The 57,671-nt window shown below is 39.3% G+C and carries 55 protein-coding genes and 2 pseudogenes (1 of these 57 only partly in view); 32 read left to right on the plus strand and 25 right to left on the minus strand.

Annotation, left to right across the window (positions count from 1 at the left end; genetic code table 11):
- Positions 1-4 carry the beginning of a YtpI family protein gene (locus ACFQ19_RS08425; RefSeq protein ID WP_379591638.1) on the minus strand. 290 nt of this gene lie to the left of the window's left edge, so 4 of the gene's 294 nt are visible here — the first part of the coding sequence; the start codon lies at positions 2-4; its stop codon lies off the left edge, out of view.
- Positions 5-81: 77 nt separating this feature from the next.
- Between ACFQ19_RS08425 and ACFQ19_RS08430 the strand changes: the two genes are divergently transcribed.
- Positions 82-1,059, plus strand: a complete 978-nt coding sequence (locus tag ACFQ19_RS08430; RefSeq protein ID WP_379591639.1) for a DHH family phosphoesterase — start codon at positions 82-84, stop codon at positions 1,057-1,059.
- Between the two features lie 568 nt (positions 1,060-1,627).
- Here the strand turns inward: ACFQ19_RS08430 and ytrI are convergent.
- Complete coding sequence (gene ytrI / locus ACFQ19_RS08435; RefSeq protein WP_379591640.1) at positions 1,628-2,131, minus strand: sporulation membrane protein YtrI; 504 nt, start codon at positions 2,129-2,131, stop codon at positions 1,628-1,630.
- Positions 2,131-2,463 (minus strand): YtrH family sporulation protein, encoded by a 333-nt coding sequence (locus ACFQ19_RS08440; protein ID WP_040979768.1) that lies wholly within the window; start codon positions 2,461-2,463, stop codon positions 2,131-2,133. The genes ytrI and ACFQ19_RS08440 overlap by 1 nt, the downstream gene beginning before the upstream one ends.
- Before the next feature lie 239 nt (positions 2,464-2,702).
- Here ACFQ19_RS08440 and dnaE point away from each other — a divergent pair, with 239 nt between their 5' ends.
- From dnaE to ACFQ19_RS08475, 7 genes and pseudogenes are all read left to right on the plus strand, one after another.
- Positions 2,703-6,020 carry a DNA polymerase III subunit alpha gene (gene dnaE / locus ACFQ19_RS08445; RefSeq protein ID WP_379591641.1) on the plus strand — a complete coding sequence of 1,106 codons (3,318 nt, stop codon included), beginning with the start codon at positions 2,703-2,705 and terminating at the stop codon, positions 6,018-6,020.
- A 284-nt stretch (positions 6,021-6,304) separates the two neighbouring features.
- The gene (locus tag ACFQ19_RS08450; RefSeq protein WP_379591642.1) at positions 6,305-7,543 is read left to right on the plus strand and encodes an NAD(P)-dependent malic enzyme; all 1,239 of its coding nucleotides are present in this window, start codon (positions 6,305-6,307) and stop codon (positions 7,541-7,543) included.
- A 320-nt stretch (positions 7,544-7,863) separates the two neighbouring features.
- Positions 7,864-8,718 carry an acetyl-CoA carboxylase, carboxyltransferase subunit beta gene (gene accD / locus ACFQ19_RS08455; RefSeq protein WP_379591643.1) on the plus strand — a complete coding sequence of 285 codons (855 nt, stop codon included), beginning with the start codon at positions 7,864-7,866 and terminating at the stop codon, positions 8,716-8,718.
- A gap of 6 nt (positions 8,719-8,724) precedes the next feature.
- Positions 8,725-9,681: an acetyl-CoA carboxylase carboxyltransferase subunit alpha gene (locus ACFQ19_RS08460; protein ID WP_379591644.1), complete on the plus strand. Its 957-nt coding sequence runs from the start codon at positions 8,725-8,727 to the stop codon at positions 9,679-9,681.
- A gap of 496 nt (positions 9,682-10,177) precedes the next feature.
- On the plus strand, positions 10,178-11,137 hold the full coding sequence (gene pfkA, locus ACFQ19_RS08465) for a 6-phosphofructokinase (protein WP_379591645.1): 960 nt from the start codon (positions 10,178-10,180) through the stop codon (positions 11,135-11,137).
- A gap of 66 nt (positions 11,138-11,203) precedes the next feature.
- Positions 11,204-12,959: pseudogene (pyk, locus tag ACFQ19_RS08470) on the plus strand (pyruvate kinase).
- Positions 12,960-13,121: 162 nt separating this feature from the next.
- A complete protein-coding gene (locus ACFQ19_RS08475; RefSeq protein WP_379591646.1) occupies positions 13,122-13,517 on the plus strand; it encodes an FxsA family protein in 396 nt (131 codons plus the stop codon).
- A gap of 4 nt (positions 13,518-13,521) precedes the next feature.
- Here the strand turns inward: ACFQ19_RS08475 and ytvI are convergent, their stop codons facing one another.
- Complete coding sequence (gene ytvI / locus ACFQ19_RS08480; protein ID WP_379591647.1) at positions 13,522-14,628, minus strand: sporulation integral membrane protein YtvI; 1,107 nt, start codon at positions 14,626-14,628, stop codon at positions 13,522-13,524.
- A gap of 499 nt (positions 14,629-15,127) precedes the next feature.
- Between ytvI and citZ the strand changes: the two genes are divergently transcribed.
- The 3 genes from citZ (at position 15,128) to mdh (ending at position 18,651) form a co-directional block, all read left to right on the plus strand.
- Complete coding sequence (gene citZ / locus ACFQ19_RS08485; RefSeq protein WP_379591648.1) at positions 15,128-16,249, plus strand: citrate synthase; 1,122 nt, start codon at positions 15,128-15,130, stop codon at positions 16,247-16,249.
- Between the two features lie 34 nt (positions 16,250-16,283).
- Positions 16,284-17,579 carry an NADP-dependent isocitrate dehydrogenase gene (gene icd, locus ACFQ19_RS08490; protein WP_379591708.1) on the plus strand — a complete coding sequence of 432 codons (1,296 nt, stop codon included), beginning with the start codon at positions 16,284-16,286 and terminating at the stop codon, positions 17,577-17,579.
- A gap of 133 nt (positions 17,580-17,712) precedes the next feature.
- On the plus strand, positions 17,713-18,651 hold the full coding sequence (gene mdh, locus ACFQ19_RS08495; RefSeq protein WP_379591649.1) for a malate dehydrogenase: 939 nt from the start codon (positions 17,713-17,715) through the stop codon (positions 18,649-18,651).
- 64 nt (positions 18,652-18,715) lie between these two features.
- Here the strand turns inward: mdh and ACFQ19_RS08500 are convergent, their stop codons facing one another.
- Both ACFQ19_RS08500 and ACFQ19_RS08505 read right to left on the minus strand, forming a co-directional pair.
- On the minus strand, positions 18,716-19,135 hold the full coding sequence (locus tag ACFQ19_RS08500) for a hypothetical protein (protein WP_379591650.1): 420 nt from the start codon (positions 19,133-19,135) through the stop codon (positions 18,716-18,718).
- Positions 19,132-19,344 (minus strand): helix-turn-helix transcriptional regulator, encoded by a 213-nt coding sequence (locus ACFQ19_RS08505; RefSeq protein ID WP_449290090.1) that lies wholly within the window; start codon positions 19,342-19,344, stop codon positions 19,132-19,134. Before ACFQ19_RS08505 ends, ACFQ19_RS08500 begins: the two co-directional genes overlap by 4 nt.
- Positions 19,345-19,553: 209 nt before the next feature.
- Here ACFQ19_RS08505 and ACFQ19_RS08510 point away from each other — a divergent pair, with 209 nt between their 5' ends.
- From ACFQ19_RS08510 to ACFQ19_RS08530, 5 genes are all read left to right on the plus strand, one after another.
- The gene (locus ACFQ19_RS08510) at positions 19,554-20,966 is read left to right on the plus strand and encodes a hypothetical protein (protein WP_379591652.1); all 1,413 of its coding nucleotides are present in this window, start codon (positions 19,554-19,556) and stop codon (positions 20,964-20,966) included.
- 274 nt (positions 20,967-21,240) lie between these two features.
- A complete protein-coding gene (locus ACFQ19_RS08515; RefSeq protein WP_379591653.1) occupies positions 21,241-22,974 on the plus strand; it encodes a carbon starvation CstA family protein in 1,734 nt (577 codons plus the stop codon).
- Between the two features lie 83 nt (positions 22,975-23,057).
- Positions 23,058-23,318: a cory-CC-star protein gene (locus ACFQ19_RS08520; protein ID WP_379591654.1), complete on the plus strand. Its 261-nt coding sequence runs from the start codon at positions 23,058-23,060 to the stop codon at positions 23,316-23,318.
- A 34-nt stretch (positions 23,319-23,352) separates the two neighbouring features.
- Positions 23,353-24,309, plus strand: a complete 957-nt coding sequence (locus tag ACFQ19_RS08525; protein ID WP_379591655.1) for an ArsA family ATPase — start codon at positions 23,353-23,355, stop codon at positions 24,307-24,309.
- On the plus strand, positions 24,290-25,270 hold the full coding sequence (locus tag ACFQ19_RS08530; protein ID WP_379591656.1) for a zinc-binding dehydrogenase: 981 nt from the start codon (positions 24,290-24,292) through the stop codon (positions 25,268-25,270). The genes ACFQ19_RS08525 and ACFQ19_RS08530 overlap by 20 nt, the downstream gene beginning before the upstream one ends.
- Positions 25,271-25,391: 121 nt before the next feature.
- On the opposite strand, the gene ACFQ19_RS08535 is transcribed toward ACFQ19_RS08530, so the two are convergent.
- The 8 genes from ACFQ19_RS08535 to nfsA form a co-directional block, all read right to left on the minus strand.
- Positions 25,392-26,252: a DUF421 domain-containing protein gene (locus ACFQ19_RS08535; protein WP_379591657.1), complete on the minus strand. Its 861-nt coding sequence runs from the start codon at positions 26,250-26,252 to the stop codon at positions 25,392-25,394.
- A 12-nt stretch (positions 26,253-26,264) separates the two neighbouring features.
- Positions 26,265-26,468: a hypothetical protein gene (locus ACFQ19_RS08540; protein WP_379591658.1), complete on the minus strand. Its 204-nt coding sequence runs from the start codon at positions 26,466-26,468 to the stop codon at positions 26,265-26,267.
- Positions 26,469-26,479: 11 nt separating this feature from the next.
- Positions 26,480-26,830 carry a stage V sporulation protein AE gene (gene spoVAE, locus ACFQ19_RS08545; protein ID WP_379591659.1) on the minus strand — a complete coding sequence of 117 codons (351 nt, stop codon included), beginning with the start codon at positions 26,828-26,830 and terminating at the stop codon, positions 26,480-26,482.
- Positions 26,827-27,843 carry a stage V sporulation protein AD gene (gene spoVAD, locus ACFQ19_RS08550; protein WP_379591660.1) on the minus strand — a complete coding sequence of 339 codons (1,017 nt, stop codon included), beginning with the start codon at positions 27,841-27,843 and terminating at the stop codon, positions 26,827-26,829. The genes spoVAE and spoVAD overlap by 4 nt, the downstream gene beginning before the upstream one ends.
- Entirely contained in the window at positions 27,843-28,322 is a 480-nt protein-coding gene (spoVAC, locus tag ACFQ19_RS08555; protein WP_379591661.1) for a stage V sporulation protein AC, read from the minus strand. The genes spoVAD and spoVAC overlap by 1 nt, the downstream gene beginning before the upstream one ends.
- 53 nt (positions 28,323-28,375) lie before the next feature.
- Complete coding sequence (locus tag ACFQ19_RS08560; protein WP_379591662.1) at positions 28,376-28,822, minus strand: hypothetical protein; 447 nt, start codon at positions 28,820-28,822, stop codon at positions 28,376-28,378.
- Between the two features lie 85 nt (positions 28,823-28,907).
- Entirely contained in the window at positions 28,908-29,111 is a 204-nt protein-coding gene (locus tag ACFQ19_RS08565; RefSeq protein ID WP_080874906.1) for a DUF1657 domain-containing protein, read from the minus strand.
- A gap of 278 nt (positions 29,112-29,389) precedes the next feature.
- Positions 29,390-30,136, minus strand: a complete 747-nt coding sequence (nfsA, locus tag ACFQ19_RS08570) for an oxygen-insensitive NADPH nitroreductase (protein ID WP_379591663.1) — start codon at positions 30,134-30,136, stop codon at positions 29,390-29,392.
- Between the two features lie 249 nt (positions 30,137-30,385).
- Here nfsA and ACFQ19_RS08575 point away from each other — a divergent pair, with 249 nt between their 5' ends.
- Positions 30,386-30,787 (plus strand): YwpF family protein, encoded by a 402-nt coding sequence (locus ACFQ19_RS08575; protein ID WP_379591664.1) that lies wholly within the window; start codon positions 30,386-30,388, stop codon positions 30,785-30,787.
- A gap of 273 nt (positions 30,788-31,060) precedes the next feature.
- A complete protein-coding gene (locus ACFQ19_RS08580) occupies positions 31,061-32,416 on the plus strand; it encodes a TrkH family potassium uptake protein (protein ID WP_379591709.1) in 1,356 nt (451 codons plus the stop codon).
- 54 nt (positions 32,417-32,470) lie between these two features.
- Here the strand turns inward: ACFQ19_RS08580 and ACFQ19_RS08585 are convergent.
- The 3 genes and pseudogenes from ACFQ19_RS08585 to ACFQ19_RS08595 all read right to left on the minus strand — a co-directional run.
- Positions 32,471-32,551: pseudogene (locus ACFQ19_RS08585) on the minus strand (YjcZ family sporulation protein); the annotation flags it as partial.
- Between the two features lie 504 nt (positions 32,552-33,055).
- The gene (gene lepB, locus ACFQ19_RS08590; RefSeq protein ID WP_379591665.1) at positions 33,056-33,577 is read right to left on the minus strand and encodes a signal peptidase I; all 522 of its coding nucleotides are present in this window, start codon (positions 33,575-33,577) and stop codon (positions 33,056-33,058) included.
- A gap of 106 nt (positions 33,578-33,683) precedes the next feature.
- On the minus strand, positions 33,684-34,856 hold the full coding sequence (locus ACFQ19_RS08595) for an aminotransferase A (RefSeq protein WP_379591666.1): 1,173 nt from the start codon (positions 34,854-34,856) through the stop codon (positions 33,684-33,686).
- A 108-nt stretch (positions 34,857-34,964) separates the two neighbouring features.
- Between ACFQ19_RS08595 and ACFQ19_RS08600 the strand changes: the two genes are divergently transcribed.
- On the plus strand, positions 34,965-35,126 hold the full coding sequence (locus tag ACFQ19_RS08600; protein ID WP_080874901.1) for an FbpB family small basic protein: 162 nt from the start codon (positions 34,965-34,967) through the stop codon (positions 35,124-35,126).
- 126 nt (positions 35,127-35,252) lie between these two features.
- Positions 35,253-35,573, plus strand: coding sequence for a hypothetical protein (locus ACFQ19_RS08605; protein WP_379591667.1), 321 nt, complete (start codon positions 35,253-35,255; stop codon positions 35,571-35,573).
- A 14-nt stretch (positions 35,574-35,587) separates the two neighbouring features.
- Here ACFQ19_RS08605 and ACFQ19_RS08610 read toward each other — a convergent pair whose 3' ends face one another.
- From ACFQ19_RS08610 to ACFQ19_RS08620, 3 genes are all read right to left on the minus strand, one after another.
- A complete protein-coding gene (locus tag ACFQ19_RS08610; RefSeq protein ID WP_379591668.1) occupies positions 35,588-36,058 on the minus strand; it encodes a YkyB family protein in 471 nt (156 codons plus the stop codon).
- A gap of 211 nt (positions 36,059-36,269) precedes the next feature.
- Entirely contained in the window at positions 36,270-36,842 is a 573-nt protein-coding gene (locus ACFQ19_RS08615) for an SCO family protein (protein WP_379591669.1), read from the minus strand.
- A 122-nt stretch (positions 36,843-36,964) separates the two neighbouring features.
- Positions 36,965-37,813 (minus strand): metallophosphoesterase, encoded by an 849-nt coding sequence (locus tag ACFQ19_RS08620; RefSeq protein WP_379591670.1) that lies wholly within the window; start codon positions 37,811-37,813, stop codon positions 36,965-36,967.
- Positions 37,814-38,097: 284 nt separating this feature from the next.
- Here ACFQ19_RS08620 and cbpB point away from each other — a divergent pair, with 284 nt between their 5' ends.
- From cbpB to ACFQ19_RS08655, 7 genes are all read left to right on the plus strand, one after another.
- The gene (gene cbpB / locus ACFQ19_RS08625; RefSeq protein ID WP_379591671.1) at positions 38,098-38,547 is read left to right on the plus strand and encodes a cyclic-di-AMP-binding protein CbpB; all 450 of its coding nucleotides are present in this window, start codon (positions 38,098-38,100) and stop codon (positions 38,545-38,547) included.
- 171 nt (positions 38,548-38,718) lie between these two features.
- Positions 38,719-39,435, plus strand: coding sequence for a 2,3,4,5-tetrahydropyridine-2,6-dicarboxylate N-acetyltransferase (dapD, locus tag ACFQ19_RS08630; RefSeq protein ID WP_379591710.1), 717 nt, complete (start codon positions 38,719-38,721; stop codon positions 39,433-39,435).
- Between the two features lie 15 nt (positions 39,436-39,450).
- Positions 39,451-40,569, plus strand: a complete 1,119-nt coding sequence (locus ACFQ19_RS08635; protein WP_379591672.1) for an N-acetyldiaminopimelate deacetylase — start codon at positions 39,451-39,453, stop codon at positions 40,567-40,569.
- A 169-nt stretch (positions 40,570-40,738) separates the two neighbouring features.
- Positions 40,739-41,179: a TlpA family protein disulfide reductase gene (locus tag ACFQ19_RS08640; protein WP_379591673.1), complete on the plus strand. Its 441-nt coding sequence runs from the start codon at positions 40,739-40,741 to the stop codon at positions 41,177-41,179.
- 549 nt (positions 41,180-41,728) lie between these two features.
- Complete coding sequence (locus ACFQ19_RS08645) at positions 41,729-43,477, plus strand: ABC transporter ATP-binding protein (protein WP_379591711.1); 1,749 nt, start codon at positions 41,729-41,731, stop codon at positions 43,475-43,477.
- Positions 43,478-43,591: 114 nt separating this feature from the next.
- Positions 43,592-45,322, plus strand: a complete 1,731-nt coding sequence (locus ACFQ19_RS08650; protein ID WP_379591712.1) for an ABC transporter ATP-binding protein — start codon at positions 43,592-43,594, stop codon at positions 45,320-45,322.
- A 114-nt stretch (positions 45,323-45,436) separates the two neighbouring features.
- Complete coding sequence (locus ACFQ19_RS08655; RefSeq protein ID WP_379591674.1) at positions 45,437-46,099, plus strand: potassium channel family protein; 663 nt, start codon at positions 45,437-45,439, stop codon at positions 46,097-46,099.
- 192 nt (positions 46,100-46,291) lie between these two features.
- On the opposite strand, the gene ACFQ19_RS08660 is transcribed toward ACFQ19_RS08655, so the two are convergent.
- The 4 genes from ACFQ19_RS08660 to def all read right to left on the minus strand — a co-directional run bounded on the left by ACFQ19_RS08660 (position 46,292) and on the right by def (position 49,891).
- Positions 46,292-46,915 (minus strand): methyltransferase, encoded by a 624-nt coding sequence (locus tag ACFQ19_RS08660; protein WP_379591675.1) that lies wholly within the window; start codon positions 46,913-46,915, stop codon positions 46,292-46,294.
- Positions 46,916-47,004: 89 nt separating this feature from the next.
- On the minus strand, positions 47,005-48,672 hold the full coding sequence (rnjA, locus tag ACFQ19_RS08665; protein ID WP_379591676.1) for a ribonuclease J1: 1,668 nt from the start codon (positions 48,670-48,672) through the stop codon (positions 47,005-47,007).
- Between the two features lie 2 nt (positions 48,673-48,674).
- A complete protein-coding gene (locus tag ACFQ19_RS08670) occupies positions 48,675-48,884 on the minus strand; it encodes a DNA-dependent RNA polymerase subunit epsilon (protein WP_379591677.1) in 210 nt (69 codons plus the stop codon).
- Between the two features lie 455 nt (positions 48,885-49,339).
- Entirely contained in the window at positions 49,340-49,891 is a 552-nt protein-coding gene (def, locus tag ACFQ19_RS08675) for a peptide deformylase (RefSeq protein ID WP_379591678.1), read from the minus strand.
- A 491-nt stretch (positions 49,892-50,382) separates the two neighbouring features.
- Between def and ACFQ19_RS08680 the strand changes: the two genes are divergently transcribed.
- The 5 genes from ACFQ19_RS08680 (at position 50,383) to lpdA (ending at position 56,957) form a co-directional block, all read left to right on the plus strand.
- Positions 50,383-51,066, plus strand: coding sequence for a YkyA family protein (locus tag ACFQ19_RS08680; protein WP_379591679.1), 684 nt, complete (start codon positions 50,383-50,385; stop codon positions 51,064-51,066).
- 1,118 nt (positions 51,067-52,184) lie between these two features.
- Entirely contained in the window at positions 52,185-53,267 is a 1,083-nt protein-coding gene (gene pdhA / locus ACFQ19_RS08685; protein WP_379591680.1) for a pyruvate dehydrogenase (acetyl-transferring) E1 component subunit alpha, read from the plus strand.
- 3 nt (positions 53,268-53,270) lie between these two features.
- Positions 53,271-54,248 carry an alpha-ketoacid dehydrogenase subunit beta gene (locus ACFQ19_RS08690; RefSeq protein WP_379591681.1) on the plus strand — a complete coding sequence of 326 codons (978 nt, stop codon included), beginning with the start codon at positions 53,271-53,273 and terminating at the stop codon, positions 54,246-54,248.
- A 20-nt stretch (positions 54,249-54,268) separates the two neighbouring features.
- Positions 54,269-55,546, plus strand: coding sequence for a dihydrolipoamide acetyltransferase family protein (locus ACFQ19_RS08695; RefSeq protein ID WP_379591682.1), 1,278 nt, complete (start codon positions 54,269-54,271; stop codon positions 55,544-55,546).
- A gap of 4 nt (positions 55,547-55,550) precedes the next feature.
- Positions 55,551-56,957 carry a dihydrolipoyl dehydrogenase gene (gene lpdA / locus ACFQ19_RS08700; protein WP_379591683.1) on the plus strand — a complete coding sequence of 469 codons (1,407 nt, stop codon included), beginning with the start codon at positions 55,551-55,553 and terminating at the stop codon, positions 56,955-56,957.
- Positions 56,958-57,014: 57 nt separating this feature from the next.
- Here the strand turns inward: lpdA and ACFQ19_RS08705 are convergent, their stop codons facing one another.
- Positions 57,015-57,395: a hypothetical protein gene (locus ACFQ19_RS08705; protein WP_379591684.1), complete on the minus strand. Its 381-nt coding sequence runs from the start codon at positions 57,393-57,395 to the stop codon at positions 57,015-57,017.
- Positions 57,396-57,671 lie beyond the last annotated feature (276 nt).

Here is a 57,671-nt window from a genome sequence, read left to right on the forward strand (position 1 = left end):
CCATTTTAACGCTCCTAATTACATATTCTTAAATTCTATAATCATTGTACCTTTTTTTAAAGGAATAGTACAGGAGAATTCATGGTTAAAACAGATATTGAAAAGGGGATTGTCATGGAAATTACAAAAATTATTAAAGCGATTGAAACAAACGAAAAAATAATTATTCACCGGCATGTCAGACCAGATCCGGATGCTATTGGTTCGCAGATGGGATTAAAGGCGTTAATCAAACATTCATTTCCGGAAAAGGAAGTTTACGCGGCAGGGGAGACTGTTTCGTCATTGTCTTTTTTAGCACATATGGATGAAGTATCCGATGCAATGTATCAAGAAAGCCTGGTGATTGTCTGTGATACAGCGAACCAGCCTCGGATCGATGATGAGCGCTATCATACAGGAAAACAGTTAATCAAAATTGATCATCATCCGAAGACAGACTCTTACGGAGATATAGAATGGGTCTCCACGGATTCCAGCTCTACCTCAGAAATGATTGTTGAACTTGCTTTAGAGGCAAAATCACGAGGGTGGGGGTTAAATAATGAAGCAGCTCGTCTGTTGTATGCAGGGATTGTTGGAGATACTGGCAGATTTAAATTTCCAAGCACAACGGTTAAAACTTTTCAATATGCCGGCGAGCTGGTTCGTTATGATTTTGACCGGACAGCGCTGTATGACGGATTATATCAGGCGGAAGAAAAGGTATTGCGGTTGAGCGGCTATATTTTACAGCACTTTCAATTATCCGAAAATGGGTTGTGTGTCATTAAATTAACAACGGAGTTATTGGAAAAATATGATGTCAGTGTAGAAGAAACCAATCAGCTGGTTCAGGTAGTAGCGGATGTTAAAGGAATGAAAGCTTGGGTCTTTCTTATTGAGGAAGAAAGTCAAATCCGGGTACGTATCCGCTCAAAAGGAGTGGTTATCAATCAGGTAGCAGGCAAGTATAATGGCGGCGGACACCCGTTAGCTTCTGGTGCAACCGTATATTCCTGGGAAGAAGGAAACTATTTAGTTGCTGACTTAGAAAAAGTTTGCGAGGAACAGGCGTAAAGGAACAATACACATGGGATTGTCAGCTTAAGTGTTTTTGAATTATTTCTAACGGTGTTATGGACGAAATGGGATATAATCTTATAACACTCTGGAATATATGTTGGAGCATCGAACGAGTAGGTGTTGTCTGCCTATTTTGTATTAACTCAACTTTCGTACCTAAGAATAAGCATATAAACGTTGCTGTTCCAGGATGAACAAGATATGGTGTATAGCTTCCGCTCCGGCCAAGCCCTCCGCTTTCCGACGTACAACGGTTTTGATGGGGCGAGTAAGCGCAGTCCCAGGACGTGCAAGTGCAGGCGCCTGAGACAACGCACTTCGATGGGGTGAGTAATCTAAGGCCCCAGGAGTCACGGGTTTAGCCTGCAAACCTCCTAGGAGTCTCCGTGTTTGGCCTGCGCTCTAATAGGATTCTACAGCGCTTGGAAGAAATAATATCCTGATGAAGTTAGATGAAATAATAGCTTTATTTGTTCAGCTATTTCAACCGTTTAGAATATCCTACTAGCGGTCGCCTTACACTTTACCTTCTCATCTTTTTTTAAGTGCGAAAGTTGAGGTATTAACTTACGGAGTCCGGTAAAACGATGATTTTTAAATCCGGTCCAAAGACAATTTGTTTGACGGCGAATTGGTAGCTCATCCCATCAAGCGTGAAGGATTTATTTTCAATCGTTGCAATCAAAAGCTTGTCTGAGCGGGAAACAAGTTCTACTTCTTCGCCGATAACATGATTGATTTCTTCATGAATTAAACCTTGCAGCTGATCCTGCATGAGTAAATCAATCCGCATGGATTCCGGATCCTCTATTTCGACAGTGATTCTGGAAACGGTAAGAGGTTGTTTCGTTTGCTCGCTTAAATCTTCCTTATCTTTTAAAAGTGTCTGGTTGGTTTGTTCCAGTTCGTTTACCTCATTAGACAACTCGATATTTTCTTGTAATATTTCTTCGTACATGGTTTCGTACATATAGATAAAGATAATATAGGAAAGGATGCTGCCAAAAAAGAATCCGACAAAAATAAGCTGCCAGCTTGTTTTTTTATGATAAGGAGGAATATGCATCAGGGAACATCTCCTTGGGAAAACCATTGAATGATAATCAGGCCAACTTTCACTCCGCCCATTGCTGATAAAATGAGTAATATTTGTTTAATTAAATCCATAGGTGTGCCGTCAAATAACCCTCTTTCAAAATTGGCGATAGCGTCAAACGTACCGCCGATGGCAGCGACAATTCCCCAAATTCTTAAGCGTTCTGCAATACGGTTCATTGATGTCAGTGCAGCGTCGCCAGTGGCGAAATCTCCAATGCTTCCGATAATAGAACCGCCGATGATAACTCCTAAAGCAATAAAAAAACAATGAATAAATGCAGCGAAAAAACGTTCCTCCATACCGACACTCCTTACGATGTAGCTTGTCTTATAATTGGCAACTCTTGTGATTGGAGGTGCTATATTTCTATCTTATGAATGAAGCAGGCAGGATATGAGAAATAAGAAAGTACAATATTTCAGCTTTCCTGCATTCATTTTTTAAGAATGGCCATGTTGCGCTTTAAAGGTAATAAACAATATCAATAGGCACGTATGTCCTATCTTGTTATAATAGATATAGAAAGAAGGCGGGTAGAATGACGTACACACATATATCAGTAAAAAGCGGTTATAGTTTGATGAAGAGCACCGTTTCTATACAAAAACTTGTGCAAAAAGCGAAAAATAATCAGTATCGCAGCTTATGTTTAACAGATGAAGCTGTGCTTTATGGTGCTATTTCATTCTATAAAGCTTGTATGGATCAAGGGATAAAACCGATTATCGGAATGACTGTTACGATTCAAATAGGAGAAAATGAACAAAGTTATCCGATTATTGTCCTTGCCAAAAATAAGACCGGCTACCAACAGCTGTTAAAGTTAAGTACTTATTTACAGATAAATCACCTTGATACATTACCTGTTGAGCAGCTTGCCGCATATACAGATGGCGTCATTGGAATACTGCCTGGAAAATCGTACTTACCAGCGAAAAATGTTTTGGAAGAACAAGATAAAGCTATGGTCTTTCAGCAGCTAAGAGAAGCAGCATCCTGTTTCCAGGGTGGGGATTTTTATGTTGGAATGGATGCCGAAACGCATTTATTGCCGCTATGGAAAGAGGCGGATTTTTCGTATGTTGCTATACAGGATGTTCTGTATCTGGACGAGCAGGATGTATTCGCTTATGATTGTTTGCAAGCGATGCGTACCGGAGAGAAATGGGTGCCTCAAAGCAAGGAAAACCTGCCTCAAGGGCATCATTTCGCTTCTCCAGAGGAAATGAAGCAATTATTTCATGCTTGGCCGGAACTTTTAGATAAAACGGAAGAAATCGCTTATAAATGTACAACATATTTACATTTCGATGAACAGCATCTGCCGTCTTTTCCGACACCAGCCGGACAATCAGCAGATATGTATTTGCGGGAATGCTGTGAAAAAGGGCTGCAGGAACGTTATGAGACAATTACAGAGGTACATCGGGACCGGCTGGAATATGAACTAAAAACAATTACAAGCATGCATTACAGTGACTATTTTTTAATTGTTGCTGATTTTATTCAGTTTGCTAAAACAAATCATATCATGGTCGGACCGGGCAGAGGTTCTTCGGCAGGCTCGATCGTAGCTTATATTTTAGGGATTACAGAGGTTGATCCATTAAAATATAATCTGTTATTTGAACGTTTTTTAAATCCACAGCGGCTGACCATGCCGGATATTGACGTGGATTTTTCTGATATGCGACGTGATGAAGTCATTGATTATGTGCGGAATAAGTATGGAGAGGAACACGTTGCACAGATTATTACTTTTGGAACGTTTGCGGCGCGCTCTGTTCTGCGTGAATTGATGAAGACAATGGATGTGCATGATCAGGACGCCCGCTACATTTTACAAGAGATGAAACGAATATCTCCAAGCAGTATCAAAAAGTTCCTGCAGGATGCAACAGAATTAGCTGCGTATGTGAAAACATCTGAAAAATTAAAAGTTTTGTTTACAATCGCTATTAAATTAGAAGGATTGCCAAGAAATATATCTACCCACGCAGCAGGTGTTGTTATCAGTGAACAGCCATTAGTAGCTGATGTTCCTTTAACAAGCGGTACAGGAGACACCTATTTAACGCAATATGCCATGAATGAGCTGGAGGCAGCAGGACTGCTGAAAATGGACTTTTTAGGACTCAGAAACCTGTCGATAATAGAAAGGGTAGCGAATGGTGTAGCATATACGTATAAGAAGGATGCCGTATTAACAGCTATTCCTGAGCAGGATGAAAAGACATTTGCCATGTTACGAGAAGGAGATACCAGCGGGGTCTTTCAATTGGAATCAGCGGGAATGCAAAAAGTGCTTACAGAATTAAAACCATCTTCATTCGAGGATATTGTAGCAGTAAATGCGCTATACCGGCCGGGGCCGATGGATTTTATTCCTGTTTATATCCGGCGGAAATTCAAGCAGGAACCTGTTACCTACCCGCATCCGGATTTAGAGCCCATTTTAAAATCGACATACGGCGTGCTGATTTACCAGGAACAGATTATGCAGATTGCCCACCGTATTGCCGGATTTAGTCTTGGCGGAGCTGATATTTTAAGGAGAGCTGTCAGCAAGAAAGAAAAAAGTGTGATGCAACAGCAGGAGAAGGCTTTTATAGAAGGGTGTATAAAGAATGGGTACTCGCAAGCTGTGGCCGGGGAAATCTTCAGCTGGATCGTTCGTTTTTCCAATTACGGATTTCCGAGAAGCCATGCAGTAGCTTATAGTAAAATATCTTATCAACTCAGTTTTTTAAAAGCCCATTATCCAGAGGTATTCTTTTCATGCCTGTTAACGGATGCGAAAAATCAGCCTGAAAAATTATCAGCTTATCAGGCTTCCTTAAAAGAACTGGATATTGCTATGCTTCCACCGCATATTAATCGGAGTTATCAGCAATTTACGGTCGAAAAAAAGAAGGTACGCACGGGATTAGCTGCTATTAAAGGGATGAGTTATCAAGCATTGGTTCATATTTTGGAAATCCGCAAAGAAGCTCCGTTCGCCAATTTTTTTGATTTTTGTATGCGAGTAGATATAAAAAAAGTAAATCGGGCCACGATTCGAAACCTTGTGTTAGCCGGTGCATTCGATACATTTCATTCTAACCGGGCGAGTCTGATTGCTACTATTGAACCGGCGCTCGAACAAAAGGAGCTGTTTCAAGGAATGTATGAAGACGCTTCTTTATTTCAGAATGCATTGGAATATACAGCGGCAGAAGATTACACGAAAATACAGAAACTCACTTTTGAAAAAGAGTTGATGGGGATTTATATTTCGAATCATCCGTTTGAGAGTTACCGGAATGTGTTAAGGGCAAACGGAATTGTTTCTTTCAAACAAGCTGAGCGCTTCACTGGTACAAGGAAAGAAATTTTCACGGTCGGTGTTGTGGAAGAAATAAAAGTAATTCGTACTAAAAATAAAGAAAGAATGGCTTTTTTAACGATATCGGACGAAGATAAAAAGATGGATGCTGTTATTTTTCCGGATTTATTCCGGCATATCTCAAACCGTCTGGAAGAAGAACAAATCGTTTGGATGCGTATTTCTGTGGAAGAACGGAATGGGAAGCTGCAGTTTGTTATCAAAGAAATAGAAGCTTTTGATCTTTCCAACGTAGGTATACCAGAAACAAATAAATTATTTATCCGAATGACGGATCAGGATAAACGGAGTGTTTTAAACTATTTGCGGCAGTTAGCAGAGGATTTTCCCGGAACCACTCCGGTTATTGTGTATCATCCTGCGAATAAAGAAACTTACCGGCTTGCTAACAGTTATTCACTTCACTTAACAGATAAGGAAATAAGACAGCTGAAAAATAAATTTGGACATGATAACGTGGTGGTAAGGTAATTGCTATCGTTACGAAAAATGTTCTAATGGTGTCATGTAAAGCATATAAAAGGGGCTTCGGTTTAAATGGTGTATTCTCGGCATTTTTATCGGAGACTCTTTTGCATCGTTTTGTGATATTTGCGCGTAACGCATACGAATAGAAAAGAACATAATTCATCGTTTTAGTTACTTTACACAAACTCTTCATCTGTTATAATAAAAGGGATTTAACAGGCTTGAACAGATATGTAAGCGTAATACATTTTACATATTATCTATTGTAATCAAAGGAGCGGAATTCAATGGCAAACCTACGAGATGAAGCATTACATTTACATGAACAGAAGCAAGGAAAATTGGAAGTGAAAGCGAAAGTACCGGTAAAAAATAAGGAAGATTTGAGTTTAGCTTATTCTCCGGGCGTAGCGGAACCTTGTAAAGAAATTTACGAGCGGAAAGAAACAGTCTACGATTACACCATGAAGGGGAATATGGTTGCGGTAGTAAGTGATGGATCAGCTGTTTTAGGTCTCGGTAATATCGGCGCAGAAGCTTCCCTGCCGGTGATGGAAGGAAAAGCAGTATTATTTAAAGGTTTTGCAGGAGTGGATGCTTTTCCAATCTCCTTGGGCACGCAGGACGTAGATAAAATTGTAGAAACGGTTAAGTTGATGGAACCGACCTTTGGCGGAGTTAATCTGGAAGATATCGCAGCGCCAAATTGTTTTATTATAGAAGACCGGCTCAAAAGTGAAACCAATATTCCTATATTTCATGATGATCAGCATGGTACAGCGATTGTTACAGTCGCAGGACTGATGAATGCTTTAAAATTAGTGGGTAAAGATTTTTCAAACATAAAAGTGGTAGCAAATGGAGCAGGAGCAGCCGGTATTGCAATCATCCGGTTACTAAGAAGTTTAGGCGTTCATGATATGATTATGTGTGATTCGCGAGGCGCAATCTATGAAGGTCGTCCAAAAGGGATGAACAAAGTAAAAGAAATGGTAGCAAAATATACAAATGCGCAGAAAATTGAGGGCAGTCTGGAAGATGTATTAGAAGGTGCAGATGTATTTGTCGGCGTTTCCGTAGGCGGCGCTTTAACACAGGAGATGGTTGAGAAAATGAATGATGATGCAATTATTTTTGCAATGGCAAATCCGGACCCGGAAATTCTGCCGGAGGATGCAAAAGAAGCCGGAGCAAAGGTTATCGGCACCGGCCGTTCAGATTTTCCAAACCAAGTAAATAATGTGCTTGCTTTTCCAGGTATTTTCCGGGGTGCCCTAGATGTAAGAGCAACACGTATCAATGAGGAAATGAAAATCGCTGCTGCTGAAGGAATTGCTTCTTTGATTGAAGAAACGGAACTGAATGAAGATTATGTAATCCCTTCTCCATTTGATGGCAGAGTCGCTCCGCTTGTAGCCAAACACGTAGCTGCTGCAGCGATGAAAACGGGTGTAGCACGTATTCAAGTTGATCCAGAGGAAGTAGCAGAGAAGACAAGAACGCTTACCAGAGAAATCAACAAATAATTTGACTATGATCCCCTGAGACAATTTGTCATGTGTACATGTCTCAGGGGTATTTTTTCGCAGCGGGCACTGTGATAAAATGGTAAGAATGAAAACAACGTGATTGCGCGAGTCGCTATCAGGTGGTAATCTATTGGTTGGGTTTTTATTGCCTTATTCTTTTTGAACTTGTACTATTATAACTCGGTAAAATAGTTTACAATGGTAAGATAAAGAAAAACGTTCTTGCCTGACATGTAATGGAATGCAGGTTAATATTTGCAATTTATTTATATACTTTATTAAACATGACCTAGCAGTAGCAAAAGGGGGGATAAGCTTTGCCACTTAAAGATTTTTTCGGCAAGCGTAAAAAGTATGCGTCAATCCCGAGTGAGAAAGCAAAAGTTGACGTTCCAGAGGGATTAATGCAGAAATGTGATAATTGTAAGCAGATTTATTATCGAAAAGAAATAGCCAATGCTTTATATGTGTGTCCAAACTGCGGGTATCATCATCCGTTGCGGGCATGGACAAGAGTGGAGAGTTTATTTGACGAAGGAACATTCCAAGAATGGGATCGGGGGCTTACTTCAGCCAACCCGCTTGATTTTCCTGATTATGAGTCCAAGATTAATAAAGATCGTCAAAAAACGGGCTTGAATGAAGGGATAGTTACCGGAACTGGTGCTGTTGAGGGAAATCAGATTGCCTTTGCAGTGATGGATTCCAACTTTCGAATGGGGAGTATGGGATCTGCCATCGGTGAAAAGATTGCAAGAGCCATCGAAAACGCCAGGGAAGAATCTATACCTTTCATTATATTTACAGCTTCTGGCGGTGCTCGTATGCAGGAAGGGCTTTTAAGTTTAATGCAGATGGCAAAAACTTCTTTTGCTGTGAAACGATTTAGAGACAGCGGCAATTTAATGATTTCTGTTATGACGCATCCAACTACCGGTGGTGTATCTGCAAGTTTTGCATCGATTGGGGACTATAATTTTGCTGAACCGGGAGCACTCATTGGTTTTGCAGGCCGCAGAATTATTGAGCAGACGATTCGGGAAAAACTGCCAAATGATTTTCAGACCTCTGAATTTCAGTTGGAGCATGGTCAATTAGACAAGGTTATTCACCGTCATGATATGAAAAAAACGCTTGGAAAGATATTGTCCATGCACGCGGATGGGAGGTAATCAAACGTGACACAGATATTAGACTTTGAAAAGCCGATTGTAAATTTAAAAGAAAAAATTAAAGAACTAAAATCATTTACCGAAAACAGCGATATTGATTTAAGAGAAGAAATCAGAACGTTGGAAGAGCGTTTAGCGAGGCTGGAAGATGATATTTACGGAAATCTGAAGCCTTGGAATAGAGTGCAGATGGCAAGACATACGGACCGTCCTACTACACGGGATTATGTAGACAGGTTATTTGAGGATTTTATTGAATTTCATGGAGACCGTTTATTTGGCGAAGATGAAGCAATTATATCCGGGATAGCTTATTATAAGGAACAGCCTGTCACTGTAATTGGCCATCAGCGTGGAAAAGATACGAAAGAAAATATTAGACGTAATTTTGGCATGCCTCATCCTGAAGGCTATCGAAAAGCGCTGCGTCATATGAAACAGGCAGAGAAATTTCATCGCCCCATCGTTACCTTTATTGATACGAAGGGCGCTTATCCGGGCAAAGCTGCTGAAGAAAGAGGGCAGAGTGAAGCTATCGCTAAAAACTTGATGGAAATGGCTGGATTAACCGTCCCTATTATATGTATTGTCATTGGTGAAGGCGGAAGCGGCGGCGCATTGGGAATTGGTGTAGGAAATCGCGTCCATATGCTGGAGAATTCTACATATTCCGTGATATCTCCAGAAGGTGCAGCTGCTATTCTTTGGAAAGATGCAGGAGAAGCACAGCGGGCCGCTGAGACCATGAAAATTACAGCGCCGGACTTGAAACAATTGGATGTTATCGATGAAGTCATACCGGAACCAAAAGGTGGAGCACATCGAGATATTGATGAACAAGCTGTCTTTATTGATCAAGTACTTGAAAAATCAATTAACGAATTGAAAGGATTGTCATCGGAGGATATTGTGGAAGAAAGATGGCAAAAATATAAAAAGATTGGTTCATTTCAAACGCTATAATGGTTTATAAAGGCTGAGTATACATATCAGCCTTTATTTTAGTTTGGATTATAATGAAAGAATCATGTAAAATAGATGATGTAGCAGACGAAAGATAAGAGCTATCATCAATTATTTACGTGTTTTGCTTGAAAATACCTTTTCCCAACGAATTTCTTTATCTTTTATTTATACTTAAAAAAGGTTTCATGTGTTTTGAAAGTCCGGCACGGGGAATGCAGTAAAATAGAGCATTTTTTGATGATAGCGGCTGGTTATAAAAACCGGAGAAGAATGCCGGGTTGAATCAACATTTGAATATACTTAAAGAGGATGTTCAAAAAGTCCAATAAAACGAACAGGGCGCATTTCTTCGTTAGCGGGCTTTTTCTGACGGGACGAGTAATCGCGCTCCCATGAAGTTTCGGTTTGAGCCGACTTGATCGTATTTATCGAACTCTTTGAATACGTATTAAAAAGTGTATGGCAATATTTTAACATGAAGGTGGGTAAATAAATGAAAAGAATTGGTGTGTTAACAAGTGGTGGAGATGCTCCAGGTATGAATGCTGCCATCAGGGCAGTTGTCCGAAAAGCTATCTATCATGATATGGAAGTATTTGGCGTCAAAAATGGTTTTTATGGTTTGATGGAAGGTAATTTTGAAAGAATGCACCTTGGTTCTGTCGGTGATATTATCCACCGGGGCGGCACGATTTTATTTTCTGCCAGAAGCGAAGAATTTAAAACCGATGAAGGTCAGAAAAAAGCGGTCGAACAACTGAAGAAAGCAGGAATAGAAGGACTGGTTGTCATTGGCGGCGATGGCAGTTTCAAAGGTGCGCAAAAGTTGACGGAGAAGGGGATTCCTTGTATTGGTGTACCGGGAACAATTGATAATGATATAGCAGGAACGGATTTTACCGTTGGATTTGACACGTCTTTGAATACCATCATAGAAGCTGTGGATAAAGTTCGTGATACCGCTACTTCTCATGAGCGGACATATATCATTGAAGTAATGGGTCGCAACGCAGGAGACTTAGCTCTGTGGGCAGGCATGTCTGTAGGTGCAGAAAGTATCCTCATCCCTGAACAAAAAGAAGAGTTTTCAGAAGTTGTCGACCGGTTAAATCGCGGTCATAAACGTGGCAAAAAACACAGTATTATTTTGCTTGCTGAGGGTGTCGCCAGTGGATTTGAAGTTGGAAAATACATCGAAGAAACCACTGATTTGGAAACACGTGTCACAGTGTTAGGACACATTCAAAGAGGTGGTTCGCCAACCGGTCAGGATAGAGTATTAGCAAGCCGTCTTGGTGCAGCAGCGGTGGAATTACTTTTGGATAATAAAAGCAGCAGAATGGTAGGTATCCGAAAGAATCACATTATTGATAATGATATGGATGATATTTTAAATCAGAAGCATCATATTAATAGTGAAATGTTTCAGTTATCTAAAGAGCTATCTATCTAAAAAAGTTCAAAAATCCATATGGAGTGCCTGATGAAGGTTTGGTTATGAATTGAAGGAGGAAATAAAATGAGAAACACGAAAATAGTTTGTACAATTGGCCCGGCATCGGAGTCAGTAGAAAGATTAGAGCAATTAATCGATGCAGGCATGAATGTAGCCAGATTAAACTTCTCCCATGGAGACTATGATGAGCATGGCGCAAGAATTAATAATATTCGCGAAGCAGCTGCGAATAAAAATAAAACCGTAGCGATTCTTCTGGATACAAAGGGTCCTGAAATCCGTACAGGAAGCTTTCAAGGAGGAAGAGCGGATATTGTCCAAGGTGAAAAAGTCATTGTTTCTATGGACGAAGTTGAAGGTACTGCTGAAAAATTCAGTGTAACTTATGATGGATTAATCAATGACGTCCATAAAGGTTCTAAAATTTTGCTGGATGACGGACTTATTGAATTGGAAGTACAAGAAACCAATCCGGACGATCGCGAAATCGCTACGGTAGCATTAAACTCCGGAGAGATAAAAAATAAAAAAGGCGTTAATGTTCCGAATGTATCGGTTAACCTTCCCGGAATTACAGAAAAAGATACCAACGATATTATTTTTGGAATTGAACAGGGAATCGATTTTATTGCAGCATCTTTTGTCCGCCGCCCGTCCGATGTTTTGGAAATCAAAGAGGTTCTGGAGAAACATAATGCAGAGCATATAAAAATCGTGCCTAAAATTGAAAACCAGGAAGGCGTAGATAATATTGACAGTATCCTGGAAGTAAGTGATGGTTTAATGGTTGCGCGAGGAGATCTTGGGGTAGAGATACCTGCAGAAGAGGTTCCTCTAGTGCAGAAAAAACTTATTAAACAGTGTAACACAGCAGGCAAACCGGTTATTACGGCAACACAAATGTTGGATTCCATGCAGCGCAATCCGCGTCCAACCCGTGCAGAAGCTTCTGACGTAGCTAATGCTATTTTTGACGGTACAGATGCTATCATGCTTTCCGGTGAGACAGCTGCAGGTGCTTATCCGGTAGAATCCGTGCAAACAATGAGTAATATTGCTTTAAAAGCAGAGTCCGGATTAAACCATAAAGTAATTTTAGAAGAACGTTCCAAAAATGTAGATATGGAAATCAGAGAAGCCATCACACAATCTGTATCTCATACAGCATATAATTTAAATATCGGTACGATTGTTGCTCCGACAGAAAGCGGATCGACAGCCCGTATGATGTCAAAATATCGTCCGAAAGCAACCATTATCGCAGTTACAGTAGATGAATCTGTCAATCGGCAATTAGCGCTTGTATGGGGTGTTCATGCAGTGATGGGAACACCAACGAAATCCACCGATGAAATGTTGGAAGTATCCGTAAAACAAGGGCTGGAAGCAGGCGTATGCAAACGCGGAGATACCGTTCTCGTAGTTGCAGGGATACCTGCCGGTGAGAAAGGGACCACCAACCTGATGAAAGTGCATGTTATCGGGGATGTTATTGCCAAAGGACAAGGTGTCGGCAGAAGCAGAGCATATGGACATGTTGTCTTTGCTAAAAATAATGAAGAAGCACTTTCCCGTATGGAAGAAGGAGACATCCTGGTTACACATGCTACGGAAAAAGAAATGATGCCGGCGATTGAAAAAGCTGGTGCTGTCATTACAGAAGAGGGCGGTCTGACTTCCCATGCAGCGGTAGTTGGTGTCAGTCTTGGTATTCCAGTTGTTGTAGGTGTAGAGAATGTCTTTGAACTGCTGGAAGACGGCCATAACTGTAGACAGCAGCCGCGGTCAAGTATATGCTGGCCATGCGGACGTACTGTAAGTGTGCGTGTCCACTTGAATAGTTGACTCAAAAAGTAACAGAACCTCCGAAAATATGCTCGGAGGTTCTGTTTATAATATGACCTGTCCTTTTGTATTAGAAAGTCATTACAGGCGCTGAAGCAAAAATAATTCAGCCGCCACAAAAGAAAGGGAGTAAAAAATGAAAATGAAGTACCTTCTTCCGGCTCTCATCCTTATTCCAGCCATCGAAATTGGTGTTTTTCTTTGGCTAAGCCGGCTTATTGGTGTATTATCCGTTGTTGGATTAATTATTGCTACAGCTTTGTTAGGTATCATTCTTGCCAGGTACCAGGGCATGGAAGTCGTTAGACGTTCGCAACAGCAAATACAAAGAGGTTTTCCTCCGACCGAAGAAATTCTCGATGGCATAGCTACATTGCTTGGTGCATTTTTACTTATTATTCCGGGATTTGTACTGGATGCGGCCGGTTTGCTATTATTAATTCCTTGGACAAGAAAGCAATTTAAAAAGCAGTTAAAGAAATTAACCACGCAATTGATAGGCAGAAATACAATTATTTACCGCCGCTGGTAATAAGCTATCCTTTAATATAAAGAAATAACTGCTGAAACACGCCGGATTTTTTTACAGCAAGTATCATAACCAGCGCCACAGGCGCAAAAATAAAGCCTAGAACACCGAACCATTGCACGCCTAAAAACATTCCTATCAGCATTATTAAAGGTGAAATGCCGATAGACGTTGCTACGATTTTAGGCTCTATAAGCTGTCTGATAATAATAATCAGCGCATACAGTATGCATAAACCAATCGTTAATGGATAATCAAGGGCCAGAAAACTGATAAGAATCCAAGGTATAAGAATAATGCCGATCCCTAAATAAGGCATAAAATCAGCGAGGGCTGCAAATAAAACAATTGTAAATGCGTGCTCCACACGAAGAATGAGCAGACCGGCACACAAAATAACTGCAGAAATACAAACAAGTATTACCTGTGCTCTAAAATAACCAATCACAGCCTCTTTTAAGTGAGAGGTTATTTTTTTATAGAGAGCGTACCAATGAGATGGTATGGTGTTGTAAAATTTATGTTGGATATTGTGGTAATCATAACTGATCATAAAGGTAGCCAGTACAATAAAAATAAAAACAGTAAAAGAATTCGGGAGTACCATCAAAAACCCGGCCGTTTGCTGCAGCAGTATTTGGAAAAAACGGGAGAAAGCCTGGGTGATCGATTCTGTCAAAGAATGAATATACTCATAAACTTCTAATCTGTAATCTGCTTGCAGTGTTGTTAAAAGTGAAAGCAATTGATCGTATAAGGGTAGTATATACGTATCCAGCAGCAGCTGAAATTTTTCCATCACAAAGTGAAAATAGACAGGGAGGTTGTCCGATAAATAAAGGATTCCCTGGTAGATTTCGCTCACTAAAAAGAATAAAGCAGTAAAAAATACACTGAGAAAAAGGAAAAAAGTGCATATTAAAGCCAGTAAGCGCGGCATTTTTAACTTGTTTATCAACAACCTGATAAGCGGCTGGAAAATAGAAGCTAATAAAAAAGCTATCAAAATCGGATAGATATAAGGAAATAGTAGAAAGAGCAGAAATATACTGCTGCTTGCAATGATTATAACGATAAGGCTGCGGCTAAGTTGTCCGATAATTTTTGATGGCATCAACATTTCCTCCAAAAAAAAGACCTGATATATTCTATGCTTCCATCTTGAAAAGTAGAAGTGATAAGATCTCAGAAACAGGATGAACCTGCAAAACAGCACGTAAAAGAGAAAAATCTTACAGTTAATTGATGGAATTTAAACGGTTTCAATTCACATTCTGCTTATTATCCTTTATAATGAAAGATGGGCAGCTGAAAAAATTAGTTTTTTTAATGAGGCTGAAGGGTATAGATAAAGAAAAGATGTTTTAAGCATGTTTTAGAAAGAACAGTATATTCATTAATTTGTAACTTTCAAAAGATTATGGTACTACATTTCATTATCTGCAAGACGCGCGTTCCATCACCTAAAATAGTGCTATGCGAGTATAAACTTGCGCAAATTTTATTCCTACATAGCTTTAAACATCTAAATTTTGTTTGTCACCCTTATACTATTTTTACTTTATAGGAATAAATACGAAATATTTTGATTATCTGGAAAGGGAGAGGGTAAAATGGCAAATACAACAAAAGGATTAGAGAATATTGTTGCAACACAATCAGCAATTAGCTCCATTATTGATGATCAATTATCCTATGTTGGTTATAAGATTGATGATTTAGCTGAAAATTCCAGTTTCGAAGAGATTATTTATTTACTCTGGAACCAAAAACTTCCTACAAAGTCAGAATTAGATGACTTAAAGTCTGATTTAGCAAAGAACATGGTTATTTCCGATGCTATTATTGATCATTTGCGTTCTTATGATTTGAAAAGCGTGCAACCGATGGCTGCCTTGCGGACGGCTGTTTCTCTGTTGGGAATTTATGATGAAGAAGCAGATGAAACAGATGAAGCATCCAATAAAAGAAAAGCTATTCGAATTCAAGCAAAAATTGCTTCTATCGTGACGGCATTTGCAAGAATTCGAGATGGAAAAGACCCAGTACAGCCGAAAGAAGACTTAGGTTATTCTGCCAACTTCTTATATATGCTGAATGGGGAAGAGCCGGAAGATATTGAAATAGAAGCGATTAATAAAGCACTTGTACTGCATGCAGATCATGAATTAAATGCGTCTACATTTACAGCTCGGGTTTGTGTCGCAACACTTTCAGATATTTACTCCGGTATGGTAGCAGCAATCGGTGCTTTAAAAGGGCCTTTGCATGGCGGCGCGAATGAAAATGTTATGAAAATGCTCCATGAAATTGGAGAAGAAGAAAATGCTATTCCTTATATTCAAGAAAAATTTGATAATAAAGAAAAGGTTATGGGAATGGGACACCGCGTCTATCGAAATGGCGACCCGCGTGCTAAATTCTTAAGAGAAATGTCCAGACAATTAACAAAACGTACGGGACAGGAAAAATGGTATAACATGTCTATTAAAATTGAAGAGTATGTAAAAGAACAAAAAGGGCTGCCTGCAAACGTTGACTTTTACAGCGCAACCGTGTACCACAGCTTAGGAATTGAGGAAGATTTATTTACTCCGATATTTGCTGTAAGCAGAACTTCCGGATGGATTGCTCATATTCTGGAACAGTATGCAGATAATCGTTTAATTCGTCCGCGTGCAGAGTATAGCGGTCCGGATTTACGAGAGTATGTTTCTATTAATGATAGAAGCTAATCTTGTTAAAATGTGATAGAATGTAACAGGAATCATAACTAGGAGGGTCTTATCTATGACACAAGGTGAAAAAATTGTAGTAGAAAATGGCGAAATGAATGTACCAAACAAACCAATTATTCCATTCATTGAAGGGGATGGAACCGGCCCGGATATTTGGGCTGCTGCCCGCCGCGTTATTGAGGCGTCTGTTGAAAAGGCTTATAATGGTGAAAAATCAGTAGATTGGTTAGAAGTATATGCCGGACAGAAAGCTTTTGATAAAACTGGAGAATGGTTACCGCAAGATACACTTGATAAAATCGATGAATATAAGATTGCTATTAAAGGACCTTTAACCACTCCAATCGGCGGAGGTTTCCGTTCTCTTAACGTTGCTTTACGCCAAGAATTGGATTTATTTACATGCTTGCGTCCAGTACGTTATTTTGACGGTGTTCCTTCTCCGGTAAAACAGCCGGAAGATGTAGACATGGTTATTTTCCGTGAAAATACCGAGGATATTTACGCTGGTATTGAATGGCAACAAGGCACAGACGATGTGAATAAAGTTCTAGACTTTTTACAAAATGAAATGGGCGTAAAGAATGTGCGCTTCCCAGAAACATCCGGCATCGGCGTGAAACCGGTATCTGAAGAAGGTACGAAACGTATTGTCCGTGCGGCAATTAATTATGCTCTGAATGAAGGACGTAAGAATGTTACCCTAGTCCATAAAGGGAATATCATGAAATTTACAGAAGGCGCATTTAAAGCATGGGGATATGAAGTTGCTGAACAAGAATTCGGAGACAAAGTATTTACATGGGCAGAGTATGACCGTATTGTAGAAGCAGAAGGGAAAGAAGCAGCAAATAAGGCTGAGGATGAAGCAGTGGCAGCTGGTAAACTTATTGTAAAAGATTCGATTGCAGATATTTTCTTACAGCAAATTCTTACTCGTCCAAAAGAGTTTGATGTTGTTGCAACGATGAACTTAAACGGAGACTATATTTCCGATGCACTTGCTGCACAAGTCGGCGGAATTGGTATTGCTCCGGGAGCAAACATCAATTATGATACAGGACATGCTATTTTTGAAGCAACACACGGAACTGCACCGAAATATGCAGGGATGGATAAAGTGAATCCATCTTCTGTTATTCTTTCTGCTGTATTAATGCTTGAGCATTTAGAGTGGAGAGAAGCAGCAGATTTAATTACAAAATCAATGGATAAAACAATCGGTTCAAAAGTGGTCACTTATGATTTTGCCCGTCTGATGGATGGTGCAACTGAAGTGAAATGCTCTGAATTCGCTGATGAATTAATTAAAAATATGGATGCATAAGCAGTAAATTTCTTGATGCATCAGGTAAAAAGATGAACTGGAGAAAATGTTTGCAGCAGCGGAAAGGGCCGTCGTTGCAAACATTTTCTTTAAATAGTCATTGATTCAAGGAAGTACGAAGGAGGTATATAAAATGGTTTCTGTACGGAAAAAGATATCTGTTATCGGTTCCGGTTTTACGGGAACGACGACGGCATTAATGGTTGCTCAAAAAGAATTAGGTGATGTGGTTCTTGTTGATATTCTGGATATGGAAGACCCGACAAAAGGAAAAGCGTTGGATATGGCAGAAGCAGCGCCGGTTCAGGGGTTTGATGCGAAAATTACAGGGACTTCTGATTATGCAGATACAAAGGATTCAGATCTGGTTATCATTACTGCTGGTATTGCACGGAAGCCGGGAATGACCAGGGAAGATTTAGTAAATACAAATGCCAAAATAATGAACGCGGTTACAAAGGAAATTGTTAAATACTCCGAGAATACAACAATAATTGTATTGACCAATCCGGTAGATGCGATGACTTACAGTGTTTATAAAGCTTCCGGACTTCCGAAAGAACGTGTTATCGGTCAATCAGGCGTTCTAGACACCGCCCGTTTCAGAGCTTTTGTAGCAGAAGAACTGAACATTTCCGTGAAAGATATTACCGGTTTTGTTCTTGGCGGACATGGCGATGATATGGTACCGCTTATCCGCTATTCCTATGCAGGAGGTATCCCGCTTGAAAAGTTAATCTCAAAAGATCGGCTGGAAGAGATTGTCGAGCGAACACGTACTGGCGGCGGTGAAATAGTAAATCTGTTGGGAAATGGAAGTGCTTACTATGCACCGGCTGCTTCTCTAACCGTAATGGTAGAAGCGATTCTGAAAGACCAGCGCAGAATCTTGCCGTCCATTGCTTATTTAGAAGGAGAATACGGATATGACGGTATTTATTTAGGCGTGCCGACCGTTCTTGGCGGAAGCGGCATCGAAGAAATTATCGAGCTGGACTTGACAGATGAGGAGATACAACAATTAGATAAATCCGCAGAATCGGTTAAAAAAGTAATAGATATTTTAAAATAAATTGAAACTTTATTCGGTGGAGGTAAAAATCCCGCTGAATAAAGTTTCGTTTTATTTTACCTTCTTAATTATCCATTGTTTTTTTTCGCAAACGATAAACATAAAAAGATGGGATGAACCCGCAGATAAAAATGATTCCGCCTATTAAAATACCATTCATTGCTGGAATACCTTCACCTAGTGATGATAAGATTCCAATAACAATCGATATAAATACAGTTACAACCAGTGAAATGGCCAATCCTTTTTCAGGAGATTTCTCACTGGTTTCATGATCTATGCTAATATTCATGGATAAATACGCTGAAACGATAGCTGTAATAATAAAAACATTCCACAATGGGTTATCCGTCATCCCATCTAATCCTTTGGTTACTAAGTCATATCCTAAAATCCCCAAAATACCAATGGTTTGGATCATAAACAGGACTCTAATATTTTTTAAATTTTTTAGTTTCAACCGCTCATCTTTAATTTTTTTCATTGGTTATCGCTCTCCTTTTCTCTCCAAAATACTTCATCTAATGTTTTATTCACTGCATAACAAATCTCCAGACATAGATTTAAGGTTGGATTATAATTTCCTTTTTCAATTAAGCTGATCGTTTGTCGGGTGACCCCTGTTTTTTCGGCAAGCTGTTGCTGTGTCAGATCTACCTGGATACGGGCGACTTTTAAATTATTTTTCACAATTGCTATCACCTCTTCATTTATTTCAATATATACATTACATATTACCATATATATATTACATAATGAAATATATATATTACAAAAACACCAAAGATATACATGCTATAATAGAGATGCTGTTTTGTTTGATTTTTATCCTTTATTTTGTACCCTCATCCTTCATTATTGCATAGGCTACTGTACATAGTGAAGGAAAGGGTCTGAATGAGATGAGCTTAACTATCCCGCATGTACTTTATGGATTGTTCACTTTGCTTATTTTGATGACAATGATTTTCCGGAGAGGGATTGTTCTTCCGAGTTTATTAGGAACGTTTGTCATTGCCTGTTTTTATAAGGGGAGTATTGTCAGCGGGTTTATGGCTATATTTTACGCCAATTTAGTCGCTGCACAAGAGCTTTTCAACATCTTTTTGATTATTACTTTTATGCTTGCGCTTTTAAATGCATTAAAAGATTTGCGAGCAGATGTGCTGATGATTCAGCCCATTCAGAAGGTCATGGTAAACGGACATTTATCTTATTTTGTATTGTTGATCGTCACGTATGTTATTTCCTTGTTTTTCTGGCCGACTCCAGCGGTTCCGCTAATTTGTGCATTACTTGTTCCTGCTGCAGTAAGGTCAGGTCTTCCAGCTATTACAGCAGCAGTTGCCATTACGATTGCAGGTCAGGGGATGGCGTTGTCTTCTGATTATATTGTACAGGTAGCACCGGCTTTATCAGCAAAAGCAGCTGGTGTGGAAACGGCGGCAGTTGCTGACAGAGCATTTGTACTGTCCGTTATTACCGGGGTTATTGCTTCTTTACTAGCTTATTTATTTTACAGAAAATCTATCCGTTCCAAAGAGGACCCGAGAAATCAAACAGAAGCAGAAAACATTCAGGATTATGATTCATCCGGGCATGAACCTGCTTCCAATCATTTAGTCAAATGGAGCCGTATTTTTGCTTGGATTGTGCCCGTTGCTTTCGTGTTGGTCGTCGTATATATGCTTTACAATAAGTTTTTCGGATCCAGTGAATTGGTGGGCGGAGAAGGAGCCGCGCTAGTAGGCGGAGTAGCGGTTATTCTTTTGTTATTTGCAACAGGTGTATTTGGAAAACGGAATGCGCTGGATTATGTAGGTAATCATATTACAAATGGGTTTGTATTTGCATTTAAAGCAATGGGGCCGGTCATTCCGATTGCAGGCTTTTTCTTTTTAGGCAGTGCAGCGTTTTCTAAGGATATTTTATTGACAGAAGAAGCACCATCTTTTTTATTTGAAATTATTACTTCTATCCAGTCTGTTCTTCCGGATAGTACGATATTTGTTGCTTTCAGTTTATTACTTGTCGGCATCATCACTGGCCTGGATGGATCCGGCTTTTCCGGTTTACCTATAGCTGGTGCTTTGGCAGCTTCGTTGGAGACAGCTTCGATTGATGCAAGTACATTGGCTGCAATTGGTCAGCTGGGGGCGATATGGACTGGCGGCGGTGCATTAATTGCCTGGTCATCTCTGATAGCCGTAGCAGGTTTTTGCGGCGTTTCGGCTATAGAATTAGTCAGAAAAAACTTTTTCCCAGTAATCATTGGTCTTTTGGCGGCTACACTCGCTGCAGTAATCCTGTTTTAATGATAAGAAAATAAATTGTATGCGTCAGGATTGTACGATTCATTCCGACGTATGCAATTTTTTGTTGAGGCGTTGTATCATAACATGCACCTGCCGCTTAGCAATAAATTGATACAAAAACAAATGAAATAACAACATTTTTGAAATTTTTTAAATATATGGTGAATATATATTTAAATATGTTAAACTGATAAAAAATCGAGTAGAAGGAGGGTTGTTTTTTAAAGCGCTTACAAAGATGTGAATAAAGTGGAAGAGGGAGGGAGCGTTTGACATGAATGCGATTTTAATTGCTTTTGTAGGAATTATTGTTTTTATAGTAGGTTATCGTTACTATTCCAAGTTTATTTCAGAGAAAATATTTCGATTGGACCCGAATTATGTTACTCCGGCACACCGTTTCAAAGATGGTGTCGATTATGTTCCGACCAATAAATTTGTTTTGTGGGGGCATCATTTTACATCTGTAGCTGGGGCTGCACCTATCTTGGGGCCGGCGATAGCAATTTATTGGGGATGGCTTCCTGCTTTTTTGTGGGTGGTTTTAGGAACCATTTTTGCAGCCGGTGTGCATGATTTTGGCACCTTGGCTTTATCTGTCCGTAATAAAGGGTATTCCATTGGAACAATTGCCGATCGCTTAGTAGGACGAAGAGCAAAGCTATTATTTCTATTTATTATTCTCATTCTCGTATTAATGGTAAACGCTGTTTTTGCCTGGGTTATTTCGAATTTATTTATTAACTATCCTGCCAGTGTATTTCCTGTGTTTATCCAAATTCCGTTAGCTATTTGGATTGGCTACGCAGCATATAAGCGGAATATAAAAATGCTGCTGCCCTCTGTTATTGCATTAGTCATTATGTATGTCGCTGCTGTGATGGCCAGCAGAATCGATTTCCTGCAAATTGATTTCGTTGCGTATATGGGAGGCGAGAACGGCACAGGTTTATTTGGTTTAGGTAGTGTTTCAACGGCATTCCTGATATGGATTGTTATTTTAATGATATATGTATATATCGCATCGACGCTGCCAGTATGGAAATTGCTGCAGCCAAGAGATTTTATTAATTCACATCAATTGGTTGTCGGACTGGCAATATTATATTTGGGATTGCTTTTTACATCTCCGAGTATGTCTGCTCCTGCAGTGAATGAAAGTCCGGACAGGAGCTTCCTGCCGCTTTTGTTTATTACCATTGCATGTGGAGCGATTTCCGGGTTTCATGGGTTAGTATCCTCGGGAACATCTTCTAAACAGCTGGATAAAGAAACGGATGCGCGCTTTGTAGGTTACTTTGGAGCAGTCGGAGAAGGCATTTTAGCCCTTGTTTCCATTATTGCAGTCGGTACTTTTTTTGCTAATACAGAGGCGTTTTCACAAGCTTATACCTCTTTTAACGAGGCAAATGCAATCGGACTGGGAACCTTTATCGAAGGAGCAGCAACATTAGCAAACGGTTTGGGAATTCCGACTGACATCGCAACGACCATTGTATCGATTATTGTGGTCAGTTTTGCTGCAACAACTTTAGATACATCCGTACGTTTGATGCGATACATTATTGCGGAATTAGGCATTGAATATAAAATACAGCCATTAACCAAAACGCATGTAGCAACCTCGATTGCCGTGCTTTCCAGTGCAGCACTGGTATTAATTCCTGAAGGACCGAATGGATTTGGTTCAGGCGGTTATCTTATCTGGCCATTATTTGGTACTGCCAATCAATTGCTGGCTGCCATCAGTTTATTCTTAATTTCAATTTGGTTAAAACGAAGAGGCAGCAATTATATGGTTGCGCTAATTCCGATGATTTTCCTTATCTTCATGACGATGTTTGCGATGTTTCAGCAGGTTGTCTTTGAGTGGTCGTGGATAGGTACAGAATCGAATATGCTGTTGTTCGTATTGGGATCGATTATCTTTGTATTTGCGATATGGATAGCTTTGACCTCCTTTTCGGAACTGATGAAAAAGATAGAAGATCCATTTGATAAAGACTGATTGCAGGCTCAAACCTATCTTCGCTCGAGGATAGGTTTGGACGTTTTTTTAAGCAAAAAAGCTATCATTTAGGAGGGGAGAACATGCTGACGGACAAAATAAAACAATTGATTCAATACTATGAAGAAGTAATCAGTTTACCGCACAAGTCCGAGGTAGCCAGGGAATTGAGAAATGAAGATGATTTTTTCCTGCTGCTTCTATATTCTGAAATGCTGGGAATACCGAATCCAGTTTATTATTATACGTTGGAATTATACCCGTACATCATTGAATCTTTTCATGATTGGCATTTGCGGATGGGGATGGATAAATCTCCGCTCAACGGAATCAGATGCTGTTAAAACAAAAGATCATATATTGGAAGGAGGAGAAGCGGTGCTTGGAGAAAATAACCGGATTATTTTTGTAGGGGGAAAAGGCGGAGTTGGAAAATCGAGCTCAGCTGCTGCTTTAGCAATGGAATATGCGGAGACAGGATACCGTACATTACTCGTTTCCACAGATCCTGCTCACAATGTGAGTGATATTTTTGCGCAGCAGATAGGCGGAAAAATCACAGCTATTGAAAAAAATTTATACGCCTTAGAGATTGATTCGGATAAGGAAACAGACACATATATCAAAAAAGTAAAAGAAAATATACAAGGCGTTGTTCATATTGATATGATGGAGGAAGTACACCGGCAATTAGATACAGCAAAAGCCTCTCCGGGAGCAGATGAAGCTGCTTTATTCGATAAGCTTATATCAATTATTTTGGAAGATGGGGACAGGTTTGATAAACTAGTATTTGATACGGCGCCAACAGGACATACCATTCGGTTGTTATCTCTGCCGGAATTAATGGGGATTTGGATTGAGGGTCTGTTAACGAAACGAAAGAAAACAAACACACAGTATTCTCAATTATTAAACGATGGACAACCCGTCGATGATCCCATTTACGATACATTACAAGAAAGGAAACAACGTTTTGCGAAGGCAAGAGAGATTCTGTTGGACAAACAAGCAACAACCTTTCTATTTGTTTTGAACCCGGAGAAATTACCGATAGCTGAAACAAAAAAAGCAATACATCTTCTGGAGAAATTTCAGATTGCTGTCCCTTATATTATTGTGAATAAGGTATTACCGGAGAGGAGCAATGGTGATTTTTTTGAAAAACGGAAACAAAACGAGAAAATATATTTGGAACATATCCAAGCAGATTTTTCTGCCCAAATGATATTTTATATTCCGTTTTTTTCAGAAGATATTACCACTCGTAAACAATTGAAACAAATGGGAACTTACTTGAAGGAGGAGAAAGAGAATGCGAGCACTAGTACATGAAAATGATGGTTTGCATATGACAGACGTAGAACCGCAACAGCCAGGCGATTCAGAAGTGGTAGTAAAATTGAAAGCAGCAGGGCTTAACCGTCGGGATTTAGGAATTCCCGGCCGCAGAAAACGATCGGAAGAAGCATTAATTCTTGGTTCAGATGGAGCAGGAGTTGTGGAAGAAACAGGAAAGAATGTCATTGATGTGCAGGTAGGAGATGAGGTTATCATTAATCCATCTTTACGCTGGGAACAAAACAGTGAAGCTCCGCCTAAAGAATTTGATATTTTAGGCATGCCTGACCATGGCACGTTTGCGGAAAAAATAGTCATTTCCGAGGACCAACTAGAACCAAAACCGGCCTATATGAGCTGGGAAGAAGCGGCGGCGTTCCCGTTAGCTGCATTAACAGGATATCGGGCTATGTTTACAAAAGGCCAGCTGCAAAAAACAGATACTGTCTTTATCCCTGGAGCAGGCGGTGGTGTAGCAACATATTTAATCGCTTTTGCTAAAAACATCGGAGCACGGGTGATTACGACTTCCAGAAGCGAAGAGAAAAGAGAGAAAGCGCGTGAACATGGAGCTGATGTCGTCATTGATACAGCGGATGATTGGGAAGAAAAATTAGGTAATGAAACAATTGATATGGTCATTGATAGTAATGGAAAAGCAACTTTCCACCGTTCTTTAAATATTTTGAAAAAAGGTGGTAAGTTTGTCACATTCGGCGCAACGACAGAGGATGTGATTGACTTTGATTTACGTTCCTTCTTTTATGGCCAATACAAATTGATTGGTTCCACAATGGGCTGCAGAGAAGAACTGCGGGCGGCATTGGAACATGCTGAAAATCATGCATTACACCCAGTTGTCGATCGCGTCTTTTCCTTAGATCAGAGCTTGGAAGCATTCAGCTATTTGGATGAAGGAAACCAGTTCGGAAAAGTCATTATCCGTATTTCTTAAAAATCATTCTTTTGATTGGGAAAAGTGTTACTTTAGAACAAAAGAAAGGCAGTGGGACCATCATGCAGCATCAAAGTCCCGCTGCCTTTTTTCTTATTGGTAGTAGATATCCTTATATGTTTTATGATGTTAAGAATGGCTCCATTCGATTCACCACTTCTTGCAGGCGTTTTTGGTTTCGTTCGTATAATACTTTTGCTTCTGGATTATCCGTAGCCAGTGCAAACAATTCTAAATCGGCCTGGCATTTTTTCATACTGGCCAGTAATAGAGCTGGCTGGGCAGGTTCAGGTACTGCAATATGATCATCATAAAGATCAAGAAATAATTGCCCCTGATGATCCACCTGGCCAAGAAAAACATTGTCTACTGTTACATTTTGTTTTTCTAATTCTGCTTCCAGCCACGTCGGATTTAAAGAAGCATTTGCCAGAGGTTCAAGCAGGATATTCCCGTCAGCAATCACCGTTTGCGGTTCTTTCGAAGGTGCCGGAGAGATGTTTAAGTCTTTTAAGGTGACAGGTTGATTTTCTTTTTTAGGTAATACATTTAATTCGCCGGTCGGTTCTAAAACAGCGAATTCTACGTCAGAAACAAGAAATTGGTTATTATTCCGGAGTTTTTCCAACAGGTCATCAGTAGAATAACCTTCTTTTTTTAAATTCTCCTCCATAATTTTCCCGTTTTGTATAAAAACTGTACTCTTTCCATCCGTGAAATCTCGCATCCGTTTGCTTTTCAAAGATAATTTTTCAATTGTAAATGCAGCAATAAACCAGACAAACATTGCTAATAATGCATAATAAAAACTGTTATACGGGTCCACTGTATGAAAGGCAGCTATACCGCCGAGCACAATTCCGGATATGGTTTCAAAAATATTAAGCTGTGACAGCTGCTTTGCCCCCAGCCATTTTACAAAGAAAAATAAAACGGTGATTAAGATCAAAGAGCGAATAATAATCGATATCCATTCGGGCATGATTTTCCCTCCTTATGACTTATATTGCGGCTCTTGTTTTTCCATATAAATAATTTGCTGATGCACATCATGCCGTGCATCTTTAATTAAACCGGTCACTTCCTCAATCGTGTGCTTTAAGTCGTATTCGCTTGTAGAAGCGTGTAATAAATCCAGTCCTGCTTCAATCGATTTTAATGTAGCGTGACATGTTTTCACTTGTGATCCTACTGTCATAAAGCATCTCCCTATCCTTTTGGTTTAAAAAAAATGGCTCCGATAACACCAAATATAATGGCAGCAGAAATCCCGGCACTGGTAACTTCAAACATTCCGGTTACGACACCGATCAGTCCATGGGTTTCCGCTTCTTGTATCGCCCCGTGTACTAATGAATTCCCGAAGCTGGTGATGGGGACGGTTACTCCGGCTCCCGCAAAGTCAATAAGCGGTTCATACCAGCCGATTCCATCGAGAACAGCTCCGGAAATAACTAAAATGCTTAATGTATGTGCAGGAGATAGCTTAAATACATCAAACATAATCTGTCCGATCACGCAGATAAGTCCTCCTATGACAAATGCCCAGAAAAAAATCATAACTGTTCACCTCTTGCTTCGATTGATACAGCATGTGCAATACATGGTATAGGCGCTTTTTGCTGAATGCTTAAGGTAGAATGTAAAGAACCGGTCGCCACCACCAGGATTCTTTTCACATTTCCTTTTATCACTTCTTGAAGATAATGCCCGTATGTGACAATGGCGGAGCAGGCTGCGCCGCTTCCGCCGGCAAGAACCGGCTGATCTTCACGATAGATAGCAATGCCGCAATCTTTATATTTTTCTGCTTCAATCGGTATATTTCTCTCATGTAACAAATCCAAAGAGACTTCTCTTCCCACATGTCCAAGGTCGCCAGTGATGATTAAATCATAATAAGATGGATCAATCTGCATATCTCGGAAGTGTGCCTCTATTGTATCAACAGCAGCAATTGCCATTGCTCCTCCCATATTAAATGGGTCCGTCATTCCCATGTCCGCTACTTTTCCAATCGTAGCAGATGTCACAGCAGGCCCTGTTCCATTCTGCGCAACAAGTGCACAACCTGCCCCGGTTACCGTCCATTGCGAGGTTGGCGGTTTCTGTCCGCCGTATTCGGTCGGATAGCGAAATTGTTTTTCCGTTGCAGCATTATGGCTGGAAGCTGCACAAAGAATATAATTTGCCCCTTTTGCATTAATAATGGAGGCAGCAAGCGCCAAACTTTCCATCGAGGTAGCACAAGCACTGAAAGCTCCTAAAAAAGGAATATTGCTCGTACTGGCAGCAAAGCTGGTCGGCGTCATTTGATTAATTAAGTCGCCAGCAATTAAAAATTCTACCCTTTCCTTTTCAATACGCGCTTTTTTTAATGTCGTTTGTAAAGCTTCCTCCAGCATTTTCTGCTGTGCTTTTTCCCATGAATCTTGATTGACCCACATATCCTCATGAAGTGTATCAAATGCTTCCGGAATATTTCCTTTTGCTTCAAAAGGCCCGCCAATAGTTCCAGTTGATATAATCGCTGGGCGGTTCTCGAAAACCCAGGATTGATGTCCTTTCTGCATTAGAATCCCCCCCATTGCGTCAGGATGGTTTTAATGATAGCTACGATAAATGCAGCGAAAACACCATAAACAATAACCGGCCCGGCGAGTTTCAACATATTGCTTCCTACCCCCAGAATAAAGCCTTCGGAACGATACTCAATAGCTGAAGAAATAACCGCATTTCCAAACCCAGTTACCGGCACAGCAGACCCTGCTCCGGCAAATTGTGCAATACGATCATAAATACCAAATCCAGTTAATAGCATCGTAATAAAAATTAATGTAGCGGTCGTCGGATTGCCGGCTGTTTTTTCAGTGAAATTAAATTGATAAATATAAAAAGTAGAAATGAGCTGTCCGATAAAACAGATGAATCCGCCTACTAGAAAAGCTTTGATACAGTTTTTGAAAATGGGGCGCTTTGTTTCCCGATTTTGCTGAAAAGCCTGATAATGCTGTTGAGCCGGATTTAGTTTTTGTTTCTTTTTTTCTCCCATTACATAGCACTCCTTTTCAGGTTATAAAACAAAATATGGTACTGGAACAGACATCAAGTCTGTTCCTTGGATAGTTGTATAATTTTTTCTATTCTTTTTTTGATTTCCTCTTCAGTGATCGTTTGATTTTTCATTTTTTCTTCGAGCTTGGAGGTTTCAAGCACAATTTTTTGGTCCGTTGATAGTTCTACAGTAAAATCCGGAAAAATTTTCTTCAGTTCTTTTTGGTAAGTTTCTTTTTTATCCTGCAGAGAAAAACGTTCATGATGAGGTATTTCAATGGTGACCAGCAGGGTGTCTTTGGTATTTACTGCGTGAACAGCCTTAATATCATCTTGACCCATCAGAAATTCTTTTGCCTGTGCTGCAGTGTCCTGAGATGAATTTGTGGATAGATGTTGGATGTTCGGATTTTCTGAATTAGAAGATTCATTTGTATGATGGCATCCGACTAAAAACATCATAAAGAGAAGCAGCAGGGTTATTTTTTTATATCGCATACATTCACATCCTGTTCTTTACTTGATATGTAGGACGGGAGACCGTATAAAACGTCTCCCGGTTTTTGCTTGTTTTAACAAGCTTTTATTGTTTGTATTGGGGTTCTTCCTGCATGACTTGTTGTACTCTCGGTTCTAACTGATCTAAAATACCTTGTGTTTGTTGTGCTGCATTTTGATATAACTGTTTTGCCTGCTTGTTGTCAGTTTGAAGGGCAAACTGCTCAAGACTTGCTTGTGCACTTTTTAAACCTGATACAGTTTGTTGAACTTGTGTACCTACTGTCATTTTCTTCACTCCCTTTTATATCTTGCACTTGTTATTTTGATGAAAAAATTATTTTTTATGCTTGTAAACAATTTCCAAGATATGCATCGGGAATGAAATGAAAAGCGTTTTATAAATATAAGCTATTTTGAATAACACGCGTCAAAAGAAGAGAATAGGCGTACAGGAAATACGGAAAATACTTATCAAGTGAATGAAGAGGGGGTGTTTTGATCTGGGGAGAAGAGATATGTATCATACAAAAAAGCGGCAGGGGTATACTGCCGCTTGGGTTCGTTTTATCGTTTGTTTAAATTTTTGGATTTGACAAAAGGTCCTACATCCATACGAGTTGGTTTTTGGTATTTTTGGTTGATTTGTTCTGTCCATGTTTCCTGTTTATTATTAGAGTTTCGGGATTCATAATAATCTTTCATAGTTTGATCGTATTCCTGAATATAATGTTTTTGTTTCTCAAATGGAATGTATTCATTTTCATGGTATATGGCTTGAAGCGGCATGCGCGGTTTAATATCCGGTATCTCTCTGGGATGGCCGATTGCTAAGCCGAACAGCGGAACAACATGGGATGGTGCTTTCAGAACATCGTTAAAGGCCTCTATATCATTACGCAGGCTCCCCAGATAACAGATGCCTAATCCGAGCGATTCTGCTGCAACAGCGGCATTTTGTGCAGCTAAAGCAGCATCAATAGTACCTACAATAAATTGTTCCGTACTTTCCAGGTTCTCTTGAAATGCTTCGGAGCGTTCGACTTCATCCAATTGTTCAATGCGATGCAAATCTGCACAGAAGATAAGTAAATGCCCGTTTGTTTTCACATGATCATGGCCGGAAATGGCATGAAGTTTGTCTTTGACTTCCTGGTCGGAGACGCCGATGATGCTGTATGCCATCACATTGCTGGAGCTTGATGCACGATGAGCACTTTCTACAATGGTTTTTATTTGATCATTAGTTAAGGGTTTATCTGAAAATTTTCGAATAGAACGGTGGTTCATGATTGTTTCGATGATTTGGTTCAAAGTGTTGTTCCTCCTCGTATATTTCTGTAGTATAAATTAACTTTTTTCTTTTTTATTATGAAAAATAATACTCGCTTATAAGTGTATCATGGGGGATATAAGGTTTCCAAGAAACTTGCTCGTATATTTGTTAAGGGAATGGATGTTGCATTATCAAGGGATGTGTTATGATAAAGGCAATATAAATGCGTTTCAATCTGGAAAAAAGCTTCATGTAATTATACCGGGATGGGTTGGAGGTTAATGTATATGAAAACATTTAAATTGCGTAAATTGGTTATTCTGGATTATGATCAAGGACTGGAAGGAACGGAAGTAAACTTGATTGACGGTCTAATTATTAATAGGGAAGATGATTACGATACATGGCTGATTGAAGGATTTATCAACCGTTCTTATTGGAGTTATTTTGAAAATAAATTACATGAAGAGCTGATGGTTCAAGCTACAATTACCAAAGATTCGAATGAACCTGCTTCATTTATTACGAAAATGACAGAGATGCATCAAATCGGTGAACGAATGAATGTGATGCTGATGGGAAAAATCATTGATAAACAAAAGAATGATGTGGAGCAATTGTTATCAAAGCTTGTAGAAAAGGGATACGAGGGAGAACATTTAATTCAAAAATTTAAAGAAATGTATTAATAGTGCGTGTTCAAAAAGTTCTATAAAAAAGACCAAGAAGTTCAATGCGACGTGTTTTTTACGAACGGACTTCCACAGGATGTGGTGACTTCTACTTTGCCCACAGGACGTGGGCGTTCTTAGTAGAAGTTCCTCTATGCTTCTAAATACGTGAGTATCGGAAAAACACGTCAACTAGAGAATTCGAAGCGTCATTTTTGTTGGACTTTTTGAACATCCTCTAGTATCATTTGTATTTTGTGTGTTGAGAAGAAGGGAATAACAATGAGGAAAATGTATAATAAATATAAAAGTATTCACCAGTGGAATTCTTTCCAACTGTTGTTATTGTATTATATCGCAGCAATTGCGTTGTCGACTATTTTGTTATCGCTGCCTGTTTCGCAACAGCCGGGAATCGATATTCCCTTTATTGATATTGTATTTACAGCGGTCAGTGCAATCAGTGTTACAGGATTGAGTACGATTTCTATTGCGGGTTCTTTAAGCACAACAGGGATTATCTTTTTAGCCCTGATGATGCAAATTGGAGCTGTCGGGATTATGACGATTGGTACGATGCTTTGGGTCATGCTGGGAAGACGAATTGGTTTTAAAGAAAGAAATATGATTATGACCGATCAGAATCAAACCCACTTTGATGGTATGGTGAAATTAATTAAAAATATTGCTTATCTGCTCCTGATTGTGGAAGCTCTATTTTTCGTTATTTTAGGGTTTTATTTTACGACATATTATACTTCATATAGTGAAGCTTTTTTACAAGGTTTTTTTGCTGTTATCAGTGCTGTGACAAATGGAGGTTTCGATATTACCGGTCAGTCCCTGATCCCTTTTCAGTCTGATTACTTTGTCCAAGCGATTACGATGATTCTTATTATCATTGGTGCCATTGGATATCCGGTTATTATCGAGATCAAGGAATATGTCTTTCGTCGCAGAAAACAGGAACAAAGATTTCATTTTAGTTTATTTACAAAGTTGACCACAACAACCTTTTTTAGCTTGATTGTTGTCGGTGCAGTCGGAATTTATTTATTCGATTTTAATGGTCTGTTTAAAAATATTCCTTGGCATGAGTCCCTTTTTTATACTTTATTTCAATCTGTCACCACAAGGAGCGGCGGTTTGGCAACGATGGATCTGAATGTATTATCGAATACCAATCATTTATTCATGTCTGCACTAATGTTTATTGGTGCATCACCAAGCAGTGCAGGGGGAGGTATTCGGACAACGACCTTTGCGCTGGTACTGATTTTTCTATTTACGTTTATCCGCGGAGGAAGAAGCGTTAAAATATTTCATCGTGAAGTGTACGAAGTGGATTTAAATAAAGCGGTAACGGTGACCATTTTTGCGATTATCATTGTATTTTCTTCGGTTATTTTACTTACGATTCTGGAGCCGGTGTCTTTGGAGTCCATTATTTTTGAAGTCACATCTGCTTTTGGTACGGTGGGCTTGTCTTTAGGTATTACAGAGGGGTTATCTGCTGCCAGTAAAATAATATTGATGATTTTAATGTTTATTGGACGTGTTGGCATTCTTACGTTTTTATTGATTTTCAGGCGTAAAAAGGAACCTGCAAAGTTTAATTATCCAAAAGAAAGAATGATTATCGGTTAAGGAAAACTTAAAAAAATAAAATGGCCTGTGCCTTCAGCACAAGCCATTTTTTGATTAGCAGTAAAATGCAGCTCCTACGATGATTAGTAAAATGAAAAGAACAACAATCAACGCAAAGCCGTTTCCGTAGCTGCCACCATAGCCGCCACCGTAACCGTAGCCGCCGCCGTATCCATAGCCCATGCTCTTCACCTCCTGAACTTACAGTATTACTGTATGCAGATAGATAAAATGTGTATAGACATTCGCCCTGATTTTTTTAATCCGCTGGTAGAGAAGCCGGTGTCAGATAGATCGTAATCGCTGTCCATGAAAAACTTTTTAGAAACAAGGGAGCAGGTGATGAACACAAGAAAATGATATGGAAGTAAATCATGATTCATTCTTTTTTTACTTTATTTTATGTGAAGTTATTGATAAGATGAAATTATGGAAGTGAAATCATATTATTCTGTACATAAGTGAAGGGAGTGCTTCAGAATGGAAATGCTTTTCGGTGTTGTATGTTTTGGTATTCTTGTATTGAATATTGGTTATTGTTTGATGGATAAAGAAGGTTAAAGAACAATTTATCTGTCATGAAAAAAGCAGAAAGCTGTTTCTTATTTCTAAAGGAAAAAAGAATGCAGTTTTCTGCTTTTAATCTATCCAGCCAAATTCGTTGAGAGGGTAAATAATGAATTCAGATTTGCCGATAATATCATTTCGTGGAATAAGTCCCAGGCCGTTGCGGCTATCTTTACTGATCAGCCGATTATCTCCCATGACAAAATAATTATCTTCTGGAATTTCCAAAGGGCCAAAATTGCTGGTTTGTGCAATGACTTCATCACTTAAAAAATGCTGTTGATAGGCCTTGCCGTCAATATACAACTGACTGTTTTTAATTTCTATTGTTTCCCCGGGCATGCCGATAATGCGCTTTACATAATTTTTGGGAGATTGCTGGATAATAGCGACATCACCTCTGTGCGGTTCGTCAATGGTATATACCACTTTATTAAAAATCACCCGTTCGCCGTCTTGAAGGGTAGGGTACATGCTTTCACCCTCGACAATGGAAGTCGCAAAAATAAACGTCCTGAGAAAAAAGGCAAGCATGATGGTAATAATAATAATCTTTAACCAGCCTATCCATTCTTTTTTATGATTGTTATCCACAAACTCATCTCCAAAAGTACAAATTCTTATTTAATCGTAGCATGTTTAGATAAGCAGGCGCAAATATACTGGTTAGAAAGCCCCGGCAATACAGGGCATCATACCGTCAGTTTTTTCTGTCAGGAGCCGATTCGTTTAAGTATGCTTCTAACCGATCTAACCCTTCTTTTAAAACGTCTTCATGATAAGCATAGCTTAAACGCATATAACCCTCTCCATGCTGTGGGAAGCTGCTGCCCGGAACGAGGGCGACCTTGGCATCATGGACCAGAGACAGACCAAGATCAAAAGAATTTTTATCATTCAATTGCAGCTTTGGAAAAATATAAAAAGCCCCTTGCGGCCGTTCTACTTCTAATCCCATATTTACCAGACGCTCATAAACATAATCTCTGCGTTTTTTAAACACCTGTTTTATATGTGCTGTATGTTCCTCATAATCCGTTAACGCTTCTAATGCAGCGTATTGACTGATGGATGCGGCACAGGATACATTGTATTGATGAACCTTCAGCATTTGTTTGGATAACCATTCCGGCGCGAGCGTGTAGCCGATGCGGAAACCTGTCATGGAATGAGATTTGGACACACCGTTAATAACAATGGTTTGATTTTTTAAATCAGAAACAGAAGCAATAGAAGTATGTGTAAAATCGAATATTATTTCACTATAAATCTCATCCGATAAAATAAAAATCTCTTTTCCGTGCAGTACTTCTGCCAGTGCTTGTAATTCCTGTTTGGAATATGCTGCGCCTGTCGGGTTAGAAGGAGAAGGGAGTACAACACATTTTGTTTTTGCCGAAATTGCATTCGCCAGCGATTCCGGTGTGAATTTAAATCCTGTATCTGTCGTATCCACATGAATTGGTTTAGCTCCGGCTAAAGTGATAAGCGGTTCATACCCTGGATAAATCGGACTTGGTAATATAACCTCATCCCCTGGTGTAAGTATAGTCCGGAAAGTAATATCAATGGCTTCTGAAGCGCCGGAAGTAACAATAATTTCTGATTCCGACTGGTAAACCAGCTCATAATTGGTCTTATAATATTGATGGATCGCTTTCCGTAAATCAAAAATTCCCTGATTCGGCGTATAGGTTGTTAAATTATTTTCAATCGCCTGGATACCAGCTTCTTTCACTTGATCCGGGGTGTGGAAATCAGGTTGTCCGATGGTTAATGAGACAACATCTTGTTCATCGGAAACGAGATTAAAAAACTTACGGATGCCGGATATTTCAATATTTTCTACGTTATTATTTAATAAATGCTTCAACAAAATCACCTTCACTTAAAATTTTCAATAAATGTTCAAATAATTTGGATTAATATGAACAAAAATGGGTATAATAAAATTAGAGACGAAACGAAAGGAGAATACAACATGCGACCAAGATCTCTTAATTTTGAACAACTTGTCGATATGAACAGACAAGAATTATTAAACGATGAAAAAAGTATATCACAAATTGAAGAGAAGTTAGAAAAGAAACAAGAAGCTTTTTTCTTGAATCATAAAAAGAATGAAGAATTAACCGCTGAGTAGGATACATTCCTGCAAAAGCGGTTTTTTCTTACCGCATAATACAAGGTTACTCCGGTATAAAATAAACGTAAAGGGTCAAAACTGAAATAACAGCAGATTGAAGAGAAGAAAAAAGGTGAGAATATGTTGGCAGCAGGAATCGTGGCCATTGGAAATATCGGAATTAACAGCACATATATTTATGTTGGTATGATGCTTTTATGCAGTCTGGCCGTTTACTTGGTAATGAAAAAAATATACAAATGGGCCATAAAAAATCAAATGCTGCGCTTTCTTGCTTACATTGGTGCAAGCATTGTCATCATATGTGTAACCGTTATGTCAGGTATGATTCAGGAAAAGGAAGTCTGGGCTTTTGTAAAAACCGCCATGCAGAGTCTTGTATTTTTGGGGGTTAGTTTAGCGGTATTTCCCTTGCTGCATCAGTTTTTATTAAAAAGAAAATAATATCACACGTTATTTTATCTTCTTTTTGAGCGTGCTGGAGGCCAATCCATTTTTCCCAGTGAAGATGGTACATAGTAGCTTGAATGCTGTTTCCGTACAGGTTTGGAACTTGTCTTTTCCTGTTTCCAGTTGATGTATTTGCAGATGAGCCGTTTCGCCTGCGATAACGACATTTTTACAGGCGGGTTGCGGTAGCTTTGATTTAATGCACCTAAATGCTCCAATTGTTTTAAATCTTCTTTGGCAGGGGGGATGTGGAAACAGAATTCTCCAACCTCAACAAGCACCGTTGAATGCTGATTACTGAGTTTAGGATGGTCAGAAAAATGCAATCCTTTTTTTATGGCTTTTTTTTCTTGTAATAACTTTTCAATGGCTTGTTTTTTTAACTGGTATAACTGCTTTGGTTCGGGGGCTGTTTTTGCATGTTTATTGATGACAAATAAAGCCTGTGCGAGTTTTTGAACTTCAACGTCCTGTTTCATCTTTTGTCCCTCCCTTTTAAAAAGGATTGCTATTAATTATTACTCTACCTTAAACTTTATGGAATTTCAATACTTTATCAGAAGAAATGCGAACAAATGCACTTATTTTGAGAAGATTAAATGTTGTTTAGAAAAAGACCTCAGTTTTAAGGCTGAGGTCTTTTAAAGGCAGAGATAAAGAGCTGTATCTTGTTCTTCATAAAGGTGTTGCTTAGTTGACCTTTTTTAAGTCAGCAAGAATGTCGTCCATATTGTCAATTTCCACACCATCATAATTTTTGACAACTTCTCCTTCCGGGCTGACTAAAAAGAAGGATGTTCCGTGCAGCACTTGATCATCTCCATCTGCAGGGGCTTGAACAAGATTTTTAAAATGTTTGATGGAAAATTCACGAATGGTTTCAAAGTCATAACCGGTGACAAAAGACCAATTATCAAAATCTGCATCATAATTAGAAGCATAATCTTTTAATACCTCAGGTGTATCAAAATCTGGATCGACACTGAAAGATACCAGGTGTGCATCAATTCCTTCTTCGTCCATCATCGATTGCAAATGAGACATATTATTTGTCATCGGCATACAAACAGTTTTACAATTTGTAAACATGAAGTCAGCGACCCACCATTCTCCTTTCAGATCATCCAAGCTGAGTTGTTCTTCGTCTTGTGTCGTGTATTCAAATTCGGGGACTTCTTCTGACATCGTTGTTTCAATAGCATGACCCTGTCCGCATCCTGCCAATAGCAAAAATAAACCGATAAGTATTAAATAATTTCTCATATAACGAAATCCTTTCCCACGATACTTATATTCATTATAGCATTGGGAAATGCCGCGAGAAAGCATCTCATATGAAGGAATTATGACACTTTAAAGCGTTTTATTTGAACATCCCTTTCAACCTATGAGGAATGTAAGGTGAAGGTATGCAATTCTGGTCTGCATAAAAATCGGTAAGGCAGTCTGGTTGTACCAATTCCGCTGTTCACATAAAGTGTCAGCCTGTCTGAAATCGTATATTTTCCTTGTACGTACTTTTCTGCATATGCCGGAGTATACAAATGCCCGATAAACGGCAGCCGTACTTGTCCGCCGTGGCTGTGTCCTGATATTTGAATATCAACCGGATACTCTTTTACAGCATCTGCAAGGTCGGGCTCATGAGCCAAAAGGATGGTGAAATCAGAATCAGCCCGTTCTTCTATGGATCTGCCAATATCCGGGTTTCCAAGCATCGCATCATCCAGCCCTGCCAGTATAAAGGATGCTCCGTCTTTCTGAATTCGGGTAGCGCTATTCTGCAACAGGGTAAAATCTGCAGCGTTAAAAGTATCATATAAAATATCGGTCCCATAACCTCCGTGGTCATGGTTTCCATATATCCAGAATTTCCCTTGTGGAGCATCCAGTGTTTGAAGCAACTGAATGAGTTTGTTGTTCCAATCATAGTTATTTGGTTCGTCAACCAAGTCCCCTGTAAACAAAATTAAATCAGGCTCCAAGCCATTGATTTGTGAAACAAGTGACTCCAGCTGTTCTAACGTATAGTGAAAACCTAAATGTGTATCGGAAAATTGGACAATTTTAAACTGATTAAAAGTGTCGGGAATTTGCGGGTCTGTAATCGTTTCTTCGGTAATTGTCAGTAAAGCAGGCTCTATCTCACGAGCGTAAAAATAACTTCCTCCGCTTAAGCCGAGCAGTGTCAATAAACTTCCTAAGGATCTTTTTAAAAAGGTTCTGCGATTCATTAAATAGTTTCCTTTCTGATATTCCAATACAAAGATTATAGCATGAATCGCGCTTTTTTTTCATTTTGCAAATAGCATCGTTTTTAATCTTTTTGTGGCAGGTATGCATAAAAGGCTATATTCGTTTCATTTGAGGAATCTGTGCAGGCAATAACAGTGAGATAATCGGAAAAGTGTGTTAAAATGAAAAGTGTGTATAATTGATGGGCGTAAAGGAAAGGAAGAAATGAGAAGGCATCATTAGGTAATAATAGTAGTTTTTCATGAGGAGAGGGGGAAGTAAGATGAGCACAACGCAAGATAAGCAATTGATAGATATTAAGATTAGTGAAGTCCTCATACCTGCTGAGAAGGTGGCGCATGTTCAACTAAACAATCCTTTAGAGCACGCATTGCTGGTATTAATGAAATCCGGTTATACTGCAGTACCTGTACTTGATGCAGCCTATAAATTTGCCGGGATTATCGGCAAAACGGTTATCCTTAATGAAGTACTGGGGGTAGAAAGTTTTGAAATGGAACGTTTATCCGAATTACGGGTGATGGACGTTATGGCTGATGATGTGCCGACCCTGACAAGAGAGAACAGTTTATTAGACGGCCTGAATGCATCCATTAATCATCCTTTTGTGTGTTTAGTCGATGCGGATGGCTATTTTGATGGTATCTTAACAAGAAGAGCTATATTGAAGCAAGTAAAAAAAGATATTTATATAAATGCATATAAAAAATAACAATGAGGTCTCTGAGAGTAAAGGTCTTTTACTCTGTGGAGGCCTTTCTATTTTACATATACGAGACATATTGCAGAGGCTGACTGAACACCTCGTTTTCTGATGATATTAGTTGCTGATGATGATTTGGTCTGCTAAAGTAAGGAAGAGATTATAAAAATATTGGAGGAATTGTTTACGATGGATGCAAATGAAATTATTCAGTTTATTTCTGATAGTAAGAAAAGTACCCCTGTAAAAGTCTATGTGAAAGGAGATTTGGACAAACTTCCGGAGCAAGACGGGATAAAAGCTTTTGTTGATGCAAAAAGCGGTACTTTATTTGGAGAATGGAAAGCAGTAGAGCAGTTCCTGAAAGAGAATGAAGCTGTTATTGAAGACCATGTGGTTGAGAATGACCGCCGCAATTCTGCAATCCCTACACTGGATTTAAAAAATGTCAATGCACGCATCGAGCCGGGCGCTATTATTCGTGACCAGGTAGAAATTGGTGACGGTGTTGTTGTGATGATGGGAGCTTCCATTAATATTGGAGCTGCGATTGGTGAAGGTACAATGATTGATATGAATGCTGTTCTTGGCGGCCGGGCAACAGTAGGAAAGAATTGCCACGTTGGTGCAGGCACGGTGTTAGCGGGTGTCATTGAACCGCCTTCTGCAAAACCGGTTATAGTGGAAGATGATGTTGTGATTGGTGCGAATGTAGTTGTCTTGGAAGGCATCACTATTGGAAAAGGATCCATTGTTGCAGCAGGATCTATCGTCACAAAAGATGTTGAGCCAAATACCTTAGTTGGCGGAGCACCTGCGAAAGTGTTAAAAGAAATTGACGAGCAGACAAAAACAAAAACAGAAATTAAACAAGAACTTCGTAAATTAGATAATTAAGGCAGATGAAACGTTATGACAGCATTTGATTTGCAAACAGTCCGCAGAGAATTACATCAAATTCCGGAATTAGGTTTTGAGGAGCAGAAAACGCAAAGCTATCTTCTGGCAAAGATACAAGAAATGGTGACAGATCGTGTTGAAGTGAAAACATGGCGTACCGGCATATTGGTACATATTGCTGGAACGGATCCATCTAAGCGGATAGGTTTCCGCTCAGATATCGACGGTCTTCCGATTTTAGAAGATACAGACTTTGACTTTGCTTCCACACATGCTGGGAGAATGCATGCTTGTGGACATGATTTTCATATGACGATAGCTTTGGCGGCACTCAGCAGGCTGATTGCAGAACCGTTAAAAGATGATGTACTGTTTATTTTTCAGCCGGCAGAGGAAGGTCCGGGCGGTGCAAAACCAATGATTGCATCCGAAGAATTCCGAACATGGAAACCGGATACTATTTTTGCTTTGCATATTGCTCCGGAATTGCCGGTTGGTGAAGTATCTTCCAAACCTGGTCTCTTGTTTGCAAACACGAGCGAGTTGTTTCTTGATTTTAAAGGCCTGGGCGGACATGCTGCCTATCCGCATCTGGCAAAAGATATGACGGTAGCAGCAAGTAATTTTGTTGTGCAGGCGCAGCAAATTGTTTCCAGAAGATTAAATCCGTTAGACGGATCTGTGCTGACGATTGGAAAAATGGAGAGCGGGTTTGTCCAGAATGCCATAGCAGAAACAGCACGTCTGGAGGGAACGATTCGTACAACAGAAGCTTCCTCTATTGTGTTAGTGAAGGAAGAACTGGAGAAGTTGTTAAAAGGTTTCGAGATAGCTTATGACTGCGAGATAAATGTAGATTATGGAGCGAATTATTATCAGGTAGTCAATGAGGAAATGTATGTAGAGCAATTTAAAAATTCCTTGGAACATACGGATGTTACATATGTTCAAGCCGCTGCGGCAATGACTGGCGAAGATTTTGGAGATATGTTGAAAGAGATTCCCGGATTTATGTTCTGGCTCGGCGTGAACTCCCCGTACGGGTTGCATCATGCAAAGCTGAACCCGGATGAAGCTGCTCTTTCCGTCGGTGCAGATGCGGTAGAAACATTTATCCGTTCATTTGATTAGCTGTAAATAGCGTAATAGTAGATAAAAAGACTTTTTCCATTTTGGAGAAAGTCTTTTTATCATTGGTGAGTTATATTTTCCTATGTATCATTTAGCAATGAAAATCGGGTGCATAGATTCTCCATTTTGGTCATATATCAGTTAAAGAGTATTAAGAAGGAGTGACGTCATGCAGATGTATGATATACTTCCCGATTTAACGCGAGCCAGCCCGTTACCGGGAAGCAGTCTGTCATCCGTATTATCAAATGACAGGCCCAAGCTTATTATCTTTTGGTCCGTAAACTGTTCATCCTGTGTCCAATTACTAAAAAACATAGAAAGTATTCCAGAAATAAAGTCAAGATTCATCACTCCTGTATTAATTCATACCTACCTGGATAAGGAGCAGATATGTTTAACCGATATAAAAAATAAGTTGAATCAATTCCATTTTAATGCGGTTTGTTTAGATGATAAGACAGATGAACTGACAACTCTGTTTGAATTTCGTTATGTACCGGCGCTTTATCTGTTTGATAAGCAGGAAAGATTGCGATTTAAACAAATCGGAAAATCTTCTGCCCGTTTAATCGAACAGCGATTGAAACGTTTAATGCATGCAAGATGATATTTGCTCGTTTAAGCGAATTGTGATTTGAACTATGTTTTTGGCTTTTTGATATATTATTAACGCAACTTTCGTACCTAAGAATAAGCATATAAACCTTGCTGTTCCAGGTGAACATAAGCTCTATTATCATGCTTGATTTGATTTCAATCATGCTTCTATTTTTTGAACAGAGTATGGTGTGTAGCTTCCCTTCCGCTCCGGCCAAGCCCTCCGCTTTCCGACGTCTGCACTAGTACGTCCTGGGACTGCGGTTACTCGCCCCATCAAAACCATTGTACGTCGGAAAGCAAAACGGTCCGCCGTAGCGATCGCCTTACACTTCACCTTCTCCTTATGGAAAGGAGGTGACTTTTTAAAGTGTGAAAGTTAGGTTATTAATAAACTCTGTTCTTCCCGGAACAGAGTTTTTATATGAGGTGACAAGGTACAAACCATTTATCTTCTATATGTTTTTGAAAATTTTCAAATAAATTTTGCAAAAGTGTAGAAATTTATTTCGGAAACCGTTATATTAGTTATTATGAAAAGGGAAGGGAGGAATACATGTTGAATATTTTTAAGAAGTTAAAGCGCTTCTATTGGCCGTATAAGAAGTACTTTATCTGGTCCGTTTTCAGCATGCTTATTGTAACGGTGATTACCGTGGTGTATCCGATTATTCTTCAAATTACCATTGATGATGTCGTTGCTGAACAGAGATATGGGCTGATCCCTTATATCTGCGGTGCCTTTTTAGGATTGATGATAGTGAAAGGCATATCAACTTTTTTCTTTCAGTATCTGGGGGATTTATTCGGAATGACGTCCGTATACAAATTACGGGAAGCATTATACGATAAGTTGCAATCGCTCGCATTCAAGTACTATGATAATGCAAAAACAGGGGACCTTATGTCCCGGCTTACTGCAGACGTGGAAGGATTCCGGTTCTTTTTGTCTGTCGGTTGCGCAGAATTGATACGGGTTATTTCTTTAATGTTGATAAGTATTTCAGTAATGCTGTATTATTCCATTCCTCTCGCACTTATAACCATGGCTGCGATGCCATTTCTGGCGTTCGTTGTCTATCAATTTGATAAAAAGGTTCACCCGGCTTTTCGAAGCATCCGACGTTCTTTTGGACGTTTGAATACCAGAGTTCAGGAGAATATAAGCGGAATGAACACCGTTAAATCCCTATCAAGAGAAGATTTTGAAATTGGCAGGTTTTCAGAAAGCAATGATAATTATCGTAAAAAGTATTTATTCACTTCCGGATTATGGGCAAAATATTTTCCGGTGATGGAGTTTATCGGCAATGTCAGTGCGGTTATTTTGTTAGCATTCGGTGGCTTTTTTGTCATTAATGGTTCCATGACAACCGGAGAGTTAATGGCCTTTTTCAGTCTGGTCTGGTTCATTATGGGACCGCTCATGAACTTAGGATTTATTATCAATCAATTTTCACAGGCAAAAGCATCCGGAGAGCGCTTGTTAGAAATTCTGGAAGCGCATGAAGATATTGCAGAAAAAGCAGATGCTATAGATACAGAAATGCAAGGTCATGTTACATTTAAAGACGTGACGCTAACGTATACAGCGGAAGATGATGAAGCATTAAAACATATCTGTTTGGATGCTCCGCCGGGAAAAACAATCGGTCTAATCGGGGCGACCGGTTCTGGGAAAACAAGTATAACCCAGCTGATGACCCGTTTTTATGAACCGGAAGAAGGAGAGGTTCTCATTGATGCGCGTCCTGTTTCGGACTATAAATTGAAAAGCCTCCGAAGTCAGATTGGTTTTGTGCTGCAGGAACCATTCTTGTTTTCAACAACGATTAAAGAAAATATTTCTTACGGTACGCCCGGAGTTCGTGAGGAAGATATTGTAGCAGCCGCAAAAATGGCTCAGGCCCATGATTTTATAATGGAGCTTCCGGACGCTTACGACACGCTTTTAGGAGAAAGGGGAATGGGATTATCCGGGGGACAGAAACAGCGGATAGCGATAGCAAGAGCCATATGTATTGACCCGGCTATTCTTGTTTTAGACGATGCGACATCTGCTGTCGATATGCAAACCGAGCATAAGATTCAAAAAGCGCTGCGGGAAGTGATGAAAAATCGAACATCCTTTATTATTGCCCATCGTATTTCATCATTAAAACATGCGGACGAAATTTTAGTTTTGGAAGATGGGGAAATTGTTGAACGTGGAACGCATGATTACTTATTAAAAAATAAGGGGCCTTATGAACGTATTTATAATATCCAATACCAAGACCGTGAAGAAATTCTGAGTGCGGTTCATTAAAAGGGGGTGGAATAATTGGCGAAAGCAACAGAATCTGAAAAACAGAACAACTATCTGGAACGGTTTCACTATTCAACCGATCAGACCATTGAAAAGCCTTTTAACTGGAAACAGATGTGGCGGTTACTTCAATTTTTAAAACCATACTCCAAAACGTATTTACCCGGAGCGATTATAGCGATGGCGATTGCAACAGCTGTGCGGCTGGCTATTCCAATTCTGATTGGTAAGGTAGCCGTGGATATTGCGATTGCACAGAACAATGGAAATCTTCTTGTTTATCTTGTTATAGGGATTGCGATACTTTATATCATCAGCTTTATTTCCAACCGCTTTCGGATTAAATGGGTGAATATTTTGGGGCAGAATGTTATTTATGATTTACGACAAAAGTTGTTTTCTCATGTACAGAGGCTGTCCCACCGGTTTTTCGATAATCGTTCAGCAGGCTCCATTCTTGTCCGGATTTTAAATGACATTAATTCCCTGCAAGAATTGTTTACCAATGGAATTATAAATTTGTTAATGGATATTTTAATGTTAACCGGCATTATTATTATTCTGTTCGTAATGAGTCCGCCTCTTGCAATTGCAGTCGTTATCGTCATCCCGTTAATGTTTATCATATCCACAGCTTTGAGAAGAAAAATCAGGCGTTCCTGGCAATTGGTCCGTTTGCAGCAATCCAGAATGAATTCACATTTGAATGAAGGTCTTCAAGGGATACGTATTACGCAATCCTTCTCCCAGGAAAAAGAAAATGCAGCTTTTTTTGATGGGGTAAACAAAGGTTTCTTTAACAGGTCGCGTGATGCAGCAAAGAAAAGTGCCTTTTTCAGACCGCTGGTAGATATTTGCGATGCTGCAGGAACGATTATATTAATTGCATTTGGTTCGTACTTGATTTTGAATGGAACCATTGCATTGGGAACGTTTATTTCTTTTGCTTTCTTCTTAGGTATGTTCTGGGAGCCGATTTCCAGACTGGGGCAAATGTACAATCAGCTGCTGATGGCAATGGCTTCATCTGAACGCATTTTTGAATTTCTGGATGAACAGCCTAATGTGACGGAAAAAGAAGATGCTTATGCATTTGAAAAGATGGACGGTGAGATTACATTTGATGAAGTAGAATTTGCTTATAATGCAGAGCGCATGGCTTTAAAGAAAATTTCTTTGCAAATGGAGGCAGGGAAGACGATTGCGCTAGTCGGCCATACCGGGAGCGGAAAATCTACCATTGCCAACTTAATCAGCCGCTTTTACGATCCTACATCCGGAGTTGTCCGGGTGGATGGGCACGACCTTCGAGATGTCACATTAGACAGCTTAAGGCAGCGAATCAGCGTCGTCCTACAAGATACATTTATCTTTTCAGGAACCATTATGGAAAATATTCGTTTCGGCAGGCCTGATGCTAGTGATGAAGAAGTGAAAGAAGCAGCAACAGTCGTCGGAGCGGATAGTTTTATCGGCAGGCTGGCGGATGGTTATGAGACAGAAGTAGAAGAACGAGGAAATATACTTTCTGCCGGAGAAAGACAGTTACTTTCTTTTGCCAGGGCTCTTCTGGCTAATCCGAGCATTATTATCCTGGATGAAGCAACAGCAAGTATTGATACAGAATCGGAGGTAAAGATTCAAAAAGCACTAAAACGTTTATTAAAAGGAAGAACTTCGATTATTATTGCGCACCGGCTGTCAACAATTCGAGAAGCAGATTGTATCTATGTTCTGGAGCAGGGAGAGGTTTTAGAATATGGCAATCATCCGGAATTAATGCAGCAGCGTGGAAAGTATTACGAGCTTGTGAAATCACAATTTACTATGCTGGATGCGATGTAGTGATTAGAAAGAAGGGGGCAGATTGTCCTCTTCTTTCTTTTCTCCCACTGAATGAAGTTTCGTTTTATGTTAATATGTAGAAATATAGAAGTGAAAGAATGGAGGTCTTTTCTGATGAAAAAAGATTTTGCAGTCATTGGCCTTGGCAGATTTGGCGGCAGTATTTGTAAGGAACTGAGTGAAAAGGGAATGCATGTACTGGCAATTGACTCTGACGCGGCGAAAGTGAATGAATATAAAAATATTGCTTATCATTCGGTTGTATTGGATGCAACCGATGAGGATGCCCTGAAAGAAATTGGCATTACCAATTTCGATCATGTCATTGTTGCTATCGGGGAAAATATTCAGGCAAGCATTCTCGCTGCAGTTATATTAACGGATTTAGAAATAAGACGAATTACGGTAAAAGCACAGAATGATTATCATGATAAAATATTGAACCGAATCGGTGTCCATCATGTTGTTCATCCAGAACGGGATATGGGGAAACGGTTGGCACATAATTTTATATCCAATAATATCTTAGAATATCTGGAGCTTTCAAATGAGTATAGCATTGTGGAAGTGATTGCCGGTAAAAAAATGATTGGAAAAAGTTTGATTGCACTGGATATTCGTGCGAGGTTTGGATGTAACATTGTGGGGATAAAAAGAGGCACAGAAATTGATGTTTCTCCAGATGCAGACGAACCTTTGTATGAAGGAGATGTGCTTGTCGTCATCGGCGCGGACCATGATATTAACCGGTTTGAAAAAGCTTTGATATTTGATTAAAGAGGATATTCAAAAAGTCCAATAAAAATGACACGGCGAATTTCTGCGTTGACGAGATTTTTTCGATAAGGCCCCAGGATGTCGCGAACTTAGCCGACTTGGTGCTATTTATCGGACTTTTTGAACACGTACTTAAATAAAAAGACCTTTCCACGACTGTTTAAGAAATGGAAAGGTTTTTGTGATTTGCATTTAGTATCCTGCGTTATCCAAACGATAAATAACCATCCGTTCATCTGGATTCAGCCAATATGCTTTTAATTTAATTTCATTGAGTAACGCAAAAGGACTGCTGTTTTCAAGAAAATGAATATATGTTTGATCAGGATAATACAAAATAATATCGACTTCTCTCGGATACTCCTCAACAGATGCTAAGATATTCGAGATAATACGCTTGAAAATATTTACCGAAAAGGGGTTGAAAAAGTAAAACCGGTTATCTGCCGCGCTGATTTTATATTCTTCTGCTAAGCTGCAAATAAATTGAATAGCAGCTTGGTTATTTTCGGAGTGGATTAATTGCTGATAAGATTGTAAATTTTGCTGTGTCTGATTGAAAAATTGTGTATTCATTTCAATGCCGGTTACAGATACTTGCTGAAAATAATGCAGGTAGAATGGCAAACGTCCTTTTCCGCATCCAAAATCAATCACGCTGTCCTGTTTATCAAACAGATAATGTTGCGTTAATTTTTCCAGCGCATTATACGGAGTAGGTTCATATGGATTATACTGCTGGTATTCTGGATAAATGGTTTTCTTATCCTCCATGGTATGTATATGCAGCAGCTTATCATAATATTTATCCTTCATCGTTGTACCTCTTTCTGTACTGACAGCAATTTTAGATTGATGGAAGAAGAGCTCCATTCTCCACAAGACAGGAGAATGGAGCTCTTTGCTTATATTTCCATAATTATCGGTAATACCATTGGACGGCGTTTCGTCTTCTCATACAAGAATGGAGCAATCGTATCGGTAATTTCATTTTTAATTTCTGACCATTGTGTTGTGCGGCGCGCCATCACTTTTTCTAAATGATTCGCCACCAGTTTTTGCGCATCTTTGATAAGGTCTTCAGATTCACGCATATACACAAAACCGCGGGAAATAATATCTGGACCTGATTCAATTTTAAATTCTTTCATATTGATGCTTACGACAACAATCACTAAGCCTTCTTCAGAAAGAATTCTGCGGTCTCTGAGAACAATATTTCCAATGTCGCCAATGCCGCTTCCATCTACATAGATAGAACCGGATGGGATTTTACCTGCGATTGCAGCCTGGTCTTTTCCTAAAGCCAGCACATCCCCGTTATCCATCACATAAGAGTAATCTTCTTGTACACCGCATGATTCCGCTAACTTCACATGTTCTTTCAACATACGATATTCACCATGAATCGGCATAAAGAATTTTGGCTGGATTAAACGCAGCATAAGTTTCTGTTCTTCTTGACTGCCGTGACCAGAAGTATGAATGTTGCTCAGTTTACCATGAATAACATCTGCTCCTGCACGGTAAAGTTTGTTAATGGTTTTACTTACACTGACTGCATTTCCAGGAATCGGTGATGATGAAAATACAACCGTATCTCCAGGAATCAGTTGAATTTGACGGTGTGTTCCGTTAGCAATTCGAGAAAGTGCGGCCATTGATTCACCTTGTGAACCAGTGCAGAGGATCGTCACTTCATTTGCCGGAAGACGATTAATTTGGTTGGCGTCTACAAACGTATCTTTAGGAGCTTGTATATAGCCTAACTCCAGCCCGATGTTTATAGCAGATTCCATACTTCTTCCAAATATAGCAACTTTACGATTATGCTTTACGGCTGCTTCAACAACTTGCTGCAGACGATATATATTAGACGCGAATGTAGCAAATATCAGTCTGCCGTCAACACGGCTGAATATATCTTGGATACTTTCGCCAACGACGCTTTCTGACATGGTAAACCCGGGAACTTCACTATTCGTACTATCGGATAGGAGACATAATACTCCTTCTTCGCCAATTTGAGCCATTTTTGCAAGGTTTGCAGGTTCGCCAACCGGGGTGAAATCAAATTTGAAGTCACCGGTATGGACAATATTACCAGGAGGTGTTTTTACGACAACACCAAAAGAATCTGGAATACTGTGTGTGGTACGGAAAAAGCTTACGGAAGTTTTACGGAATTTAATAACATCTTCTTCTTGAATGGAAATTAGCTTGGTACTGCGTAATAAGCCGTGTTCTTCCAGTTTATTACGGATTAAACCGATTGCTAGTTTTCCAGCATAAATTGGCACATTAATTTGTTTTAATAAAAATGGGATTCCACCGATGTGGTCTTCGTGACCATGTGTAACAAAAAGACCTTTGATTTTATCTTGGTTTTGGACAAGATAGGTGTAATCCGGTATGACATAATCAATACCAAGAAGGTCATCCTCCGGGAATTTAATTCCCGCATCAATAAGGATAATTTCGTCCTGGAATTGAACTGCATACGTATTTTTGCCGATTTCCCCAAGTCCGCCAAGGGCAAATACAGCAGTTTGATCATTTTTAACAAACTTCATCGTTATATGTTCTCCACTTCGAAGTTACCGGTACTTTTTTCGTATTCGAGATGTGCCTCATCTAATACTTGAATGTACTCAATGTTAATGTTGCGGTCACTTATTTTTGATCTTGCTTCTCTAATGGACGAAGCTTCTACATAGAGGCTTTCTGTCCGTTCTCTTACAGGCACTTCTTCACTTGATGCCTGATATAATACTTTAAAAATCATTTCATCTCTCCTTTAAAATTGAAAACTATATCTTTATAGTCAGGGTTATTTATAGATATCATTTATTCCGTTATAAATGAAAAGGTAAGTTTCCGTCGGCTCACCTGAAAAATGGCTTTTCTTTTTGAAAAATAGTATTTGGCGGTTAATTTTTATTAGTAGTTGGTACGCGCCCCTCTTTGCCTAGTAAATCCTTTAAACGTTTTTTGAGTTTCTCTTTAAGACGTTTCAGCATAAGGACTCACTTCTCCTTCCGATAATATAGAAAAGCAAATTTAACCCTCTACCGTCCAATCCTCTTATCTATAGTATAGTACGAAATGGAAAAGAATTAAATAAAAAACGATAAATAATAAAAAAATATTCTTTTTCCCGCTTCAGGTAAACTATTTCTATCATCGTCCAAATAAGCAAATTTATACAGTATTAAAAAGAAATTTCCGGAAGTTGTAACGTTAACTGATTTCGATGGAATTATCCGGAATAGCAAATGGATTGTCCCGGTTAATCCGATCAAAAAACATAATACCATGTAAATGATCAATTTCATGCTGGAATACCACAGCAGGATAATTTTTTAAACGGAGTTTTACAGGATTATCATTGATATCTGTAGCAGTAATTGTCACGCGGGCATGTCTTGGGACGTAACCTTCGACAGCACGGTCAACGGATAAACAGCCTTCTCCGCTTTGCAAGTATGCCTGCTCTACAGAATGACTGATAATTTTAGGATTCGCTAACCCCATGCTATATTGTCTTCCTCTGCTGTCTTCAAAGTGCAAAGCAATCAGTTGTTTTTCAATACCAAGCTGAGGTGCAGCCAAACCTACACCAGCTCTTAAATCATATTTTTCGGCTATTTCCTCATCTTGACTGTTTTTTAAAAACTGAAGCATATCCTCTAATAATTGTTTATCATCAGCAGACAATGGAACTTCTACTTCAGATGCTTTTTTTGTTAAAGAGGGGTAGCCTTCTCTGACAATGTCTTTCATTGTTATCATATTTTTGACTCCTTTGTAATAATTATATCAAATATATAACTTGAAATTAATATTTTACCTTCTGGTGCTCGCTACGGAAAACACTGCGCTTTCCCATAGGGGTCTCCGTGTTTTTCCTTCGCTGGATGCAGTGCTTAAACCTAAAGTAAATACCTTCATTTTTAGCGCAAAAGACAGATGTATTAATTCAATTTTATATAGCAAATTTTCTCGGGGATTCCTGTGTAATCATTCCTTTTGAATACCATGTCCCTTTGTGTTAAATAAGTCTGTTGCTTATCATAACACATAATGTAAAGCGTGATATGCTATTTACATAATATAGAATCAAAAAAGGAATTGTAAAAGTTTTTGTTTGCCTCGGAGAAAAAAGGGAAACGAGATACAGGCAAATAGTTATAATTTTCTTTTCCGGTATATATATAGTGTGTTACAATTTAGAGCGTATATAATTTAAAAAAAGAAATGCATCATATATTGGAGGTTATTTTGTGTTAAAAAAGGGTTACTTAGCAGCAATCATTATTTTTTCTTTATTTATAATTGCCGCGTGCAGCAGCAAATCTTCTGAAGAACAAATACATGATCATTTGGAAGAAGCGATTGAGTTAGAAGAAGATTATGAAACACATCAACAGGAAATCCAAGAACTGGAACAGCAAGAACAGGACATTTATTCTCAAATTGTCGAATTGGATATGGAACAATTTGAGGAAATTCAACAATTATCCGATGAAGCTATCTCAGTCGTTGAACAAAAACAGGAAAAATTAGTTGAAGAAAGAGAGAGCATCGAGTCCTCGCAAGAAGAATTCGGTGAAATAGAGTCCATTATTTCCGATTTGGAAGATGACAATGTACAGCAGGAAGCTGAAAACATGTATGATATCATGGGAGAACGGTACACAACATATTTTGATTTAAATGATACTTATCAAGCTTCTGTGGACCAGGAAAAAGAACTATATGAAATGCTGCAATTGGAAGAGATTGAACAAGATGAAGTAACAAATCATTTAGAAGCATTAAATGAAAATTACGAAAGTATTATTGCCCTGAATGAATCCTTTAACCAATTGACAGCAGACTATAATGAAGCAAAACGTACCTTCTATGAAGACTCTGATTTAAATGTAAGTTATAATGATGAATCAGACTCAGAAGCTGCTGAATAATTCCGGGAAAAGTTCCGTAACACCAATCCAATAGGTGTAACGGAACTTTTTTTATTCTAAAGGCCTCAACTTTCGCACCTAGGAATAAGCATATAACTCTTGCTGTACCAGGATGAACATGATTTCTATTATCATGCTTGCTTTTCGTTCAATCATCTTTTTATTTTTGAACGGGATAGGGTGTATAGCTCCCGCTCCGGCCAAGCCCTCCGCTTTCCGATGTACAACGGTTTTGATGGGGCGTGTAAGCGCAGCAACGGTTTTAATAGACCGAGTAAACGCAGGTCTCAATGTTGTCAGGTTAATATGACCGCTCCGGAAAAACACTACACTTTCCGGGGCTTGTCCTCAGCCTCCTCGATAAAGAAGACTTAGCGATTGGCAAGCCAATAGGCGCAGACAGAGCTAAAGTCGCACTTTCATCGACTAAGAACGGTCACGTCCTGTGACCAACGTCGATATTAGGACGTCGTGTCCGTCGTGCCCCGCGGGTGAAAGTCATCATCCGTTCGTAAACTCACGGTGATTCCTTTATCTCATAAGTGATGGAAGTTCGACCAAGGTCGAACCACCCCCAAAGATCGGGGGCGCAGTTGTTACGTTTTTAAACGACGCTTTCCGCTTTCCTTTCAGGAGTCAAAACGGTCCGCCGCAGCGGTAGCCTTACACCTTACCTTCTATTCTTGTCAAGGGAGTTAACAAAGGAACGATCAACTCCTGTTTTTCTAGAAATGAAACTACTTTTTAAGGTGCGAAAGTTGAGTAAAGGCTAAAATAACAACTATATTTAAAACTGTATCACATACAAAAATGATACAGTTTTTAAATATAGTAATACAGTTTTTGTAACAGCGAACAAAAGGGAAGAAGCCGGCGGAGTGTATAGTAGGCTTTAGAAACAAACTGATTGACCATACTGATAAAATGAGCTAATATGATAGAAGATAAAATTGTATTACTTTCTATTGGATGTCCTTTTAGAACAGTAACAATAAAATAATACAGATTAGAAAATACTGCTTTAGGGTAAAGGTTTTCATATGTAATTTTTATTGTTTAAGGGTAGAATAGTTAAAGAATACTTAATTTTGATATATGAAAGGAAGAGGTGAATCATTTTGAAACAGGTACTTGAAAATGTTGAAAACCAATTCGAAATGTTCCAGGTTTTAGATGAAAGCGGAAAAGTAGTAAATAAAGATGATCTCCCGGATTTGTCGGATGATGAATTAAAAGAATTAATGCGTCGTATGGTGTATACACGTATACTTGACCAGCGTTCTATTGCACTTAACCGTCAAGGGCGTCTAGGTTTTTACGCACCGACTGCAGGTCAGGAAGCTTCTCAATTAGGAAGTCAGTTTGCGCTGGAAAAGGAAGATTATATTTTACCGGGATACCGTGATGTTCCGCAATTGATCTGGCAAGGGCTTCCGTTATATCAAGCCTTCTTGTTCTCTAAAGGTCATTTTCATGGAAACCAGTATCCGGATGAATTAAGAGCAACAAGCCCGCAGATTATTATTGGGGCACAGTATGTTCAAACAGCCGGAGTAGCGCTAGGTTTGAAAAAACGCGATAAGAAAAACGTAGCAATTACTTATACTGGGGACGGCGGTACTTCGCAAGGCGATTTCTATGAAGGAATAAATAATGCTGGTGCGTTTAAAGCTCCTGCTATTTTTGTTGTGCAGAATAACCAATTTGCAATCTCTGTCCCGGTAGAAAAACAAACAAACGCTAAAACATTAGCACAAAAAGCAATTGCTGCTGGAATTGAAGGAATTCAAGTAGACGGGATGGACGTTTTAGCAGTATATGCTGCTACAAAAATGGCCCGTGAACACGCAGTAGACGGAAATGGTCCTACATTAATAGAAACCTTAACATATCGTTTTGGGCCACATACTATGTCAGGCGATGATCCAACGCGTTACCGTACAGATGAAATGGATCAGGAGTGGGAGAAAAAAGACCCGCTTGTTCGTTTCCGTAAATACCTTGAAAGCAAAAATATCTGGACGGAAGAAGAAGAGAATCAAGTAATTGAAGATGCGAAAGAAGATATTAAAAAAGCAATTAAACAAGCGGAACAACAACCTAAACAAAAAGTTACCGATTTAATTGATAATATGTATGAAGAGCTTCCAGCTAATTTACAGGAGCAAAAAGAAATTTACCAAGCAAAGGAGTCGAAATAGATCATGGCACAAATGACAATGATTCAAGCAATCACTGATGCGATGCGCGTTGAGTTGAAAAATGATGAAAACGTGCTTGTATTTGGTGAAGATGTTGGACAAAATGGCGGAGTTTTCCGTGCTACGGAAGGTCTTCAAGATGAATTCGGTGAAGATCGTGTATTTGATACGCCGCTTGCTGAATCAGGAATCGGCGGTTTATCCATTGGTTTAGCGCTGGAAGGATTTCGTCCGGTACCGGAAATCCAGTTTTTCGGCTTTGTTTATGAAGCGATGGATTCTATTAACGGTCAAATGGCTCGTTTGCGTTACCGTTCCGGCGGTCACTATCATGCACCAATCACGATTCGCGCTCCGTTCGGCGGTGGCGTTCATACACCGGAATTACACGCGGATTCGTTAGAAGGTCTTATTGCACAGCAGCCAGGTATGAAAGTGATTATTCCTTCTACACCATATGAAGCAAAAGGGCTTCTTATTTCTGCTATTCGTGATAATGACCCGGTATTATTCTTAGAGCATATGAAATTATACCGCTCTTTCCGCGGGGAAGTTCCTGAAGAAGATTACACTGTTGATATCGGAAAAGCAGATGTAAAACAGGAAGGCTCTGATGTGACATTGGTTGCTTATGGTGCAATGGTGCATTCTTCCTTAAAAGCAGCTGAAGAGTTAGAAAAAGACGGTATTTCAGCGGAGGTTATTGACTTGCGTACGATTGCTCCGGTTGATTATGAAACCATTATCGAATCGGTGAAGAAAACTAACCGCGTTGTATTTGTTCAGGAAGCTCAGCGTCAAGCAGGAGTTGCCGGACAAGTTATTTCTGAAATTCAAGAAAGAGCAATACTGCATTTAGAAGCTCCTATTCTTCGTGTTACTGCACCGGATACAATCTATGCATTCTCTGATGCAGAAGAAGTCTGGTTGCCGGATCATAAAGACGTTATTGAGAAAGTGAACGAAGTAATTAACTTTTAATTTTTTAGGAGGTCAAACTCATGGCATTTAATTTTAAATTACCAGATATTGGTGAGGGAATTCACGAGGGCGAGCTTGTTAAATGGTTCGTTAAAGAAGGTGACGAAGTAAAAGAAGATGACGTACTTTGTGAAATTCAAAACGATAAATCCGTCGTGGAAATTCCATCCCAGGTAGATGGAACAGTAACGAAAATTCATGTAGCTGAAGGCGAAGTTGCTGTTGTAGGTGATACATTAATTTCATTTGACGCTGAAGGATACGACGATGATGAAGAAGAGGAAGATACAACTTCTGAGGATACTTCTTTTGACGCAGGAGAAGAAAAAGCAGAGGAAAGCAGTGACCAAACATCTGAGCAAGCATCTGAATCAGACGATGATACCCGTGTGATTGCAATGCCTTCTGTTCGTAAATTTGCACGTGAAAATGATGTAAATATTAAAGATGTACAAGGCACTGGGAAAAACGGCCGTATCACCAAAGAAGATGTGGAAAGTTTCTTAAGCGGAGATCAAACAGAAGCTGCTTCTGAGGCTGCAGAAGAAACAACAACTTCTGAAGATACACAAGCAGCAGCTGCTCCACAAGGTGAGTATCCGGAAACACGCGAGAAAATGACAGCTATGCGTAAAGCCATTGCAAATTCCATGGTTAAATCTAAATCAAATGCACCGCATGTCACCTTGTTGGATGAAGTGGATGTAACGGACTTAGTAGCGCATCGTAAGAAATTCAAAGCAGTAGCAGCCGAGCAGGATATTAAATTGACTTATCTGCCGTATGTTGTGAAAGCATTAATTTCTGCATCGAAGAAATATCCGATTCTTAACTCTTACATTGATGATGCAACCGATGAAATTGTGGAAAAACACTATTATAATATCGGAATTGCTGCAGATACCGATCGCGGGCTTCTTGTTCCGAATGTCAAAAATGCAGATAAAAAATCCATCTTTGAAATTTCTAGTGAAATCAATGAATTGGCAGTAAAAGCGAGAGATGGTAAACTAAAACCAGACGAAATGAAAGGGGCTTCCAATACGATTACTAATATTGGTTCTGCTGGCGGTCAATGGTTTACTCCTGTATTAAACTATCCGGAAGCAGCTATTCTTGGAATCGGCCGTATTGCTGAAAAACCTGTCGTTCGTGATGGTGAGATTGTTGTAGCACCGGTTCTTGCATTATCCTTAAGCTTTGATCATCGTATCGTTGATGGGGCGACTGCACAAAATGCATTGAACCAAATCAAACGTTTATTGAATGACCCACAATTAATTATGATGGAGGCGTAAATTCATGGTAGTAGGAGATTTTCCGGTAGAAGTAGATACACTTGTCGTAGGTGCTGGACCAGGAGGCTATGTTGCAGCAATTCGTGCAGCACAGCTGGGGCAGAAGGTTACAATCGTTGACAAAGCTGAATTGGGAGGCGTTTGTTTAAACGTTGGTTGTATTCCTTCTAAAGCACTTATTGAAGCAGGACATAAATATCAAAATGCCAAAGGTTCTGACGAACTGGGGATTACAACAGAAAATGTAAGTGTTGATTTCTCTAAAGTACAGGAATGGAAAGGTTCTGTTGTAAATAAACTTACTTCCGGTGTACAAGGACTGTTAAAAGGGAATAAAGTTGATATTGTTAAAGGGGAAGTATACTTTGTTGATGAGCATACTGTAAAAGTAGCTGGTGAAAAGGATTCTCAAACTTACAAGTTTAACAACTGTATTCTTGGTACGGGTTCTTCACCAATTGAAATTCCTTCTTTCAAATTCTCTGAAAGAGTATTGGATTCTACAGGTGCACTGAACCTGTCTGAAGTTCCGGAAAAATTAGTTGTTATTGGTTCTGGTTATGTCGGTACAGAACTAGGTACAGCTTATGCAAACTTTGGCACAGATGTCACTTTCTTGGAAGGCGCAAAAGACATTCTTGGCGGTTTTGAAAAGCAATTGACACAAGTTGTCAAAAAAGAGCTTGATAAAAAAGGCGCTACAGTTGTTACAGAAGCAATGGCCAAAGGCGCAGAAGAAACAGAAAACGGCGTGAAAGTAACTTACGAAGCAAATGGTGAAGAAGAAGTCATTGAAGCAGACTACGTACTGGTTACGGTAGGCCGCCGTCCAAACACAGAAGAACTCGGCTTAGAACAAATCGGCGTTGAAATGGATGACAAAGGTTTGGTCAAAGTAGATAATCAAGGAAGAACTTCTGTAGACAGTATTTTTGCCATTGGTGATATTGTTCCTGGTCCGGCGCTTGCACATAAAGCATCTTATGAAGCGAAAATTGCTGCGGAAGCAATCAGCGGTGAAAAAGCTGCAATTGATTATAATGCCATTCCAGCAGTTGCATTTACAGAGCCTGAATTGGCAACTGTAGGTTTATCCGAACAAGCAGCTAAAGACGCTGGATATGATGTGAAAGCGTCTAAATTCCCGTTCGGTGCAAATGGACGTGCATTATCCTTGAATAAGTCAGAAGGATTTCTGAAATTAATCACTCGTAAAGAAGATGGTCTGATCATCGGCGGACAAATTGCTGGTCCAAATGCAAGTGATATGGTGGCTGAAATTGGTTTAGCTATTGAATCCGGCATGACTGCAGAAGATATTGCATTAACAATCCATGCTCACCCTACACTGGGCGAGATTACCATGGAAGCTGCAGAAGTTGCTTTAGGACGACCAGTTCACACAATGTAATTTCATAAAAAACATGCTCCGGTATTTCCGGAGCATGTTTTTTTATATTCTCATAAATTAGTAAACCAATTGACTGTCCGTTGTAACAATCGATTCTAATGTGTGCATAATGTCTCCGTGAGTATTGACATTTTCACTGGAATAAACAATATCTTCGTCTTTTAATAAGTACATACTGTTATCATTTATTGTATAATCTGACGGTAAGTCTCGATTGTCTATAGTACGCTTTTCTGGGCTGGTAATTTCTTCTGGATATTTCGCTTTCAAATCAATAAATGTATTCATATAGCTATCGTTATCTTCCGTTGGGGGAACATAAATCACTTGATAGTCCGTAAATTGAAATTCGATAACTTGTATATCTTCTTCTCCCTGACAACTATTCAATATGGGCATAAAGATAGATAATAGTAGAATGATACCAGTTTTTTTCATTCTATGTCACCTCTTCTCGAAAATAAAAACAGGTTCTTTTATTTTCGTTCGCTGTATTAAGCTTAACAAATAATTTTGCAAAATTTGTAGATGTTATAGAATGGTAAAGAAAATGATAACAGAGTAACATTCATTTGTAGTAAAGTGTAATACTTTTACAAAAGCAACTGTTATTCATTGTTACCGCTGTATATCAAGCTGTCATTTTTCCATTTGTTTAACGGATATGCAGGCTGGTTATAAAGAATGTTCTTCTGCCAGATCATACAGCAAAAC

It is taken from the genome of Oceanobacillus locisalsi (assembly GCF_042675985.1).
Taxonomy (GTDB): domain Bacteria; phylum Bacillota; class Bacilli; order Bacillales; family Amphibacillaceae; genus Oceanobacillus; species Oceanobacillus locisalsi.

Bases quoted from the DNA above. Each gene is read 5' to 3' on its own strand.
- ACFQ19_RS08530 (WP_379591656.1), top strand. From the start codon at position 24,290: ATGCGAGCACTAGTACATGAAAATGATGGTTTGCATATGACAGACGTA.
- ACFQ19_RS08695 (WP_379591682.1), top strand. From the start codon at position 54,269: ATGGCATTTAATTTTAAATTACCAGATATTGGTGAGGGAATTCACGAG.
- ACFQ19_RS08560 (WP_379591662.1), bottom strand. From the start codon at position 28,822: ATGCGATATAAAAAAATAACCCTGCTGCTTCTCTTTATGATGTTTTTA.
- ACFQ19_RS08660 (WP_379591675.1), bottom strand. From the start codon at position 46,915: ATGAAGGATAAATATTATGATAAGCTGCTGCATATACATACCATGGAG.
- ACFQ19_RS08635 (WP_379591672.1), top strand. From the start codon at position 39,451: ATGACAGCATTTGATTTGCAAACAGTCCGCAGAGAATTACATCAAATT.
- ACFQ19_RS08670 (WP_379591677.1), bottom strand. From the start codon at position 48,884: ATGATTTTTAAAGTATTATATCAGGCATCAAGTGAAGAAGTGCCTGTA.
- rnjA (WP_379591676.1), bottom strand. From the start codon at position 48,672: ATGAAGTTTGTTAAAAATGATCAAACTGCTGTATTTGCCCTTGGCGGA.
- ytrI (WP_379591640.1), bottom strand. From the start codon at position 2,131: ATGCATATTCCTCCTTATCATAAAAAAACAAGCTGGCAGCTTATTTTT.
- cbpB (WP_379591671.1), top strand. From the start codon at position 38,098: ATGAGCACAACGCAAGATAAGCAATTGATAGATATTAAGATTAGTGAA.
- ACFQ19_RS08515 (WP_379591653.1), top strand. From the start codon at position 21,241: ATGAATGCGATTTTAATTGCTTTTGTAGGAATTATTGTTTTTATAGTA.
- ytvI (WP_379591647.1), bottom strand. From the start codon at position 14,628: ATGCCATCAAAAATTATCGGACAACTTAGCCGCAGCCTTATCGTTATA.
- ACFQ19_RS08430 (WP_379591639.1), top strand. From the start codon at position 82: ATGGTTAAAACAGATATTGAAAAGGGGATTGTCATGGAAATTACAAAA.
- ACFQ19_RS08510 (WP_379591652.1), top strand. From the start codon at position 19,554: ATGAGCTTAACTATCCCGCATGTACTTTATGGATTGTTCACTTTGCTT.
- ACFQ19_RS08620 (WP_379591670.1), bottom strand. From the start codon at position 37,813: ATGAATCGCAGAACCTTTTTAAAAAGATCCTTAGGAAGTTTATTGACA.
- ACFQ19_RS08540 (WP_379591658.1), bottom strand. From the start codon at position 26,468: ATGACAGTAGGATCACAAGTGAAAACATGTCACGCTACATTAAAATCG.
- spoVAC (WP_379591661.1), bottom strand. From the start codon at position 28,322: ATGGGAGAAAAAAAGAAACAAAAACTAAATCCGGCTCAACAGCATTAT.
- ACFQ19_RS08600 (WP_080874901.1), top strand. From the start codon at position 34,965: ATGCGACCAAGATCTCTTAATTTTGAACAACTTGTCGATATGAACAGA.
- mdh (WP_379591649.1), top strand. From the start codon at position 17,713: ATGGTTTCTGTACGGAAAAAGATATCTGTTATCGGTTCCGGTTTTACG.
- ACFQ19_RS08575 (WP_379591664.1), top strand. From the start codon at position 30,386: ATGAAAACATTTAAATTGCGTAAATTGGTTATTCTGGATTATGATCAA.
- ACFQ19_RS08655 (WP_379591674.1), top strand. From the start codon at position 45,437: ATGAAAAAAGATTTTGCAGTCATTGGCCTTGGCAGATTTGGCGGCAGT.
- spoVAD (WP_379591660.1), bottom strand. From the start codon at position 27,843: ATGCAGAAAGGACATCAATCCTGGGTTTTCGAGAACCGCCCAGCGATT.
- def (WP_379591678.1), bottom strand. From the start codon at position 49,891: ATGATAACAATGAAAGACATTGTCAGAGAAGGCTACCCCTCTTTAACA.
- citZ (WP_379591648.1), top strand. From the start codon at position 15,128: ATGGCAAATACAACAAAAGGATTAGAGAATATTGTTGCAACACAATCA.
- ACFQ19_RS08615 (WP_379591669.1), bottom strand. From the start codon at position 36,842: ATGAGAAATTATTTAATACTTATCGGTTTATTTTTGCTATTGGCAGGA.
- lpdA (WP_379591683.1), top strand. From the start codon at position 55,551: ATGGTAGTAGGAGATTTTCCGGTAGAAGTAGATACACTTGTCGTAGGT.
- ACFQ19_RS08690 (WP_379591681.1), top strand. From the start codon at position 53,271: ATGGCACAAATGACAATGATTCAAGCAATCACTGATGCGATGCGCGTT.
- ACFQ19_RS08610 (WP_379591668.1), bottom strand. From the start codon at position 36,058: ATGAAACAGGACGTTGAAGTTCAAAAACTCGCACAGGCTTTATTTGTC.
- pfkA (WP_379591645.1), top strand. From the start codon at position 10,178: ATGAAAAGAATTGGTGTGTTAACAAGTGGTGGAGATGCTCCAGGTATG.
- ACFQ19_RS08565 (WP_080874906.1), bottom strand. From the start codon at position 29,111: ATGACAGTAGGTACACAAGTTCAACAAACTGTATCAGGTTTAAAAAGT.
- ACFQ19_RS08640 (WP_379591673.1), top strand. From the start codon at position 40,739: ATGCAGATGTATGATATACTTCCCGATTTAACGCGAGCCAGCCCGTTA.
- spoVAE (WP_379591659.1), bottom strand. From the start codon at position 26,830: ATGATTTTTTTCTGGGCATTTGTCATAGGAGGACTTATCTGCGTGATC.
- ACFQ19_RS08535 (WP_379591657.1), bottom strand. From the start codon at position 26,252: ATGCCCGAATGGATATCGATTATTATTCGCTCTTTGATCTTAATCACC.
- ACFQ19_RS08450 (WP_379591642.1), top strand. From the start codon at position 6,305: ATGGCAAACCTACGAGATGAAGCATTACATTTACATGAACAGAAGCAA.
- ACFQ19_RS08520 (WP_379591654.1), top strand. From the start codon at position 23,058: ATGCTGACGGACAAAATAAAACAATTGATTCAATACTATGAAGAAGTA.
- dnaE (WP_379591641.1), top strand. From the start codon at position 2,703: ATGACGTACACACATATATCAGTAAAAAGCGGTTATAGTTTGATGAAG.
- ACFQ19_RS08475 (WP_379591646.1), top strand. From the start codon at position 13,122: ATGAAAATGAAGTACCTTCTTCCGGCTCTCATCCTTATTCCAGCCATC.
- ACFQ19_RS08500 (WP_379591650.1), bottom strand. From the start codon at position 19,135: ATGAAAAAAATTAAAGATGAGCGGTTGAAACTAAAAAATTTAAAAAAT.
- ACFQ19_RS08580 (WP_379591709.1), top strand. From the start codon at position 31,061: ATGTATAATAAATATAAAAGTATTCACCAGTGGAATTCTTTCCAACTG.
- ACFQ19_RS08440 (WP_040979768.1), bottom strand. From the start codon at position 2,463: ATGGAGGAACGTTTTTTCGCTGCATTTATTCATTGTTTTTTTATTGCT.
- ACFQ19_RS08705 (WP_379591684.1), bottom strand. From the start codon at position 57,395: ATGAAAAAAACTGGTATCATTCTACTATTATCTATCTTTATGCCCATA.
- ACFQ19_RS08650 (WP_379591712.1), top strand. From the start codon at position 43,592: ATGTGGCGGTTACTTCAATTTTTAAAACCATACTCCAAAACGTATTTA.